Raw genomic sequence first — 57,100 nt, 5'->3', positions numbered from 1 at the left:
TGTCGGGACATTCGATGATGTCCCCCAGGACTCGGGGTACCATATCGTGAACAAGGCGGCGGAGCTCGCGCGGGAGAAGGGGGCCGACTGCCTGGTTAGCGTGGGCGGCGGCAGCGTCATCGACACCGCCAAGGGCATGGCCATCATCGTCTCCGAGGGCGGCAACCTCCAGGACTACCAGGGATTCCAGATGCTCACCCATCCCATCACCCCGCATATCGTCATCCCTACCACGGCGGGAACGGGCAGCGAGGTCACCTACGCCTTCGTCATCAAGGACTGGGAGAAGAACCAGAAACTGCTCTACGGCGACGACTACCTCATGCCCAACACCGGCATCCTCGATCCGGTGATGACCGCGAGCATGCCCCCCATGGTGACCGCCATGACCGGCATGGACGCCCTCACCCACGCCATCGAGGCCATCCACGCCCTGCAGTCGGAGCCCATCTCGGACACCCTGGCCTTTGGCGCCATCCGGCTGATCATGGAAAACCTGCCCATCTGCGTGGAAAGAGGCGACGACCTGGTGGCCAGAGGACAGCAGCAGATAGCCGCCACCATGGCCGGCATCGCTTTCTCCAACGCCCAGGTGGGGTTGGTGCACGCCATGGCCCATTGCGTCGGCGCTCTCTACAAGGTGCCCCACGGCATTGGCAACTCCATCCTCCTGCCCCACGTGATGATGTACAACATGGACGAGGCCGCGGACCGCTACGCGCTCGTGGCAGAGGCAATGGGCGTCAAAGAGAAGGGCATGAGCGACGAGGAGGCGGGTGGGGCGGCGGTGGACGCGATATTCGAGTTCACCAAAAAGCTGGGGCTGCCGCAATCCCTGCGCGAGGTGGGCGTGCTGGAGGAAGGCCTGGGCGAGGCCTCGGAGATGGCCTTGTGCGACGGCTCGGTGGTCTACAATCCCAAGATGGTGTTCGAAGCCGAAGAGGTCCTGGGGGTATACAAGAAGGCCTTCTAGGCCGTCACTCCAGGGTGGAACCGCGTAAAGCGTTAAGGAGGGTATGCGCATGGTGGATGTGAAACTGGCGCCTGGAGCGGAAGAGGTGGCCATGGCGGGCATGATCGCGGAGATGATCAAGGCCAACCTGGAGAAGCCGGAGAAGCTCAAGGACTTCAACAGGCTCAAGTCCAGGGTCCATATCCTGGCGGAGGATGCCGAGACCGAGATGACCATGGTCTTCGACAAGGGCAGCCTGACGGTCTACGGTGGCAAGGAAGGCAAACCCGACCTCTCCATCGTCACCGACGCCGCTTCCCTGCTCGATATGGCCAATCTCCAGATCAAGTTCGGGATGCCCTGGTATTTCGACGAGACCGGCATGGGCGTGGTGAAGAAACTGCTGAAACGGGAGCTCAAGATCAAGGGCATGTTCACCCACCTGATCGCGCTGACCCTGCTCAGCAAGATCATGTCCTTGAACTGACGATAGGAAGCGGCCGCGCCGGCGGCGAAAGCAATGTGGGAGGAAACATGGCGTAAGGCGGCGGAGAGCGCCCGCGGTCCCGCGAGCGCCCTCGCCCTCCAAGCGCCGCATGCTTAAGTGGGGTGATGAGAATGGCTCTCGGCAACATGGGCAAGGCACTGGAGGTCGACCTGACCTCCGGGACCACGCAGGAATTCGAACTGGACGAGGCGATGTGCCGCGATTTCATCGGCGGGACGGGCCTGGCGGCCAAGCTCCTCTTCGACCGCGGCGACCTCGATGCGGGACCCCTGGACCCAGACAACCTGCTCATCTTCGCCACCGGTCCCCTCACCGGTATCGGCTTCTCGGGCTCGAGCCGTCTCTCGGTAGGAGCGCGCTCTCCCCTGACCGGCGTCTGGGGACAGGCCTCCTGCGGTGGCAACTTCGGCCCCGAGCTGAAGAGGTGCGGCTACGACGCGGTGATCTTTAAGGGGAAGGCCGATGCGCCGGTATTCCTGCTCCTGGGTAACGACTCGGCCGACCTGCTTCCCGCCGACGACCTCTGGGGCATGGACACCTACGAGACCACCGATATCCTCAAGGAGCGTTACGGCAAGGGCGGCAAGGTGCTGGCCATCGGCCCGGCGTCGGAGAACCTGGTCCCCTACGGGGCCATCGTCAACGATTACGGCCACATCTTCGGCCGCGCCGGCATGGGCACGGTGATGGGCTCGAAGAACCTCAAAGCCATCGTGGCGGAGGGCAACAAGAAGCCGGAATACGCGGACCCCGAGAAGGTCAAAGCCATGCAGGAGGCCCACCGCGACGAGGTGAAGGACAACATCTTCTGCGGCGCCCTCTCGGCCTTCGGCACCGGGGCCAATATGGAGGCAAAGATGTTCGAGGGCGATGTCCCCACCCGCAACTGGGGGCAGGGTCTGTGGGAGGAGGGCGCGGAGAAGCTCTCCGGCATCGCCCTGGCCGACAGCTTCATCGTCGACCATGCCAGCTGCCGTGGCTGCGCGGTGCGCTGCAAACCGGTGGTGGAGGTGAAAGAAGGGCCCTACGCCATTCCCAAGGGACCTGGACCGGAGTACGAGACCCAGGCTTCCTTCGGGACCATGCTCTTAAACGACAATCTGGCATCGGTGTGCAAGGCCAATGACTTCTGCAACCGCGCCGGCATGGACACTATCACCTGCGGCGCGACCATCGCCTGGGCCATGGACTGCTTCGAGCACGGCATCCTCAAGCCCGAGGACTACGATGGCATCAAGCTGGAGTGGGGAGACATCGATACGGTCATAGAACTGCTGCCCAGCATCGTCGCCAAGGAGGGCAAGCTGGCACAGCTGCTGGCCAAGGGCTCGCGCGCCGCCGCCGAGGAGGTCGGGAACGGGGCCGACGCCTATCTTACCGACTCCAAGGGGCTTGAGGCAGCCATGCACGACCCCCGCTGCAACTGGGGAGACGGCCTGGCCTATGCCGTGTCCATCCGCGGCGCCTGCCATGTATCCAATATGACCTTCCTGTTGGAGTGGGGCGCCATAGAGTACCCGGAGCTAGGGCTGGACAAGAACTACCAGAACCAGTCCGCCGAGTTCAAAGCGGAGGCGGCGGCCCTAACCGCGGACCTCGGCTGCATCTTCAACAGCGCCTGCTGGTGCAAGTTCCCCGGGACCACCTTCACGGTGACACAGTGGGCGGAGCTGTTCAGCGCCGTGGCGGGTTATGACTGGGACTATGAGAAGATGATGGAGGCGGGGGCGCGGGTATGGTTCCTGCAGCGCTGCCTGGGCCATATCTGGGGCGCTACGGGGGCGGACGACCGCATCGGCCAGCGGATCATGACCCCGGTGGACGACGGCGGCATCGCCGGCTCGGTGCCGGACATGGACACCATGCTGCGCGAGTTCTACGAATACCGCGGCATGACCTCGGACGGCATACCTACCCGGGAGACGCTGGAAAGGTACGGCCTGGGCGACGTGGCCGACCGCATGAACCTCTAACCGACATACCGATGCCAACGACGCGCAGCACTGGGGCCGGCACTTATACTGGCCCCAGCCGGCATTACGTAAGCAGGCACCACGCTCTGTAATCCGCTGGTCCACCCGCCCTGCTCCGTCTTTTCCCCGTAGGGTGCGGGCCAGCATTATACTGGCCCCAGTCGCCATTACGTAAGGCTTACGCCAGGTCTGTGAATCTCCAAACGGCAAGGCAAATACGAGCTTCCAGGGTCGACGCAGGAAGAACATGCATTCGATGGTGACTAGCCTCGCCAAAAGTTATAGAATATTAACGCTTGCTTAATACAAGCGGTGTCGGTGTTCCAAGAGTATTCGAAGATTGTCCAGTTAAGATCCCAGCGCGCGTTGTCGCGCGGTGAATTAAAGTCCCATAGGGCTTCTCGACCCTCGCGAGGAGGTGGTGGATGAGAACGGCTTTCACGTACTTCAATGGCAGCACGGTTTAATAAGGGAGGTGAGGTAGTTGCCAAGCTGGAAGGACAATGTAGATGTTATCGTCCACGAGGGCAAGATAAGCGTTCCCTATTCCTGGACGGTGGGGAGCACTTTGAGCCGGTTCTACTGCGAACTGCGGGACAACGGCAAGATCTGGGGCAACCGCTGCCCCAGCTGCGGTAAGGTCTTCGTCCCCCCCAAGATCAAGTGCATCGACTGCTACGAGGATCTCCACGACTGGATCGCCCTGCCGGGTACCGGCACGGTGGAGACCTACACGGTGGTACGCTACGAGGAGCCCGTGCTCCATCCCCGCAAGGCGCCCTTCGTCTACGCCGTGATAAAGATGGACGGAGCGGACACCGGCCTGGTCCACATAATCGGCGGCGTGGACCCCGAGCAAGTAAGAGTAGGCATGCGAGTGGAAGCGGTATTCGAGGCTAAGCGCGAGGGCAATATCCTCGATATCAAGCACTTCCGCCCCATGAAGTAGGGAAGCGGGGTGAGGTACATGGAAAAAGTAGCGATAATCGGCGTTGGATTCACCAAGTACGACCGTAACAGCCCCCTCACCTTCGCGGAGATGGTCTTCGAGGCCACCAGCAAGGCCATCGCGGACGCGGGGATATCCAAGGATGACGTGGACAACGTCGTCTCCGCTTCCAGCGACTTCTGGGACGGCCGCACCATCTCCAGCATGGCCATCTCGGACGCTTCCAACGCGTTCGGGAAGGACATCACCACCGTCGAGGGGGACGGCACATTCGCCGCCCTCTACGGCATGATGCGCATCCTCTCCGGCAGCTTCGGCGTCACCGTTGTCTGCGCCCACCACAAGGGCACGGAGAGCAGCATGAACGGCATCACCAATTGCGCCTTCGACCCGCTGGTGGAGAGGAGGCTAGGGATTGACGCCGTCTCGTCCGCGGCCCTGCAGGCGCGCAGGTACATGAACAAGTACGGCCTTTCGGAGGAGCAGTTCGCGCTGGTTTCGGTGAAGAACCACGGCAACGCCATGCGCAATCCCCTGTCCCTCCTGCCCATGGAGATCACCGTGGACGACGTGATGAACTCGCGCAAGATCGCCGATCCCCTGAAACTGCTCGACTGCTCCCCCGTCACCGACGGTGCCTGCACCCTGGTACTGGCGGCGGAGCGGTTCGCCAAGAAGATGACCACCAACAAGAAGCGGGTATGGTTGAAGGGCGTGGGCCACTGCGCCGACGCCTTCCGCCTCGGAGACCGTGACCTTGCGGACACCCGCGCTCTCAAGCGGGCCGCCAAGCGGGCCTACGCCATGGCCGGCATCGACGACCCCCGCAAGGAGATCGACTTCGCCGAGGTCTACGACGCCTTCTCCTACATGGAGCCGCTGTGGCTGGAGGGGCTGGGCATCTGCGACGACGGCAAGGGCTGCGAGTACCTGGAGCGCGGTTACTTCGACTACGGAGGCAAGCTCCCGGTGAACGCCTCGGGAGGCCGCCTCTCGGCCAATCCCGTGCAGTCAGCGGGCCTTTACGCCATGGCCGAAGCGACCCTGCAGCTGCGGGGAAAGGCTGGAAAACACCAGGTGAGAAACGCCGAGACAGCCCTGGTCCACGGCATCAACGGCATGTGCGGACAGTCCCACTGTGTCTGGATCCTGGGGAAATAAGGAGGTGACGTGAAATGGGTAAACGAGTAGGTATTATCGGAGTCGGCCAGACCCACCACGCCGCCAAGCGTTTGGACGTCTCGGGCGTTGAGCTCATCGCCGAGGCCGTTACCCGGGCCCTGGACGACGCGCAGTTGACCATGGGCGACATCGACGCCATCGTCATCGGCAACATGGACCACTTCGAGAACATCAACTACGTGGACATGTGGGCTACCGACGGCCTGGGGTCGTGCATGAAGCCGGTCTTCAAGGTGACCACCGGCGGCACCACCGGCACCACCGTGGGCGCCTGCGGATACTACCACGTAGCCAGCGGCCTCTTCGACGTGGTCCTGGCCGTAGGCTGGGAGAAGAACTCGGAATCGGATACGCAGGCGGCCATCGCCACCTGTGCCAACCCCACCCTGGAGAGAGACCCCTTCGCCGGGGCCATCGGGCCACTGGCCACCGAGTATTCCATGTATATGAAGGCCTACGGGGCCACCGAGAGCGATTCGGCCATGGTGGCCGCCCGTGACCGCAACAACGCCCTCAACAACCCCTACGCCCACTCGCGGCAGGCGGTGACCGTTGAGGACGTGCTCAACTCCCCCATGCTCTCCTACCCGGTGAAGTTCCTCGACATGTGCCCGCGTTCCGACGGGTCATGCGCGGTCATCTTCGCCACCGAGGAGAAGGCAAAGAAGCTCTGCCCCAAACCGGCATGGGTGCACTGCTCGGTAGTGCGCCACGACTACACCCACTTCGGGGACCTGGAGTGGAAGTTCATGCCCACCCTGGAGCGGGCCTCCGCGGCGGCCTACAAGCTGGCGGGCATCACTAACCCCCTGAAGGAGTTCGACGTGGCCGAGCTGTATATCCCCTGCTCCACATGCGGGGTGAAGTGGATGGACTCCCTGTGGTTCTGCGAGCACGGCGGTGCGCCGAAGCTCATCCGCAAGGGCACCTTCGACATGGACGGCCAGCTGCCCATCAACCCTTCCGGCGGAGTGATCTCCACCAACCCCATCGGCGCCACCGCCCTCATCCGCGTGGGCGAAGCGGCCTGGCAGATCATGGGAAAGGCGGGCGCCCGCCAGGTACCCAATGTGAAGAAGGCCCTGTGCACCGGGTTCGGAGGCTGCAGCTGGACGGACCTGATGATCCTAGGCGCGGACCTGCCCTGAGGCTGGAGGAGGTGACATTCATGGGAATATACGAGGACAAGAGGAAGAGGACGCACACCCCCGAGGGCTACGAGCTCCTGACCCAGGAATCCGGCCACCTGGAATACAACTTCCACTGGCACCTGGGGTATTACTGGAGTAAGTACCTGGCCGAGCTGCGGGACAATAAGCGCTTCATGGGCATCAAGTGCCCGCAGTGCGGAACCGTCTACAACCCCCCACGCGTCAATTGCGGCAAGTGCTACGTGGAGATGAACGAGTGGGTAGAACTCGCCGATGAGGGCACGCTCGAGGGCTTCACCATCGTCCGCTTCCCCTACATCGACCCCAACAACGGCGGTTGGAAGCAGGTGCCCTTCACCTCCATCTGGGTGACCCTGGACGGGGCCGACACCCGCATGATGCATTTCTGCAACGAGTTCGACGAAAAGGACCTCGATGTGGGGATGCGCATGCGCGCGGTATGGAACGAGGAGCGCACCGGAAGCATCCACGACGTGAAGTACTTCGAAGTGGTCAGGGAGGCTAAGCCGGCGAAGAAGGCAGCGGCCAAGAAACCCGCAAAGAAGGCGGCTGCTGAGAAACCGGCCAAGAAGCCTGTGAAAAAGGCCGCGGCGAAAAAGCCGGCCAAGAAGGCAGCGAAGAAGGCCGCCAAAAAGTAAGCCCGGACTGACGAGCGAGCTGAGGGGGCTGAGGTGACTCGGCCCCCTTCCTTAATGGGGTCAGGTCTAGTTTTTTGGATTCCATAATATGGTAAGCTACACATTCTTGCTGCATATAGGCGAGCATATGTATGATAATCGCTAAGATACCGCGGTATCCAAAAAACAAGACTTGACCCCATAGACGATAAAGGAGGGGGTATGGAGATAAGGAACGTCTTCGTGCTGGGGGCGGGGTACATGGGAAACGGCATCGCCCAGGTCTCCGCCCAGGCGGGCTACAGGGTGACCATGTGCGACGTCAGCGAGGGATGCCTGCGGTCAGGGATGGATGCCATCGAAAGCTCCCTGGGAAAGTTCCTTGCCAAAGAGAAGATAGGCCGAGATGAGCACGACTCGGCACTTGCCAGCATCACCACCACCTGCGACCTGGAGGAGGCGCGCGATGCCGATATCGTGGTGGAGGCGGTGCCCGAGAAGCCGGAGCTGAAGAAAGACGTCTTCGCCAGGCTTGACAGCATCTGCCCGCCCCGTGTCATCCTCGCCACCAACACCTCGGCTATCCCCATCTCCTCTATCGCTGCCGCCACCGCCCGTCCGGACAAGGTGGTGGGCATCCATTTCTTCGGCCCGGTTCCACTGCTGAAGCTGGTCGAGGTGATCAAGGGGCTGCTCACCTCGGACGAGACCATGTCCACGGCGGACGCCTGGGCGCGCAGCCTGGGCAAGGAGACGGTGCTGGTGCTCAAGGACCACGCCGGCTTCGTGGCCAACCGCGCCAGCATACCCTCGAGCATCGAGGCCGTGCGCATGATCGACGAGGGGTTGGCCACCCCCGAGGAGATCGACCGCGCTACCGGCGGATACGACTTCGGGGTAGGGCCACTGCAGATCCTGGACAACGCGGGCCTGGACGTGGGGATGAACGCCGCCATGGCCATCTACTCAGACACCGGGGACCCCAAGTTCTTTCCCCCCCCGCTCATGCGCCGCATGGTGGCGGCGGGCCTCATCGGCCGCAAGGCCGGCAGGGGGTTCTACGACTACTCCAGCGGAAAGCGCGAGAGTTACCTTTCCATCAACGATGCGAGCGAGGAGGAACGCGAGAGGCGCCTCGCGGGCCTGTTGCAGCGCTTCATCATGCCCAACATGCTGGAGGCGATACGGCTGCTGGAAGCGGGGGTGTCCACGGTGGACGATACAGACAAGGCCAACCGCCTGGGCTTCAACCTCCCCCAGGGGTTCCTGGAGATAGCCGACGGGCTCGGCCTGGACGAGGTCTTCAAGGCGGCCATGGGCTTCTACGAACAGACCGGGGACGCGAAGTTCTTCCCCCCTCCCCTGCTGCGCCGCATGGTGGCGGCGGGCATGCTGGGGCGCAAGAGCGGCCGCGGGTTCTACGATTACACCGCGACTTGAAAACCCGCAGCCCATAACCGCCGGCCTTGCATCCATTTGAGCCCGGTTTAGTTGCAGTTATAATAGACTAGTCGGTCCAGGGTGAGGCACCAGTACCATGGATATGTGTAAGGCGTATGTGCTTCGCTGCGGTTACGGCCCGCCATGGGACCGCCGCCAATCGCAAGGCATCAAGATGTCCGTTAGTAGCTAGGAGGGGATCATGGAGAAGATCTGGCTGCAGAATTACGATTTTTTCGTGCCCGAGTCCATCCGCTATCCGAGGATACCCCTGTATCAACTGCTGGAGCTGACGTGCGTCAAGTACGACGAGAACGTCGCCACCATCTTCTTCGACCGTAAGCTGACCTACGGCGAGCTGCGCGACAACGTGCGCCGCATGGCCACCGCCCTCAAGGGCATGGGGGTGAGGAAAGGCGACCGCGTGGCCCTCATGCTGCCCAACTGCCCCCAGTTCATCGTCTCCTACTACGGCGTGCTTGAGGCGGGCGCCACCGTGGTCAACGTCAGCCCCCTGCACGTGGAGCGGGAGCTGGATTACGAGTTCAACGACTCCGGCGCGGAGACCCTAATCTACCTGGACCTCTTCGATGAGCGCATCCAGAACGTCAAGGGTTCCACTCCCCTCAAGCGCCTCATCGTCACCAGCATCACCGACTACATGGAGACGCCGGTGGACCCCTCGGCGGCCAAGGCCGAGGACACCTTCTGGTTCCGCGAGGTCATAGCCGGCTCGACCCCGGAGGTGCCGGACGTGGAGATAGACCCCGAGGTGGACCTGGCCGCCCTTCAGTACACCGGCGGCACCACCGGCCTGCCCAAGGGGGTCATGCTCACCCACCGCAACCTGCTGGCCAACGCCATGCAGTGCGCCCTGTGGGCCAAGGAGTTCTCGGAGCCGGGAAAGGACGTCTATCTCGACGTCATCCCCTTCTTCCACTCCTACGGCCAGACGGTGGGCATGAACAACGCCATCTTCAACGCCGCCACCATGGTCCTCATACCACAGTTCGAGATAAACATGCTCTTGCAGGCCATCCAGAAGTATAAGCCAAACTTCTTCCCCGGTGTCCCCACCCTCTACGTGGCCATCCTCAGCCATCCCGAGGCGCTTGATTACGGGGTGGACAAACTGAGGCTGTGCAACTCCGGCTCGGCCCCCATACCCATAGAGGTGATCAAGCAGTTCAGCAGCATATCCGGCGGCATCTTCTGCGAGGGCTACGGGCTCTCGGAAGCCTCGCCGGTGACCCACTCCAACCCCATCATGGGCATGCGCAAGGTGGGCTCCATCGGGGTGCCCTTCCCGGACACCGAGGCCAAGATCGTGGACGCGGAGACGGGAGAGAAGGAGATGGGCGTGAACGAGCCCGGCGAACTCATTATCCGGGGGCCCCAGGTCATGAAGGGCTACTGGGAGAAGCCGGAGGAGACGGCAGCCACGCTCAAGGGCGGCTGGCTCTACACCGGTGACATCGGCACCATGGACGAGGACGGTTACTTCTACATCGTGGACCGCAAGAAGGACATGATCATCGCCGGCGGCTTCAACATCTACCCGCGCGAGGTGGACGAGGTCCTCTACGAGCACCCCAAGGTGCAGGAAGCGGTGACCGTGGGCATCCCCGACGAGTACCGCGGCGAGACGGTCAAGGTCTACATCGTGCTCAAGGAGGGCGTGGAGTGCACCGAGGACGAGATCATCGCCTACTGCCGGGAGCGCCTGGCCGCCTACAAGGCGCCGCGCATGGTGGAGTTCCGCGCCGAGCTGCCCAAGACCATGGTGGGCAAGATCCTGCGCCGCACCCTGCGCGAGGAGGAGATCGCCAAGCAGAAGGGCGAAAAGGGCGAGTAGCAGGCACCACGCCTAACGGCCTAACCGGGGGCGCGCCGACGGCGCGCCCCCTACGTGTTTTGGACCTGGTCGCACTTGCCGATATTCTGCGGTAAGGAGGTGGTTATGGTGGAAAACTCCCAATGGGCGGTCTTCGGTATCGGCGCCGCGGCGGTGATCGTGGGCCTTGTCCTGGCCTTCCTGGGTTACCGGGGACGCAAGAAACTCGGCGTCATGGCGTCGACTCAGACCGTCAGCGCATCCGAGGCCGTCAATATAGCCCGCAACGCGCCGGGCAGACAGTTGGAACTGGTGGGGGCGGTAGCGGCCGACGAGCCCCTGCTCTCCCCCACCGGCAAGGTGCCCTGCGTCTATTACTCCTACAAGCTGGAGCACCGCGTGCAGAAGCGGGAGCGCGATGACCAGGGCAACTGGCACGCGGAGGAATCCTGGAAGACGGTGGAGTCCCGCGAGGAGCAGGTCCCCTTCAGGGTGTGTGACTCCAGCGGCGAATGCATGGTCTTCCCCGACGGGGCCGACATCGTCGCCGAGACGAGGACCGTGGACGGCCCCGGTACCGGACGCGAATATATGGAAGAGAGCGGCGTCGTGGGTGGGATCCTGGACAGCGTACTCGACGCCATGGACGACGATTACGAGAGCGTCCAGGGCTATCGCATAACCGAGGCGATGATCCGCGTCGGCCAGCCGGTGTTCGTCCATGGCACCGTCAAGCTCTCGGGCGAGTTCGCATCCCTCGGCAGGGGTGACGGCCCCTTCATCGTAAGCTACAGGATGGAGGAGGAGCTATCCAGGAAATACCGGCGCAACTCGGCCCTGCAGTACACTTTCGCGGCCATCCTGGCCATCGCCGGTATCGTCGGCATGGTCTACGCCGTCGCCTTCATGGCGAAATAGGTCAGAAGGGCAAGGAAGAGAAAGCGCTGTTCGCGCCCTCCACGGTGAGGTCGGAGACGCGGATGATCTCGTCGGAGAACATGTTCACGTAGCGGGTGGTGGAGTGCCCCACGTCGGTGATGACGGTGTAGTGGTTGAACCCCAGGCGCTTCTTCTCGCGCTTGAGGCCTTCCACCCAGGAACGCTCCAGGGGCGAGTCGCCGTCGGTGATCATGACCACGTCGGCCTCGCGGTAGTCCCTGGTCCGGAGGACCCCCAGCGCCGCCTCCATGGGTTTGACGAAGTCGGTGCCTCCGCCCAGGAAGAACTCGGCCATGCGCACCACGTCTTCCACCCGCTCCACGCCGGGGGGGAAGCGCAGGACCAGCAGGGGGTCGTCGTGCGCCCCGAACTCGATGACCGCGCAGTGGCGTTTCTTGCGCCAGGCCAGCTCCCGCAGGGCCAGGGCCACGGCCTTGGCCCATAGTTCCTTCTCACCGTGCATGGAGTAGCTCACGTCCACCAGCACCACCATGGGGCCGCGCTCGCCGGGGTCGTTGTGGCGGAGATGGTAGCAGAGGAGGCGCTGTTCGTGGTAGCGGCGGAAGAAGTCCCTCTTGAGTAGGGGGTTAGCTAGCATGGACAGCTCGGCCGGGATGAGGTGGGAGAGGTCGTCGCCGCACTCGATCTCGTAGATCTCGTCCACCCCGTGGCGCATGCGTTCATTATGGGCGCTTATGGCGGCCATGCGGAAGCGCCCAACCATCTTGAGCAGGCGGCGCAGGCGTTCGGAGCCCTTTATCTTCAGGGCCAGGTCCAGGCGCTGGGCGGCATCCAGCCGGGCCGGCGCGCCGGGCTCTTCTCCCCAGCGCACCATCTCGGAACTGCTGCGTGCGAACTTGCGGGCAGCCTCCTCGAAGGCCCGGTTCATGGCCTCGTCAGCCCTGGTGGCGGGGCCTTCCCGCTCGTGCTCGCCCCGGGCGTCTCCGCCATCTCCACTGCCCGCTTCGCGAGGGCTTTGCATGCCCGGGAGGTCCCACAGTTCCTGATGGAGCCGGTCGGCTTCGTCCTCCATGCTCCGCTTGAGGCTCTCCAGGCGCTCCCTCTCCCCGGGGTCCCCGGCCTGCAGCACGAGGTCCTCGATGAGCTCGATGTTCAGTTCCGTCTCCCGCAGCATCTCCTCCGCCCGGGCCATGCCCTCTTTCTCCCTGATCTCGGGCTCGCTCATGTGGCTCAGGATCTCCTCGGCAGTGATCACGGCCGCGAGCATGGAGAGGTGCTCGTTCAGGATGGTGGCCCCGTGCATTCCCAGGTAGGGCCGGCTGCTTACGAAGTCGCCGATGAGGGCCGAGTTGAAGCGGAAGGGACCTTCGATATCGTGGTATTCCCGCAGGGTGATGCTGTCGCGGAAGAAGAGGGTGAAGAGGTCCTGCAGCAACTGCGGGAAGGGGCGGAACGTCTCGCTGCCCGCGCGTATCCCTTCCTCTATGTAGGGTGATCCGGACAGGATGCTGGCATAGGCGGTGCGGTCGAAGAAGTCGCTGACCACGGCATGGCGTCCGGGGTCCTCGGCCATCTCGCTGCGGTGTGACCTGAGGAGGAAGGGGCTGGGAGCGTAAGCCATGCGCTGTACCTCGGTCCTCGCCTCGCCTTAGGGCGGACCCTCGCCGCGCTGCGTGCCCTGCCTGCCCAGTTCCGGGTCGAGGCCGCGCTCCAACCCCAGGCAGTGGTCGAGGACGCGGTTGTGCACCCTCTCGATGCTGGTGCGGATCTCGGTGAGCCGGGCGGTGGGGCGGGACTCCTCCTGGGAACGGACGATGAGGCGGTAGAGCGACTCGTTGACCTTCTTAAGCTTGGAGTGGGCCTCCAGGCCGGCGCGGGAGCTCTCCTCCTCGTCGGCAAAGTCGCCCATGGCCAGGCGGGCGATGTCCTCGGCCTGCTCCAGCAGCATCTCCGCCTGCCGCTCAAGGGGGTTGATGGAATCGAAGACCATCTCGGCCACGGCGCCGATCTGCTCGGGGTCCTGCCAGAGGACATGGCGGAGGACGAAGAGGTCCTCGTCCTCGACCTCGCGGCGGCCGGCCAGCAGAGCGGCGGCACGCACGATATCCAGCGACTCGCGGTAGCGGCGGTCGGAGGCGAAGATGCCCTCCCGGCGCAGGGCGGCCCGCAGGCGGTAGAGGAGGTCGAGGACGTAGTCCGGCACCTCCACCCGGGCGGCCCCCTCGCGCAGGTCGTTCAGTTCGTCCAGGGTCACGCGCTGGGCGGGCACGGTTTCTCCAAGCCGGAGCATCCGCTTGAAGTCCTCCTCGCCTTCTATGTAGTCCACGATGTAGCGGAGCAGGAATCGGTCGTAGAGGGCGGCCAGCTCCTCCTCCTCCGGCAGGTCGTTGGAGGCGCCGATGAGCGAGACCAGGGGCACTTCCACCGCCTCGTCGCCGTTGAAGAAGACCCGCTCGTTGATGATGGAGAGCAGGGCGTTGAGGATGGCCGAGTTGGCCTTGAAGATCTCGTCAAGGAAGGCGATGTGCGCGTCAGGCAGGCGGCCGCTGTAGACGCGTTCGTAGCGGTCGTTTTCCAGGCCGCGCAGGCTGATGGGGCCGAAGATCTCCTCCGGTGTCGTGAACCGGGTGAGCAGCCACTGGAAATAGCCGGCCCCCTCGATGTGGCGGCAGACGCGGTCGGCCAGCATGGACTTGGCGGTGCCGGGCGGGCCCAGCAGCAGCACGTGCTTGCCTGAGATGATGGCATAGAGGACCCCGTCGATCACCTCGGGGCGCTCCAGGAAAACCCCCCTCAGTTCCTCGCGCAGGGCTGATAGCTTGTCCAGGGCGCTGCTTAGCATGAAGCTCTCCGTTCTCCTCGCACCGGTTTCCAGGCCAGGATCACCGGGTCCCCTCCCAGTTACCAGATTATAACCCAGCACCGCCTGGTTGCCGCACCGCTGTCCCACGCGAGGACGGGTTGAGCCCCCTATCCTGCCTTCCACCCCTTTACCAGGAACTCGTCCGCATCGCTGAAGACCCTGTCCTTGCCCCTGGTGGCGTACATGCTGCCGAACTCCTCCTCGAACTTCAAGTTCGCGCCCTCATTATCCAGGACGAGCTTTGAATCGACTACGGGAAGGGTGATGCGCGAGGGATACCGCGGCGAACTGTGGATCCTCACCCTCCCCACGTACGGCGAGGGAAAATGCGAGTAGGGAAAATCATGATACTGCGAATCCGCGCTCGATATCTCGACGCGTATGCGGTGGCCGGGGTAGAAGACGTTGGATACCGGCCATATCTCTATGAGGAAATCGTAGACCCTTCCGGGTTCCAGCGGCTCCTCCTTCAGGTGTGGGTGGAAGGGGCGGTAAGGTAGAGAGCGCTCCTCGTCTATCTCGCGATGGGACGCCTTGAGCCACCCCCGCGACAGCACCCTGAAAGTGCCGTCCTCGTCCTCGTCGCAGAACCTCACGAAGAACGAGGTATCCCTGGTGGAGCAGGAGGCGAAGAGACGGAGGGTTATATGGCCGGTAAGCTCCACTTCCTGCCTGAGCACGCGGGTGCGGTAGACCAGCTGCGGGATCCCCATGTGCGCGAAGTTTATGGGCGAGGATATGTAGGAAAGGGCACGGTCCTCCGATCCGGGTGCCTGTTGCGACAGGAGGCCTGTCTTCCTCTTCTTCCCCTTCGGCCTCAGGTAGAGGTCGGTGTATTCGGTCCTCTCCAGGGGCCACTCCTGCTCGGAGCGCCACTCGTTCCTGCCCATGATCCATATGTTCACCGGCGGGTCCTCCTCCACTCCGGTGTCCAAGCCCTTGAGCCAGTGGTCGTACCACCTGAGCGACTCTATCCTCCACGAGGAGTAGGGGCGGAAGGGGACCTGGGGCAGGCTCACCAGCATGCGCCTGGGGCCTTTCGCCTGCTGGAAAGCATCGAAGATGCCCCGCAGGTGCAGGCCCACGGCGTACTCCCAACCCGAGCCGACGTACATCGGCACCCCTATATCGCTGTCGGACCAGTATCCCGAGCGCTCGTGCATCCACTCGTCGTCGAACTTGTGGCGCTGGACGACGGTATCGTAGAGCAACCTCGCAAGGTCATTCCAGATCACGGTCTTTCCCTTGCCACGCTCTCCCCGCATGAAAATGAACTGCCCGGAGACGAGCAGGAAGGCATAGAGAAAGGGGAAAGTGCTGAATTTCCCCCCGTGGTAGATGGTGTCACGGTACAGGTCATAAATGGGGTCATAGGCGAATACGCACTTGAGCTGCGGGGGGTTCCTCTTGGCGATGAGCAGCTGGATCATGGCGTAGTAGGACATGCCGATCATGCCCACGTTGCCGTTGCACCATGGCTGCCCGGATATCCATTCTATGAGCTCCACGCCGTCCTGGACCTCCCTTTTATCGAGCAACCGCATCCTGCCGCCCGAGTGGCCTGTCCCCCTGGCATCGGCCACGACATGCACGTATCCCCGCTTGACGAAAAACTCCGTGTCCCCGGCCTCGTTCCCCCCGCTGGGGGAGTCCGTCCCCTGCATCTCCTTGGTATAGGAGGATATAGCTAGCAGCGCGGGGAACCTGCCCTCGGCGTCTGGACGGTAGATGTCCATGGCCATCTTCTCTCCGTCGGATACCGGTACGTAGATGTCCCTCTCCACCTTGATGCCGTATTCGGGCTGCGACAACCGTGACAGATCTGGCTCCTCGTTATAGGGATACTGGGGCGCCGACCTCGGCCTGTAGTCGGTCGGCCGGGGCGGGAACCTGCGCACTCTCAAGAAGCCCATCTTCTACCTCCATTCCTCGCGGTACGAAACGGTCCCGGGTGTGATCGTTGCCGAGAAGCCGGCCGAGCGGAAAGCCTTTCAATCGGGGGCGATGCCCCTGATAACGATCCCCATGTAGTCCTCCAGGAACTCGCGCAGGTCGAACCGGAAATGCCCTCTCCTGTGGAAGAAGAGCAGCCCCAGGAAACCCGCCGCGAGTTCGGTTGCGATCTGGGTGGAATCCCCGGCCCTGATCAGGCCGTGCTGCATGCCCTCGGCGACGGCCCCTTCCACGAGCTGATAGATCTCGTGGTCGACGGCGGCAAGCCTCGCGGAGACCTTCTCCGATAGTCCCAGGCTGGCAAAGGGCATGCCCCTGAGGGCGAACAATTCGAACTGCTCGGGGTGATCACGGTAGAAGTCAACGTAGGACCATGCCATGCGGCGGAGTCTTTCGACGGCATCCACGCCATCCCCCTGGACATTTCTCAAGCGATCGACTATTGCTTGCCCGGCCTCCTCGCAGACCATGCCGTAGATCTCGTCCTTGTCGGTGAAATAGAAGTAGAAGGCGCCGGTGGAGAGCTGTGATTCGCGGGCGATATCCCGGATCGATGTGCCTAGGTATCCCCTGGCGAGGAAGAGCTTCCTAGCCGCATCGAGGATGGTATCGATACGGCGCTGGCGTTCGGTTTCTTTGCGCCTGGCGATGATGTCCTGCATTAGGGCCTCCCCACTCGGAAGATAAAATAACACTGTTATTTTTTATAACAGTATTACATTATGTGAGGGTTGTAAAGGCAAGCCGCGGCCGGGATCGATCGTTGCGCGCGTGACCGGCTTCGCGGGCATGGCACGTGAGACATGTAAATTGAGGTAAGATAGGCGTAGAGATCGCGACTTGTACATCCCCGAGGAGGAGGTTGGACATGGACCGGGCAGCCGAACTCAAGCGGGCCATCAGCGAGGGGGACGAGATCAAGGCGGACGATATAGCCGCCCGTGCCCTGGAGGAGGGCGCCGCGCCCAAGGACCTGCTGGAGAAGGGGGCGGTGGCCGGCATATACGAGGCCGGCAGGTTATGGCAGGAAGGAACCTACTTCCTGCCCGATATCATCCTCGCCACCGAGGCCTACAAAGAGGTGATGAAGCGCATCGAGCCCCTGCTTAAGAGCGGCGATGTCTCCTACAAGGGCAAGGTGGTCATGGGTTCGGTGGAGGGAGACGCCCACGATATCGGCAAGAACATCGTCGTTGCCCTGCTGCGCAGCTCCTCCTACGAGGTGGTTGACCTGGGAGTGGACGTGCCCCTGCGGGAATTCGTGGACAAGGCTCGCGAGCTGGAGGCGGACGTGCTGGGCATGGGCGCCTACATGACCACCACCATGCGCGGCATGGAGGAGGTCATCCGCCTGGTGGACGAGGCGGGCCTGCGCGGCAAGGTGAAGGTGATCGTGGGAGGTGCCGCCGTGAGCCGGGACTACGCCGAGAGCATCGGCGCAGACGGCTACGGCGATAACGCCGCCGAGACGGTGGAGCTGGTAGACCGGCTGCTGGGGGTGGTCTAGATGGTGGCCCCGGACATGCTGAAGATGCAGATGAAGGTGATGCTGAAGCTGAACAAGGCCATGGCCTACGCCTACGGCCTGCGCCTGGGCAGGCTCGACGGCTTCGAGCGCCTCATCGCCGGTATCTACGGTACCCCCGACCGCGTGCCGGTGCTTGCCCAGCCCTACACCTATGCCATGGGCATGCACGGACTCTCGGCCCGGACCTTCTTCTCGGAGCCCCGCTCCTTCATCAACGCCTCCAGCAATTTCGCCCGCTACTTCGGCATCGACTTCTGGTCGCCGGTCTTCGACTTCTACAACATCGAGTTGGAGGCCCTGGGACAGAAGCTCATCTGGCGCGACCGCAGCGAGCCGGACGTGGACACATCTGACCCCCTCATCAAGAGCGAGGAAGACCTGAGGCGGTTGCGGCCACCGCGGGCGGGCCGGGACGGGCGCATGCCCTACGTGCTGGAGTCATACCGGCGCTACATGGAGATCATGGGAGTGCCGCCCATGGCCTACGCCTGCTCCCCTTTCACCATGGCCGTGCTCACCCGCGGCTACGTCAACCTCATCCGGGACATGCGCCGCAACCCCGCCTTCGTCCACCGCCTCATGGAGTTCCTGAGCATGGAGGTGGTGGTCCCCTGGATAGACAAGCTTGTCGAGACGACCAGTGCCTCCATCGTCGCCATATCCGACGCCTGGGCTTCCCAGCCCAACGTCACCGTCGAGATGGTGCGTGAGTTCTGCCTCCCCTACACCGAGAAGATAGCGCGCGCCACCAATTCGCCCCTGCGCACGGTGATGGATACCGCGAGCTGGGGAGAGCGGGCGGTGGAGGACCCCCGCGAGGTGCTGGACCTCAAGGTGGACATGATGGCGCGAGGCAACTACTTCAAACCCCTGCGCCCCTTCTTCCTCCTGGTATGGAACGAGGATTACGAGGTGGTGGGCATTCCTTACGTAAAGCGCTACGCCGAGGAGAAGAAGGTTAGCCTGCTCCTCAACGTGCGCCCCGACCTCATCGAGTCGGGGCCACCCGAGGCCATCGTGGAGAACGTGCGCAAGCTGATATGGGAAGGGGCCGGTAAGGGCAGGTTCGTCCTGCTCATCAACCTGGTGCCCGTCGGCACCCCTGTGGAGCACGTGCACACGGCGGTGGCGGCGGCCAAACAGTTCGGCGTCTACCCCATCATCCCCGACCTGGACACCCAGACCTTCCTCAAGCCGGAATTCCCGCCCTTCGAGGAATGGATGAGGAAAGAGGGCCTGCCGGTCTGACGGATGAAGGCACGCCCCCGTGGCAGCGTTGCGGTCCGGCACCGTCGGGATGGCGTTGCTGCGGTTAGCCTTCTAAGCCTCCCGGTCCGGTCCCTCGGCGGGCCTGACGTATAGCCTGTAAAGGGGCTCGCCCTCGGACTTGAAGCAACCGGTGCAGCCCTCGGCGGCCTCCACGTCCAGCTCCTCCAGCAGGCATTCGAAGCCCAGCTCCCCGTACTCGCTGAGAACGCGGGCAAGGTGGTCTCCGGCGGAGACCAGTGCTTCCCTCCAGCCGCCTTCTTCCACCTCTGCCTGCTCTCGCAATGTCCGGCAGTGCGGCGGGAAGTACACTTTATCTGTCGGAGTCTCTTCGGTCATTACTCCTGTCCTCTGGGATGGGGCCGTACCTTCGTTCTTCAGTCCTCCCGCGGGGGATCCATAAATCGCGTATCGGGCCTGGGGTTGAGGAACGAAGGTACGACCCCTAACGCGTGACCATGGCGTTGGCCTGGTTGGGGCATACCCTCACGCACTGGCCACAGCCCTGGCAGTCGAGTATCCGTACCTTGCCGTCGAAGACCTTCCTCTCCTCGAAGGCACATACCTCCACGCAGGCCCCGCATCCCTCGCACTTGTCCGGGTCCACGACGGAGCGGTATACGGAGGGGATGAAGCGGAAGCCGGTCCCCTTGTAATATATGTAGCCGTTTATGGGGAGGCAGGCACACCCGCAGCAGTTGCAGATGACGAAGTAGTTGGCGCTGCCTCGGTAATACATGTGGCGGTCCAGCATGGGCACGAATCCCATCTCGTAGCCCTCCCTCACTATGCGCTTCGCCTCCTCTTTGTCGATGACGCGGTAGTCCTGGGGGAAAAGGTCCAGCCATATGGCGGTGCCGGTCAGGATCACGATGTCGGTCTCAAGGGGGTGGTCGCAGGCGTGGGTGGCCAGGCGGCAGCGGCAGGGCCCGACGGCGATACGGCTTTCCGCGGGCAGGTCGTCGATGAAGTGCAGCATCTCCCCCAGGGTCATGACCTGGCCCGCGATCATGTGCTCGCCCACGAACTTGCCCGCAAGGACGTAGTTGAGTTTCCTCACCCACAACTTGCCTAGGAGGGGGAACTTCTCGGGAAGGTTGATTATCCAGTACAGGAGCGCGAGGAAACGCACCTCGATCCAGGCGTAACGCTTGAGCATGAACAGGCGCAGGCCGCTCTTCTCGGCGATGAGCGGGTCGCTCAGGTGGTATGGCGTTACGCGCAGCAGCAGCCCCATCAGCGTCAGCGGAAAGAACAGCAACCTGCCGCTTCCGTTTCCGTGTTCCCTGTCCGAAGAGTCCATCATAACCCCCAGAAGGATCGTTGCCCCCATCAATCCGGTGCAAACATTCTAACATCACCGGGTCGCCAGGGGAGGGGAAAGTATCAACGGACATCCTACGGGGGTGCGTAACCGTCGAGCCGGGTACGCACATCCGCTTATTGTCCCGGGCTGAGCGGTGGTGCCGAGCCGATGATATAATACGGGTGGGGAAAGTCTCGGCATTACCGTCAGACCGTGTCGCCGGCAACATGTTCGCACCACGCCCCACAGCGTGAGAGTCCCGTCATTCTTCATGGATTCAGGGGGGTTACAGGATGCCTCAAGAACAGCTCAGCGACACCGGCAAGCAGTTGCTGCACGATTTTCCCGCCCTGGCCGTGCTGCGCAAGCTCGACCGCAAGAACATCGATGACGTCATAGCCCTGGTCGACAACTGCGCCGCCTTCAACCGGGAACATGCGGAGCCGGTGGCGCTGGAGCTTGACGAGCGCATAGGCAAAGATACGGATTACTTCGCCTGGGACCTCGTCCGGGAGGCTGGCGATCACCGGCTCTTCTCCCTGGTCATACCGGAGGTGGTCGGCGGGCTGGCAGGCAAGTACATGCTCACCGCCGGGTACCTGGCCTTCGAGGAGCTCTGTTCCACCTGTGCGGGCATCGGCAACATGATCGCCGCCACCGCCCTGGGGATCTCGCCCATGGTCACGCCGGGCGGACTGGCGTTCTGGGACACCATCCTGCACGAGATCATCGAGGGGGAGAAGAAGGGCAAACCGGTGCTCATGGCCTATGCCATCACCGAGCCCTCGGCCGGAACCGACGTCGAGGAACCCGACTTCCTGGCCAGGGCCAGGATCAACATGGAAGCCAAGAAGGTCAAGGGCGGTTACGTACTCAACGGCCGCAAGGTGTTCATCTCCGGCGGCAGGGAGGCCAAGTACCTCACCGTCTGCGCCGCGACCGAGAGGGACAGGCCCCTCGATACCTGGAGCCTGTTCCTGGTGGAGAAGGACCGGGACGGCGTCTCCGTGCCCCGGGTTGAGGTGAAGATGGGACAGCGCGCCTGCCACGCGGCCGAGCTGCTCTTCGAGGACGTCTTCGTGCCCGAGGACAACCTGCTGGGCCAGGAGGGGGACGGCATGGCCACCGGCATCCTCTCGATCATGTCGGCCTCGCGAGGCGCGGTAGGTGGGGTGGGGACCGGTATCGCCCGGGGGGCCTTCAAGCACTTCCTGGCATGGGCCAGGGAGGGCCGGAACGGAAGGAAGCCAATAGACGAGCAGCACATCCAGATGACCCTGGCGGACATGAAAGCGGCCATCCAGGAGTCGCGGATGATGTGCCTCAGCCACGGCCTGGCGGGAGACGAAGTGTTCGGGGCGCTGATGATAAACCCCCTGATGAAGGGGCTCTTCGCCCTGCCCAGGGCCGTGCGCCTGTCCCGGCCCTACCAGTCCTTCCTGCACTCACAAGCCGGGAGGGTGGCGACCGGACAGATGCTGCGCATCCTGGTGGACGAGGCCGAACTCACCCACATCCTCTACCTGGCCTCCCTCGCCAAGTTCTCCGCCACCGACAACGCCAACTGGGTGACCGCCAGGGCGCTGGAACTCATGGGCACCGACGATTCGATCCACCGGCGCTGGGTGGAGAAATGCTTCCGCGACGCCAAGCTGACCCAGATCTACGAGGGCACCAACCAGTTGAACCGCCTGACCGCTTACCTCATAGAGCTCGCCGGGACGCTCAAGATAGAGCTGCCGCGTCCCCTCGAGCGCGCGGGCCGCTGAGGCGAGGAGGGACGGCACCATGGAAGCAGCGGGTGGCCTGGCGCGGAAGTTCCTCTACTATCCCGACCGCATCCCCGCGGACATGCCGCCGCCGCGCTGGGCTGGCGGCGCCGAGGAGGTGTGGCTGGACTGCGAGGACGGGGTCAGGATACACGGCCTGTGGTGGCCCGAGCCCGCGGGAGCACCGGTCATCCTCTTTCTGCACGGCAATGCCCAGGAGGTTTACAGCTGGTCACTGGTGCACATGGAGCTTGAGGCTGTGGGGTGCCGCCTGCTGCTCATCGACTTCCACGGATACGGCAAGAGCGGGGGCGAGCCCCACGAGGCCGGCCTCTACCTTGACGGGAAGGCGGCCCTGGCGTGGTTGGCGGAGGGCGGCGTAAGGGACCCCGACATCGTGCTCTTCGGGAAATCCCTCGGCGGTGGGGTGGCCTGCGAGATAGCGCAGGGACGCGAGTTCAGGGCCCTGGTGCTCGAATCCACCTTCACCTCCCTGGCCGGCGTAGCCCGTAAGCTCTTCCCGTTCCTCCCCGAGGGCACACCATTGGGCGAGGTCTACGATTCCATCTCCAAGCTGCCGCGTGCCCGCTGCCCGGTGCTGGTCATCCACGGCGACCGGGATGAGCTCATCCCCGTGGAAGAAGGCCTGGAGCTATACGCCGCGGCCCCGGAGCCCAAGGAGCTTTACCTGGTGGCGGGGGCGGGACACAACGACGTCTCCATGGTGGCGGGACCGGGCTACGCCCGCTTCATCGCCGACTTCCTGGGGGTCAGCCCCTGACATGTGACATTTTGTGAGGTGGGGGGTCAGCCCATGACATGTGACATTTTGAGATCTAGTAAGATCGAAGAAGATACCTCTAGAAAAATGTCACATGTCATGGGCTGACCCCCTATGATAACCTTGCTGCATGTGGTGGAACGCGCTCCTGGCGTCCTTCGGCCTTACCTTCGTGGCGGAGCTGGGCGACAAGACCCAGCTGGTCATCCTCACCCTCTCCGCCAAGTACGGTTTTCGTCAGGTCTTCCTGGGAGCCGCGGCCGCCTTCGCTCTCCTAAACGCCCTGGCGGTGTCGGTGGGGGTGGTCCTCTACGAGTTCGTGCCGGAGAGCGTCATCAAGTACACGGTGTCGGCGGTCTTCATCATCTTCGGGATCTTCATGCTGCTGCCGGAGAGAGAGAAGGAAGATGAGACGGGAGGAGGAGGGACTGGTGAGGATGGGCTGGCTGAGGTGGAGCCGGGGAAGAGACAGCGCGGCCCGCTGCTCACCTCCTTCCTGCTCATCTGTCTCATGGAGCTGGGGGACAAGACACAGCTCTCGCTCCTCGCTCTCACCGCCAAGTACTCCCAGCCGGTATTCGTATTCATCGGGGGGACGCTTGCCCTATGGGCTACCTCCCTCATCGCCGCCATGTTGGGTACGGGAGCGGGAAGGTTCATACCCCAGGTGTGGATGCGCCGCATCTCCGGTGCCATCTTCATCGCCTTCGGGATCATAAACCTCTTCTGGTAATGGCACGGGCCGGGGTTGACCTCGGAAGTGCCACCTCAGGATAGCAGCTCCCGCGCTTTTCTAGCCGCCTCGAAGGCGTTGGGGGCGTAGCCGTCGGCACCGGAACGGCCTGCGAAGTCCTGGGTTACCGGCGCTCCTCCCACCATGATCACCGCCCCCGCGTCCTCGGCGCGCACCGCCTCCACCACCTCGGGGATTCGCTGCATGGTCGAGCTGAGGAGGGCCGACAGCCCCAGGATATCCGGCCGGTGCTCGCGGTAGGCCTCCACGAACCGCTCCGCCTTCACGTCCTCGCCGATGTCTATCACCTCGAAGCCCGCCCCCTCCAGGCACATGCGCACCAGGTTTTTACCGATGGAATGGATGTCGCCGTGCACGGTCCCCAACAGCACCAGGCCGCTGCCCCGCTCGGGTCCTCCCAGATGGGGCTTGAGGGATTCCATGCCCCTCTGCATGGCCTCGGCGGCTACGATGAGCTCGGGGATGAAGGCCTCGCCGGCGCTGAAGCGCTCCCCGATGTCCTCCATGGCGGGCATCATGGCCTCCTCCATGATGCGCCTCGGTTCCAGCCCCTTCTCCAGCCCCTCGGAAACCAGCCTCTGCGCGTCCTCCTCCTCGCCTGCAAGCACCGCTGCCTTGATACCTTCCAATATCTCCTGCATGTCCGCCTCCTCAAGCCTCGATGCTGATGGGGTAAGTGCCGTAACGTCGGGCTGCCCTGACCATGGCGATGTAGTTCTCGGGCTTGACCCCGGGGTGGATGGAGTTGGACGAACTGATGATGTAGCCGCCGCCCGGCGCCGCCACGCGGATGGTCTCCTTCACGTTCTCCGCCACCTCCTCCTCGCTGCCGAAGGGCAGGAGATAGGTGCAATCGATGTTGCCCAGGATGCAGAGACGGTCGCCGTATTTCACCTTTACCTCCCCGATGTCCATGCACTGGGGTTGCACGGGGTGAAAACCGTCGAAACCGGCATCGGCCACGCCGTCCATGATCGGCCACATGTTGCCGTCGGAGTGTTTAAAGACGAGCACTCCCTTGCGGTGGGCGTGAGCGGTTATCTGCTGGTGGTAGGGGAAGACGAACTCCTCGTACTGGGCTGGAGATATGAGGGTGGTCTGGTTGAAGGCCAGGTCGCCGTCCAGCCCGATGATGTCCGCCCCGTTGTCCGCGGCCATGTCGATGACCTCGAGGATGTAGTCCGTGACCACCTGGGCCAGGTCCTTCACGAAGGAGGGGTTCTTGATGTAGTGGTAGAGGAGCTTCTCCATGCTCCCCATAAGGCTCCAGCTCTCACGGAAGGGCCCTGGCTGTACCAGCACCTGGGCGACATCGGTGCCCAGGTTTCCCACCGAGGCCATGAGCATGAGGAAGTCGGTGGGCTGGGGGTGGTAGACAACGAGGCCCTTGAGGTCCGAGGGTCCGGATACCGGCCCTCCCACGGCGGTGGCCTCCCCCTCCTCGCTCACACGCAGGATGCGGCCCCAGCCGTCCCGGACGTGATCGTCGTCCACCGGCTCGGTGCCCAGCAGGCCTATGGAGGTCAGGCCGTCCAGTTCCAGCTCCCGGGCCACGGTGAAGAGCGTGGTGAGCAGTTTGACCTTCTCCTCCATGGTCATCTGCTGCGCGAACTTCATGGGCGGGAGGTCGTCAGTGTAGAAGGCGCCCAGCTTGATGATGGACTCCTCGTTGAAGGCCATCTCCCAAACCGGCACGCGGTCCGGTTCCCGGCGGGCGAAGGCGGCCAGCATGCGTTCCTTGCCGGTCATGGTCATGCCTCCCCTATGGCTCTATGAGCTTGAACTTCCCCGACAGCCAGTCCTCCACTCCAGAGGCGTACAGGGGCGAGGTTGGCTTCTCCGAGGGACCCCCTGCCAGGACGGAGTAGTACTTGTTCGTGGACATGGGGCAGATGAACCTTATGGCGGGCGAGAAGGTACCTACCCTTCCCCCCGGCGCGTTGAATATCGCTCCCTGGGAGACGGTGCCCCGGCAGCCGATGATCTCGATGGGGCCGTAGTTGAAGTCGGGTATCATGTCCCCGTAAACCAGGTTCTTCATCATCACCTGGTGGGTGCTCCCGAAGGGCGCCGCCTCCATTTCCAGCCCCCTGGCCACGGCCTCCATGAGGACATCGTCACGCGTCCTGCCGCCGAACCACAGCGATTCCTCCCGCTGCAGCACGTTATCGAACTGCCCGTAGTACATGTAATAGAGCTCGGAGTTGTCCAGGATGTACTCGACGACTTCCCTTCCCACGCCGTAGTCGCCGAACACCGTCCTCGCTATCTCGAAGTAGACGTTCTCGAAGACGCACGCGGCTACGCAATCGGACGAGTAGACGAGGTCCCATTCCCGCAGCAGATCGCCGTTACCGCCCTCCGGCAGCAAGTGGCGGATGAGGGGCATGATCCGCTCCGCGTGCTTGCTGTACACGTCGTACTGCATCTTCATCAGGCTCTCGACGGAGTGATCCTCCCTTGCCGCCAGCAGTTCCGCGATGCGCACGGCGCGGTCGTCGCTCATGGGCATGGTCTGGATGTGCACGTCGCTGAGGTGGTTGAGGTCCTGGTTGGAGGTGCCGAAATAACCGCTCTCCGGGTTTAGCAGGCGCGGGTTCTTCTCCGGCGGGTAGAAGCCCTTCCAGTCGTAGGCTTCGTCCCAGCCCGGCAGCGGCAGTACGCCGATCCAGTTGTCGGCCCTTACGGGGCAGCGGCCGCTCATCTGATAACCGATGCTGCCTGAGGAATCGGCGAGGCCCCAGTTGAAGCTGAGCGAGTCGCAGCGCGAGAGGTGGTCCATGGACTCCTGCACGGTGCGGGCGCGGTAATGGTCGCGGAACTCCTTGATGGCCTGGCTGCCGGTGTCCCTGAGGGAGATGGCCAGGCAGAGGTAGTAGCCGTCCTCCGTGGGCTCTCCCTCCAGCACCCCGTGCACGTTTTCGTAGTAACGCACGGTCACCGGTTCGGAATCCTTGACCTTGATGACCTCTTCCCGCACCTCGAAGGGTATCCACTCGTCCCCCCGGCGGTACTTACCGTCCTTAACCTCCTCGAGGAAGTAGTTCATGACGTCCATGCAGCTGTAGGTGGCGCTCCACGAGAGGTAGTTCGTCCTCCCCAGGGCCGGCAAGGGGATGCCGGGAACGTAGACGCCCATGCAGTAGAAGTCGCCCACGTAGAGCAGGATCTCCTGCCACAGGCAGGGCAGGCGGGCTGAGTCCAGCTCGGGACTGCCGCAGAGTATGGCCTCTCCGGCGGCCGTGCGAGAGCCCGCGAGCATCCAGTGGCTGCTGGTCTGCTCGCGCGGTATGGCGGCCCACTTAACCGTCTCCGGCACGTAGGGCTCGGCCAGCTTCACCTGGCGCAGCTTCCCCAGGTAGTCCTCGCCCGGCTCCTCCGTCATGTAGACGAAGATCTCCCTGAGCATGGCCGGGGTCACGCCGGCCATGACCATGTGCACGATGAACTTCCTGATCCAACCCTGGGTCTCGTCCATGTCCACCATGGACATGACCTTGGAGATGGCGATGCAGTCCGCGGTCGTCCAGGGCTCGGGGGCGTAAGAGATGAGGCCGAACTCCGCCGGCGGGTTCTCCGCGAACTGGTCGTTGACGCCGCGGCAGAAGGCCTCCGCCTCCTCGCGTGCGTCCTCCTCTATCAGTCCGGCATGCTTGCACGAGAATCCCCAGATATCGTACTTTCGCATGGTCCTGTCCATGGCGATGAAGTTCTCGTCTGGCGGCAGGTGCTCGGAGAGCTGGCCCCTTGCGAGGAGCCGCGTCAGCTCCATCTGCATGCCGCGGTCAAGGGCCTGCACCAGCCCCAGCCCATAGAGGGCGTCCTCGAAGTCACCCGCCCTGATGACCGGGACCCCGTGGTCGTCGCGCCTGACGGATATCTCGCCGTTGACGGCCTTGACCGTCTGTTCCTGGTTCTCGATCTCGAGCACGGCCACACACCTCCCATCCCTCCAGCAGCCCCCGGGCGGAGGCTGTGCCGAACCGTCTGAATGACGACAGCAGAAGCGGGGGGTGATCCCCGCGTGCGGCGGACTGTTGCCTGGAGTGATCCAATCAACGCCACGACCTATAAGGTGATTATAGGGGCCAAGTCTTGTTTTACATACCCAGCACTTTCCTTGTCTGGTGGAACGCAACATACAAGAAGCCTGACCCGGCTCCTCATGCCGGCGCCGGATCCATGGAGAAACGGGCTTTCCGTTTGGGGGTCAGTCACCCATGTCGCGCGGCCGCGACACCACCGAGGACGAAAATGCTGGTCGCTGTTTTCAGGGCAGGTCTTGTTTCCCGCATTCGTGTGGCCAAGGCTAAAGCAGCAGCCTCTGGTGGAACGCAACAAACAAGGAACCTGGCCCTAGAAGGCGGCCTCCAGGTCCTCCAGGGTGTTGATGTTTAGAAAAGAGCGGAAACCGGGGTCGCAGGCCGCCACCTCGTCTTCCTCCATGTAACGCACGTCCAGATCCTGGATGAGCTCGTGTATTTTCAGGCGCCCGCCCTCGATGCGGTCACGTATCCTCGCGGCCACATCCCTTCTGTAGACCGCGAAGAGGGGCTCGATATACTCCCCGCGCCGCGGCACCACCGCCTCCAGGCCGGGCGCCGTGGAGAGCATGCGGGCTATGAGTTCCCGGCTCGGGTATGGCATATCGCAGGCCATGACAAAGACGTAGGGTGCGGGGGAATTCTGCAGCGCGGTGTAGATGCCCACCAGGGGCCCCTTACCCGGGATCACGTCGGTCACCACTTTCACGCCGGCGTCCTCCAGGCCAGCCAGGGACGAGCCGCCGTTCTGGACCACAAGCATGATGTGGGGGAAGAGGTCCCTCAGCACCAGGATGATGCGGTCCAGCAGGGAGCAGTTACCGATCTGCAGTGTGGCCTTGTCCATACCCAGGCGTTTGCCCTCCCCCCCGGCGAGCACCGCGGCGGCGAACTGCGGCTGCAGGCCTTCCCTCTCTTCGCCTCTCACGGGACGATCCTCCGGGGATGGGTATAGACGTTGAACCTCTCGGCGCCCGCGAAGCCCACCACGGTCAGGCCCGCGCCCTCGGCCACCTGCAACCCCAGGGAGGTTGGCGCGGCCATGGAGACCAGCACCGGTATGCCCACCCGCACCGTCTTCAGGGCCATCTCGTAGCTGATCCTTCCCGACAGCACCAGCACCTTGTCCGCGAGGGCGGTACCGCGCATCGCGCACCACCCCACCACCTTGTCCAGAGCGTTGTGGCGCCCGACGTCCTCGGCCATGGCCACCATCTCGCCCGAGGCCGTGAAGATACCCGCGCCGTGGGTGCCTCCGGTCCCCCGGAAGATGTCCTGGCGCCGCGTAAGCTCATCCCCGATGCCGTATATGACCTCCTCCTTGACCCGGAGTTCGGAGGCCACTTCGCCCTCGTGGTAGTCCGCGATGGCGGAGATGTCGGCGCCTCCACATCCGGTGCGCACCAGGTAGGTGGAGCCGAAACGCTCCCGCTCGCCCGGGGATTCCAGCTCCAGCTCGACCACGTTGCCACGGTCAAGCGCGGTGTCCCGCACCTCCCGACCCTCCCCTATCTCCCGCTCCATGCTGCCACAGTGCTTCAGCAGTCTCACCTGGGAGACGCCGGAGATGACCTTCTCGGTGAGACAGAACCCCACCGCCAGCTCCTTGTCCATCCCCGGCATGCGCATGAGGGCGACCAGGGGCAGCCCGTTGACGACGATCTCGAGGGGCAGTTCGACCACGACGCGGTCACTGGCCTGCCGTGGCTCTTTCCCGCGGCGGTATCTCGCGATGTTTTTGTCTGTTGTGGACATCTCCCGGCCTTTCTGCGTCGATAATCCTTATGATAGGTGCCGGCCTTGTGACGGCGCAATGCAGCGGGTCAAAGGAGGTGCCCGCGTATCGTTCAGCCTCCGTGTTCCAGGTCACGGAAGAAGCTCCCCTTATCGGTCCATTGGATGAAGTCGACCTCGTTGCCGTCGGGGTCCCTCAGGTAGAACTGGCGCGAGTATTCCTTGGCGATGACCTCTGTCTCCCGCGGAGCGATGCCGTTCTCCTTCAGGCGCCGCAGCAGCTCGTCCGCATCCCTTACCGCGTACCCGATGTGCCTCAGCTCCGCGGCTGCCGCTCCTCCCGGGGGCCTCTCGGAGATGAAGAGCTCGTGGCCGTGTCCCTTGAGGATGGCGTACCCGCTCCCGTCGTCCTTGGTGCCCCTGCCGATGACCGCATAGCCCAGGGCTTGCGTGTAGAAGACGACGTGCATCTCCAGGTCCGTTACGTACCTGTTCACATGGTCGATGGCCGCGTATGCGCCACCGGCAGATATGGGTATATCGCGGGCGTCCAGCATGTCCCCCACCAGGGTGCCCGTCTCAGCCGCCCTTCCGGCGGGAAGCTCCAGGGCCGCCCTGGCCTTTATGGACGGCGCGCCGAGGCGGCCGGGCTTCATGCCGCGCACCACCTTCAACACGTTCCAGGCCTCGTCCACGAAGACGACATCGATGGCATAGCGCATGCCGAAGGTGTGCACCTGCCGGCAGGGCACGATGAGGAGGCCGCTCCCGGGGAGCAGGGCTTCTGTGCCCAGGAGCCCCCGGCGGCGGGAGGCGGGCGTCTCGGCCACGGCGGCCCTCTCCGCCAGTACCGTTCCCCGCGTGAGGTTGACCAGTCTTACTTCCCGCATGTATGCAGGATAACACATGGCGTTGACTGGGAAAGCGCAAACGTTAAGAATAGATGCCGAGACGCAAAGGAGCTTCATGGACGATATCTTTACTCGCCTGCTCACGGGCGACCGGCGCGCGGTGGCCAGGCTTATCACCATGGTGGAGAATGGCGACCCCGCGGCGTCGGCCCCCCTGCGGCGCCTGCACCAGCGCACAGGACGCGCCCATATCGTGGGCATCACCGGCGCACCGGGATCGGGCAAGAGCACCCTGGTGTCGTCGCTGACCAAGTGCCTGCGCGGCATGGACCTCAGCGTGGGTATCATCGCCGTCGATCCCACCAGCCCCTTCAGCGGCGGTGCTATCCTGGGCGACCGCATCCGCATGCAGGACCTGGCCACCGACCCGGGGGTCTTTATCCGTTCCATGGGCACGCGAGGGGCCCTGGGCGGGATAGCCGTCGCCACCAACGACGCCGTGAACATCCTGGACGCTTTCGGCAAGGACGTGATCATCGTGGAAACGGTGGGGGCGGGACAGGTGGAGGTGGAGATCGTCAAACTAGCCCACACCTCGGTGGTGGTGACCATGCCGGGGGGAGGCGACGAGATCCAGGCGATCAAGGCCGGCATCATGGAGATAGGTGACATCTTCGTGGTCAACAAGGCGGACCGCGCGGACGCGGGACGGACCTTCACCGAGATAACCATGATGCTGGAGATGTCGGACCGCAAGGACGGTTTCAAGCCCGCGGTCATCCGCACCGTGGCTACCACGGGCGAGGGGGTGGAGGAACTGGCCGGAGCCATCAAGGAGCACTACCGCTACCTCGAAGCGGAAGGCCTGCTGGCGAAGAAGGCGCGGGAGCGTATAATCGCCGAGGTCATGGAGATAATCGGGCGCCAGGTAGAAGAGGCGGTAGGCAGGGCGCTGCAACAGGACCCCGAGATGATCGCGCTCATGCACAAACTGGTGGACACCCGCGAGGTCGATCCCCACACCGGGGCTCGCATGGTCATCCGTCACCTGCTCGGGAAAGAATAGCCGGACCGGCACCGGTTGCAGGTCCGTCCATAAAGTCAGGGCCCCGCTAACAGCGGGGCCTGGGTGCTTCCGGATACGAGCGCCGCCATCAGGCGCAGTACAGGTACTCGTCCACCGGCCTCTGGATCTCCGCATCGTTGCCGTAGAGGCGCTCACTTCATGCGGTCCCGGTTGAGGTCGTTGCCTCAGGTGGAATGAACAAACAAGAAGTCTGACCCTATGAGAAGCGGAAGAGGCATACGTCCCCGTCATGGACGACGTAGTCGCGGCCCTCCACCCTCACCGCTCCCTTGTCCCTGGCGGCATGGAACGATCCGTGAGCGATGAACTCCTCCCAGCCGATGACCTCCGCGCGGATGAACCCCTGCTCCATATCGGTATGGATCTTCCCCGCTGCCTGCACGGCGGTGCTGCCCTCGCGGAGCGGCCATGCCCGGCACTCCCCGGACTCGGTGGTGAAGAAGGTTATGAGCCCCAGGAGCGCGTAGCAGCGCTTCGCGAACTCGTCCAGCCCCAGGCTCTCTACGCCGTAGGCCTCCAGGAACTCCCTCGCCTCCTCCGGCTCCAGGTCCTCTATCTCCGCCTCCAGTTTGGCGTCGAAGGCCACCAGCCCGGCCCCCTCGGAATTCGCTGCCTCCCGTACCGCTCTCCACAGGGGATCGTCGCCGCCCAACTGCTCCTCCCCCAGGTTGGCCACGTAGATCACCGGCTTGGCGGTGAGCAGGAAAAGACCGGAGAGCATCTCATCATCGCCCCGGGAGAGTTCCATGCGCCGCACCGGGACCTCCCGGTCCAGCTCCGCTTCCACCCTCTCCAGCAGCTCCAGCTCGCGCGCCTTGTCGCGGTCCCCGGTCCTGGCCGCCTTGGATATCCTCTCCTTGCGCCTCTCCACCACGGCCAGGTCAGCCAGGATCAGCTCGGTGTTCACCACGGCTATATCCCGCTCAGGCACGATCTCCGCCCTCACGTGGGCAACGTCCGGAGAGGTGAAGCAGCGTACGGCATGGGCCAGGGCGTCCACTTCCCGCACATGGGCCAGGAACTGGTTCCCCAGTCCCTCGCCGTGGTGTGCTCCCTCTACCAGCCCCGCGATGTCCACTAAGCGAAGGTCGGCGGGGACCGTCTTGCTGCAAGCGGCCGCGGCGGACACCTGGTGAAGGCGGACATCCGGCACGGGCGCCATTCCGTAATTGGGGTCAACGGTGGAGAACGGGTACCCGGCCACCTGCGCACCTGCGCGGGTCAGGGCGTTGAATATGGTCGACTTACCGGAATTAGGCAGACCTATTATCCCGACCTGCAGGGCCATGATACCGCCTCCTTGCGCTATATGATATCTTACCCTCTTTTTTTATGGCATTCCGGTCCGATCGTTTGCATCGCGCAAGCGACAGCGACGCCCGGAGGGCGGCGGCGGTGCCCGGCATGGTCAAGTTTGAGCGGCATGGTTTCGATATAAAACTGGACGTTGAAAAGGGGAAAAGCACATGAGATCGGCCAAGCTTTTGCCACTGTCCCACTGGATAGCCTTTATCGTGGTGGGCTTCTACCCCCTGTACTCAGGGGACGATATCGAATACTGGCCCTGGATAGTCGCCGTAGCGGTCATGGCTGTCCTGGGTGCCGCCTATCACGTGGCGCGCCGCATGAAGCCACCCCTGAACCTGGGGACGTGGGGCATCATCCTGCTCGGTCTGGACGCCATCCTCGTCTGCTTCCTCGTCTACTACAGCGGTGGCATCGCCAGCCCTTTCTATCCCCTCCTTTTCCTGCTCTGCGCCACCTCCTCCCTCTACGACCACTGGACCAATGCCCTGACCATGGCGGGCGTGGTGAGCGCGGGCTACGCAGTGGCCTGCATCGGGGGCGACATGGTACTCGCGGAAGACGGGGCTCGCCTGCTCATCAACGTGGTCGTCCTCCTCGGTGCATCGGTGATCCTCTCGTACCTCGCGGAGCTGGACCGCAGGGAGCACAGCAAGGCGGAGAGGATAGAGGCGCTGTACCAGCTCAGCTCCACGCTCATGGAGAAGGTCGACCTCAAAGAGACCCTGCACAACCTGCTCTCCTCCACTGCCTCCTTCTTCCAGACCGATGTAAGCTCCGTGCGGCTCCTGGACCGCAAATCCGGGGTGCTGGTGCTGGAGGCCTCGGGAGCTCCCGCGGACGAGCTTGAAGAGCAGATAGACATCGCCGTGGGCGAAGGGTTCATCGGGTGGGTGGCCCGGGAGAAACGTCCCATCCTGGTGAACGACATCGAAAACGATCCCCGTTTCGCCGATTTCCCCCAGGCGCGCAAGAAGGTCCACTCGGCCCTGGCGGCGCCCATCATGGTTGGAGGGGAACTCATGGGGGTACTCAGCTTCGCCAGCACCCAGCCGCGCGCTTTCTCCTCCGAGGACCTCCAGATGCTGGTGACCATATCCTCCCTGGCCGCCTCCCTCATCGCGCGCGCGGAGCTCTACCAGATGGTGCTCTCCCGCAGCGAGGTTATCGTGGGCAGCATGAGCAGCGGCCTTCTGGTCACCGACGCCAGCGGCAAAGTGGTCATGGCCAACCAGGCGTCCCGGGACCTGCTGGGGCTGGAGAGCGTTCCCCGCGACATCTCGCTGCGCGAACTCCTGGAGCCTACCCTGCTGGACACCGAGGCGCTGTGGAGATTCCTGGAGGGAGAGATGGCCCCCGTGACCGAACCCTCCCATGCGCACCTGGAAGTGCACCTGCGGGGAACGCCCGAGCGCATCCTCTCGGTCAGCGCGTCCCCCATCCGCGCCGGATACGAACCCCACAGCGGCTACGTGGTCATCCTCGAGGACATCACCGAGCGGGTCAAGGTGGACGAGATCCGCGACGACCTCATGCTGCTCATCGCCCGCCGCGTCGAGGAGCAGACGGCCCTCTACGAGGTGGGCAAGTCCCTCGTGGACGAGGTGGAGACCCACGACCTGCTGGAGTTCCTGCTGGACAAGGCGGTGGACCTGGTCGACGCGGAACTGGGCGTGCTCTCGCTGCGCGAGGAGGGGGACACCTACCGGGTCAAGGCGGTACACGGCGTGGACGCGGCAAGCGTAGGGATATCCTACGGGCACGGCCAGTACCTGCCGGGAGAGGCGGTGGCCCAGCAAACACCGCTGCGGCGGGTGGAGATCGATCCAGCCGACACGACCCCGTGGGGCCGGGGACTCGGGTACCGCATCTCCTACCTGGTCGCGCCGATCACCTGGCAGGGAGTGACCAAGGGAGTGATCGAGGTCGCCTCACCGGCGTCCGCCAGGGCTTTCGGCGAGGACGACCTGAGGTTGCTGGGCCTCTTCGTGAACCAGGCGGCCATCGCCCTGGAGAACTCCAACCTCTACCGTCTCATCACCGAGGACCAGCGGCGGACCGAGGCCATGCTGCACTCCATCAATGACGGCGTCATCGCCGTGAACAACGACGCCCAGGTCATACTGGTCAACGCGGCGGCGGAAAGGATCCTTAACCTGCCGCCGTTCAGCGAGACGGAGAAACGCCACGTCAAGGAGGTCATCCGCATCCAGAACCTGGCCAATATCTTCCTGCGGAGCCTCCACACCAATCGCGAGTTGGGCGAGGAGATCCAGTTCGAGCCGCCGGACCGGCGTCTCCTGGAGGTGGAGACCTCGCTTATCGAGACCAGCCCGGGCGAGCGCATCGGCATCATCGCGGTCATCCGCGACATCACCGCCCTGCGCGAACTCGAGCAGGCCAAGTCCGATTTCGTGTCCACCGTGTCCCACGAGCTGCGCACCCCGCTGACCTCCATCAAGGCATATACCGCCACCCTGCGCCGCCCCGACGTGGATTTCGACGACAAGACCCGCCAGGACTTCCTTCAGGTCATCGAGGAGGAGACGGACCGGCTCACGCGCCTCGTCTCCGACATCCTCGACGTGTCCCGCATCGAGTCGGGGAAACTGACGCTCAAGAGGCGGGACTTCGACCTCTCCAAGCTGGTGCGCATCACCATCGGGAAGCTGCAGTCGCAGTTCCCCAACCACGAGATAAAGCTGGTCTCCCCCGAGAGCATGGGTCCGGTGCGCGCTGACCCCGACAAGATCGAACAGGTCTTCGTGAACCTTGTGGATAACGCGGTCAAGTACTCGCCCTCCGGGGGAGAGATCGTGCTCACCCTGGAGGCGCAGCCGCATAAGGTCGAGTGCGGCGTGCGCGATTCGGGGGTGGGCATACCCGAGGAGCACCTGCCCTATATCTTCGAGAAATTCCACCGCGTGGACAACCGGGCCACGCGTGAGATATACGGGACGGGGCTGGGTCTCTACGTCAGCAGGAGCATCGTGGAGGCGCACGGCGGTACCATCTGGGCCGAGAGCGTACTCGGGGAAGGCAGCACCTTCCATTTCACCCTTCCCCTTTCCTCTCGAGTGGATGGCATAGGCGGTGTGGAGCGTTCGCCATTGCTCGAGGGTACGGGTGGCGAGGCAGGAGACTGAAAGGAGGCCCCATGGAGAAGATCAGGGAAGCCCCCATCAAGGTCCTGGTCGTGGACGATGAGAGAAACATCCTTGATATCATCAAGTTCAACCTGGAGGTGGAGGGTTACGAGGTCACCACCTCGCGGGACGGCGAGGAAGCGCTGCGACTGGTGCGTGAACTGCGGCCGGACCTGATACTCTGCGATATCATGATGCCGGAGCTAGACGGGCTCGAGGTCTGCCGCCGGCTTAAATCCGACGGGCGCACCAACCAGATACCGGTGGTGATGCTCTCGGCCAGGACGCAGGCGCAGGACAAGGTGGCCAGCATCGAGGCGGGCGCCGACGACTTCATCACCAAGCCCTTCGACTTCTCCGACCTGGTCGCCCGCATCACCATCAACCTCATACGGGCGCGGCAGAAGAGGGACGTCAGTCCCCTTACCGGCCTTCCCGGCAGCATATCCATCGACGCCGAGACCAAGCGCCGCATTTCCAAGAACCTGCTCTTCGCGACGCTCTACATAGATATGGACAACTTCAAGCCCTTCAACGATATCTACGGCTTCCCCGCCGGGGACAGGGCGATCAGGATGCTCGCCGCCATCGTCGACGATGCTGTGAAGAAAGCCGGCAACCTGGACGATTTCATCGGTCACGGAGGCGGCGACGATTTCGTGGTCATCACCTCGCCGGAGAAGGCCAGCGCCATCGCCGAGTCGATCATCGCGGACTTCGACGAGCAGGTAAGCAGCCTCTACCGGGACGAGGACCTCAAGCGCGGCTACTCGATATTCATCGACCGCCTGGGCAGAGACAATTATATCCCCGTCATGACCCTGAGCATCGGCATCGCCAGCAACTACCGCAGGCGCATCACCACCCACTGGGAGGTCGGAGAGATCGCCAAGGAGACCCTGAACTATGCCAAGTCCATCCCCGGCAGCACCTATTTCCTGGACCGGCGCACCAAGTGACCCGCGTCCCGCCGTTCCATTGCGTATCAAGGTGGCGGGGCGCGATGACGAAACCTCTATTGATGTCGATGGAAAGCGGGGAGAGCGCAAAGGGGTAAGTGGCGGACCATGAACGAGGAGAGGGAAGGCAAGTACCGCATCCTGCTGATCGAGGACGATCCGGCCATCTCCAACGTAGTCGAGCTCAACCTCAAGCTGGACAACTACGACGTCTTCCTGGCCGCCGATGGCGAGGAGGGCTTGAAGATGGTCGCGGAGACGGACCCCGACCTTGTCATCCTCGACGTCATGATGCCCAAGATGGACGGCTGGCAGGTGCTCATGCAGCTCAAGTCAGAGGACAAGACCAGGGATATCCCGGTGATCATGCTCACAGCCATAGACGACGAACAGTCAAAGGTCATCGGCCTGCGCGGCGGTGCTGACGATTACGTGCCCAAGCCCTTCAGCCCCCTGGAGCTGGCGGCCAGGGTAAAGGTGATCCTCGACCGCGTGGGCCGGGCGCGCCGTATGACCGCGGAGGCGTCCAGGGAGACGGTGCGCCTGGAGCAGATCCCGGTGCAGAAGGGGGACACCATCAAGCTCATCCCCATGGAGGACATCTTCTTCATCGACACCAAGCACGAGTATGCCAACCTGCACACCGCCTCGGAATCCTACCTCACCACCTACAGCCTGTCCGAGCTGGAAAAAGTGCTGGACCGCAAGGTCTTCTTCCGCACTCACCGCAGTTTCATCGTCAACCTGAAGAAGGTAAACCAGATCATCAAGCTCTCCCGCAACAGCCTCATCGTGACCCTCAGGGACGACAAGGAGAGCCGCGTCCCGGTCTCGCGCCGCCAGGCCTCCGCCCTGCGCGACATGTTGGGGCTCTAGGGCAAAAAAAGTTAAAGGCCGGGGGACATTCGACCGAGAATACTATTGAGGTAGCTAGGTATCCCCCATGAGTTTACCGGCAATTTCCCTCAATGGGTGCAAGCAAGCAGACTAGCTGCCAACCAAAGACCCCGTTCCCCCCAACGGGGTCTTCCCCTTCGGGGCCATCGTTTATGCTGGCCCCAATCGCGATTACATTAGGCCGACGTCGGATCCATGGATTATCAGGCGATACGGTGGACCGATGCTTCCAGGGTCAACGTTGAAGCTTGCGCCACAGAACACCTGCCAGCACAGGGATCGAGGATCGGATGTGGCGGTATCTTCGGTCTTCAATCCGTGAAGGTGCCCTATAAGGCACACCTTGAACACGGACTGGATGCTTAAAGTACGTCCCCTACAACGGGATGACCTCTTCGGTAACCTCGCTGCCCTTGACGGTGACGCGCAGGAAATGGTGGAAGCCGCCCGCCTGCTCCGATAGGTGCGGGTCGGCGCCGCCGCCGCCGCTGACCACCACGCGGGGCGGGCCGGATCCGTAGAGCATATAGGCGTGGATATGGCCGCAGTAGAGGGCGGCCGCGCCGGCTTGCCGCAGGATGTCCAGCATCTCCCCGGCGCTCTCCGTCTCCTCCTCCTGGAACCCGTCCTTCCCCATGTCCACCGGGGCGCCGGGGGGTACGTGGGCGAAGCCGACCAGCAGCCTCTCCCCCTCCAGCCCGGAGAGGTCGTCTCTCAGCCACGCCAGCTGTTCGTCCGGACACCCGACGCCCCGCACGGCGTCGTTGAGGAAGACGAGGTGGGCGTCCTGGAAGTCGATGGCATAGTGGTCAGGCCCGAAGACCGCCTCGAAAACGGCTTTGTCTCCCCCCGGCATGTCGTTGTCCCCGGGGATGACATGGTAGCTCAAGCCGGTGCCGTCGAGGTAATCCTTCATCGCCTGCATCTCCGCGAGGCCCCTGCCGGTGGAGATATCGCCCACGATGACCAGGAACTCCCCCTCCCGGGCCTGGCTGACGATCTCCTCCAGCAGGTCGGTGCGGGCGTGGGTGTCGCCGCATACAAGGAAAGAGAAGTCGTTGTCCGGGCTGGTTCCATTCTGGTCCGCGCTCCCGTTTTCCCCGCCTTCGATACCGTTTCCCTCTGGCACCGCATTGCTACAGGAGGATATGATCAGGGCGGCCGCGAGCAGCAACATCGGCAGAAACGTCGTGATTAAACCAGTGTGCCTTCTCATATCAATCCCTTCGTAGGCCGCTACGGCCATCCCGCTCAATCTCCCGGGACCGCCTTGCTTTAGGATACGTCTCCGGCAGACCGCCAGCAATGATAGGACGCAGCGGTATGGACGCGTGTTTCCCGAGGATGCATTGGCCTGAGGCGTGGGTGGGTGGCCGCTCCGTGACTATGCTCCGCCAATGGAAGCGCGCGCGCCGCTTCTGGTAGAATAGCACTGCACGTCTGGGGCCGTAGCTCAGTGGGAGAGCGCTGCCTTCGCACGGCAGAGGTCGTGGGTTCAAATCCCATCGGCTCCACCAGCATGCGCCCAGCCCTCTTGCGAGGGCTTTTGACTTTACAGCTTGCCGCGTTCCTTGAGTACGGCCATGCCCAGTTCGACGAGGTTGCCGGCAGGTTCTTTCCAGTCCTCCCGCACCAGCACCGCCACGGCCAGGGAGGGGCAGTTGGAGACGCACTGGCCGCAGCCGATGCACCGGTTCACGTCCACCACAGCCAGGTCATCCTCCACCTTTATCGCCTTCATCTGGCAGACGTCGAGGCAGGTCCCGCACCCGTTGCAGAGGTCCGAGTCCACCGCGGCCAGGTAGCGCGAGGAGGCGATGGCGCCGGATATGTTCAGCCTGGTCATGGTGCCCAGAAAACCGCAACAGCAGCCGCAGCAATTGCAGATGAAGGTTATCTTGTCCCGGATGTTGTCGGTGATGTGCACCAGCCCCGCCTTTTCCGCCCGGTCCAGGGCGTCGAACATCTCCTCTTTGCTGGCCTTGCGGGCAAATCCCCGCTCCACCAGGAACTCGGCGCCGGGGCCGATGGCCATGCACACATCCTTGGGCGCTCCGCAGGACCTGCCCAGGAGCTCCGCCTCGTGGCGGCAGAAACAGGTGGTCAGGGCCATGTAGACGCCGTCCCTGATATACTCGCTGACCTTCTCGTAGGGCAGGACCTCCTCGCCGCGTGGGATCTCCTCCTCCACCATCATCACCCGCGCCAGGGCGGTCTGAGAGGAGAAGCTCTGCTCCCCCCAGCCATCGTAGTAATACCTGTCGAAGAGCTCGGCTATCTTGCGTTTGCGTGGATTGACCTCACCCTTCATGAACTGCATCTCGAAGATGCCCGGCACCAGGGGCAGGAGGTTGTAATAGCGTTTGCCTCCCTTGTCCCTGACGAATACCAGCCCCTTGTCGGCCATGCCCTCGAGCAGGGGCCGGAGCTCCGCCTCATTTCGGCCCGTCCCCTCGGCGATGGAACCTATCTCTTCCAGGTACATGGGCAGTTCCAGGGCCAGCTCCGCCTCCTCTTCGTCGAAGATCATGCGCAGGATCTCGAGCAGGTACTCGGACTGCAGCGCCCCGATGGGAAAATCGTCCAGCCGCTTCATCAATCGCACGTAAAGATCGTCCACGACTACCTCCCCGCTAAAGCTGGCGTGCCTACCATCCGATTTCAATTACTGGCTGAATGATATCACAGCCGCTATGCAGCCGTTTGATTTTATGCGGGAAGCCGATATCATATACACAAAGACGGGGGTGGCAAGATCAGGGAGTAGGGACATAAAGTGGACTTTCTCGAGGAGCTCAACAGCTACTACGTCAGGAACCGGGGCAAACGGATCAAGCAGGAGTTCCGTGACGTCCTGGAAAAGGAACCGGAGGAGTTGACCGGCTCCCAGAGGCAGATATACGAGATCTACATCGAGCCGAACCTGAGCCAGCTCCAGGACACGCTGTACGAGGCCTTCAAGGAGGCGGACAGGCCCCTGGACACCTGGCGTACGGCCATACTGGAGAACCCCCCCAGCATCATCAACCATGTCGCCAAGAAGATGGTCATCCGCGCCATCCGCGACATGGACACCGGCGAAGCCTGAACCCCGCACGCACTCATCCTGACAGGATACAGTGATACCGGAGCGGCCTTGATCCTGCCCAAGTGTTCGCTGGTGCTTGCTATGTCTCCACCTCCTCGGATGGCCTGAATTTCAGCAGACGATAGAGCCCCCTTGATGGTTTGTAGATCTCGTCAGGAAATCTCGTGACGAGTTTCCAGACGCACCCGTTGACCGTCTTGGGATGAAAACCGGGGTCCGATGCCTCAATCCGCGAGCGCAGTTCGGTAAAACGCAGACCCTCCGGGTGTTGTTCGAGCAGCTCAAACGCCTTTGCGTATATACGTTCCGTGACTTTCGAGGATCGCATTCGACCGTCCTTCCGATGGATATCTCTTCCCCACTACTCTTCCCGGATGAACAACGGCTAAACCCTGAATCCGATGGACGTCGCCGCCAGACCGTTTCAAGGCCCGCGCCCTTGAGGACGATAAATTTACTGGCTGTTAGGGACCGGCGTTAGATCGGAGGGTACAGAGATGAAGCGTTGGCCGATACTGGTGGTATCGCTGACGGCCGTGGCCGTCCTCGCCTTGCTCGCCGCCGGCTGCGGGGGCAGCGACAACGCCGCTACCGGCGGGGATTCCGGGACAGGGCAGGGGGGGCCGGTGGGTCAGGCGGAGTCTGCCGCCTGTGCCGCCAACCGCAAGATGATCTCGTCGGCGCTGCAGCAGTACGAGAACCTCGAGGGATCTCCCGCCAGGTCCATCCAGGCCCTGGTCCCCGGCTACCTGCAGAGCGTCCCCTCCTGCCCCTCCGGCGGCACGTATACGCTGCAGGGTAACAAGGTCAGCTGCAGTGTGCACGGCTCGTAAGGTCGGCCCTGGAAGCGCCGGTTTGCCATACCGTTTGGTGATCCATAGATCCGGCGCTGGTCTAACGTAATGGCGACCGGGGCCAGAACAAGCGCTGGCCAACGCCCTGCTGGAAAAGCCGGAGCGGGGCGGGAGGGCCAGCGGTTTACGGGTCGGGACGCAATCCTTGCGAAACGGCGACAGGCCAGTATGAATGCTGTTCCCGGTGCTGCCAAAGCGGCGCCCTGGGTCACAGCGCTCTCGCTATGCGTTTACCGTAATCCTCAGCCTCCTTGAGATCCTCCGCCGAGGGGACCAGGTTGACCCGGAGGGGTTCCTCGTCGACCTTGAACTTGAGCCCTTTGAGCCGCTCGGCGATGAGCTTGGGGGCCTCCCCGCTCCATCCGAATGAGCCGAAGGACGCTCCCACCTTGCCCTTGAGGTTCAGCGTCGCCAGGTGCGAGAGGAGGAACCACACCGGCTCCACGGCGTCCGCGTTGATGGTCGCCGAACCAACCGCGATGCCGTCCGCTGCCTCGATGCGGTCGATCATCATCCCCAGTTCCGTGGCTGCGGCATCCATGACCGTGGCCTTGACGCCCTCGGAGCGGGCTCCCTCGGCGATGCTCTCGGCCAGCATGGCGGTGTTGCCATAGGCGCTGGCGTAGAAGACGAGGAGCGATTTCTCGTCCGTCGGCGCCGGAACCGAACTCCACTCGCGGTATCTCTCCACGCAGCTCCAGGGATCGGCACGCAGCACCGGCCCGTGGCTGGGGCAGATCATCTTGATGTCCAGGTCCTTGATCTTGTCGATGGCTTCCAGGACGTACTTCTTGAAGGGGCGGAAGATCACCTGGTAGTAGTACTCGAAGGCGTAATGGTAATCGTCCATGAGGTCGTCGAAGAGGCGGTCATCGCTGTAGTGCGCTCCCAGGAAGTCGCACGGAAAGAGCAGGCCGTCCATTCCGAGATAGGTGAACATGGTGTCCGGCCAGTGCAGGAAGGGCGCATGGATGAAATCGAGTACCACCCCGCCACCCAGGTCGAGGGAGTCGCCGTCCTGCACAAGCATGGGGCCCACGTCCCGGTTGAGGATGTTCTTGACGAAGTTCTTGCACTGGCGGTCGCATACCACCCTGGCGTTGGGGGCATCCTCCAGCAGCCGCGCCAGGGACCCGGAATGATCGGGCTCGGTATGGTTGATGATCACATAGGAGATTTCCCCGGGGTCGACCAGGGAGCGTATATTCGCTATGAAGTCCTCGTAGAACTGCGCCTTCACCGCTTCGATCACCGCTACCTTCTCCCCCCCGGTCAGGAGATAGGAGTTATAGGTGGTGCCGTGATCGGCCTTCATGATGATGTCGAAGATACGCAGTTGAGGATCCAGGGCGCCGACCCAGTGCACTCCGTCTGAGATCTTCGCTGCAGGCATGCGCTCCCCCTAGATCTTCTCGAACATATCTTTGTCCGCGCCGCACTGGGGACATACCCAGTCGTCCGGCAGGTCCGCGAAGGGGGTGCCCGGTTCTATCCCGCCGTCGGGGTCTCCCTTGTCGGGGTCGTAGACGTAGCCGCAGATCGTGCACTCGTACTTATCCATTACCTGTTCCTCCTTCTGCTTACATGTCCTGTAACCGATCCGGTCGGGCGGTTTTACTATAATATACCCGAAACGCTTGGATTCTATCGAAAGGCCCGGCCGGGAACATGATCCCGGTCAGTCACAACAAGCCGCGACAGGGAAGGAGTCATCATCGCCGCCCTGGACAGCGAGAGCGCCGTAGCCTGGTTCTGCACCTACACGCCGCTGGAGATACTCGATGCCGCGGGGTTGGTGCCGGTGCGGCGTTATGGAGACGCGGGCTCCCTGGAGTCCGCGGATACCCTCCTCCACACCGCCATCTGCCCCTATGTGCGTGCCTGCCTGGCGGAAGGGATCCAGGGGGAGGGCCCCCACCAGGCCGTATTCGTCAACTCCTGCGACGGCATGCGCAGGCTATACGACGCCTGGAGGGACCGTTTCCCGGACGATCTCGTCTACCTCGTGGACCTCCCGCGCAATACCGGTGACGGGGCCGAACGCCTGCTGGCGGAGGAGTTCCGCCACCTCGCGCGCGCGCTGGGAGAGATGACAGGCCATGAGGTCACCGCTGTTGACCTGCGCGAGGCGGCGCTGGCGCGGGAGGAGCGGCGCCTCTCCTATCTGCGCGCCTGCGAGGGCCTGTGCGGGGAAAAACGGCTGCGCCTGGCCATGGCCTTCCACTCCCGGCTTTATACGGACATGCCTCCCTGCGGCGAGCCGGCGGGAACCGCCGGCGGCGTCCCCGTCCTGCTCTCCGGGAACCTGCTCAACCCCGCGGGGCTGGTGGCCAGCCTGGACCGCGCGGGGGCCCGGGTGGTGTGGATAGACCTCTGCAACGGCGACCGCTCCTTCGCGACGCCCACCTTGCCCCGGGGCGAGAGCCTTGATGAGTTGCTCGGCTCCCTGGCGCGCGCCTACCTGGACCGCCACCCCTGTGCCCGCATGGCGGACGCGGAGCGCCGTTATCGCACGCTGGAGGAGACGGTCGCGGCGGTGGGCGCGAAAGGAGTCGTCTACGCTTCCCTCAAGTTCTGCGATGCCTACCTCTACGATTTCCCACGCGTGCAGGAGCGGCTCGAGCGGGCGGGCATCCCGGTCCTGCGCCTGGAGAGCGATTACGCCGACGGCCACGTGGGCCAGATGCTCACCCGCGTGGAAGCCTTCCTGGAGATGCTCGAGTAACGGAGACGGAAGTCCGCACAAGGAGGACGGATGGACCTGGTCAAGACCATCAAGGAGCACTTCTCCGAGCGCCTGGAACCTTCCACCTTCCATTCCAGGTTCTTCTGGAGGACGGCCGAGAGCCTGGCCCGCTCGCCCCTGAACCGCCCGCAGTGGAAGGCCGACCGCGTCTCCCTCTCATACTTCCTGGCCATCACCAGGGACGCATACCTGGGGCGGGGGCCGGTTGTATGGTGCAACCTCTTCGTACCCAGCGAGCTGGTGCTGGGGCTGGGGTGCATCCCTTTTTACCCGGAGATGGCGACCGCGGTGGTGGCCGCGGCGGGAATGGGGCCCCGCTTCATCGACCGCGCGGCGGAAGCCGGCTTCTCCCCTGACGCCTGTTCCTTCCACCGCTGTGCCATCGGCCTGGCCCTGGAGGGCTTCATGCCCGAGCCCTCCGCGCTCCTTGCCGTCAACTACCCCTGCGACTCCGCCCCCCTCTCCTTCGCCTTCTGCGGCGAGCTGTACGGCCGGCCCCAGGTGACCGTGGACATCCCGCTGCCGGGACGCCCCGGCGGGCAGGCGCTGCTGGCGCAGCAGCTGGAAGAGACGGCCGGCCTTCTCGCGGAATGCTCCGGCTTTGGGGGCGCCGAGGTGGAGAAGGGCCTGGCGAAGGCCCTCGAGCGTTCCAACCAGGCCCTGCGTTACCTGCGCGAGGTGGAGGAGATGCGCAAGCGCGATGACTGCACCCTGTACGGCGTGGACGCCATGGGGGGCATCAGCGTCCTCTTCGCCAGCATGGGCTCACAGGCCGGCGCGGATTTCTATCGCCTACTGGCGAAGGAGTTGCGGACGCGGGGCTGTGCCGGGGGTGACTCCATCCGCCTGATGTGGATGCACATCAAGCCCTGGTTCGCCCAGGGTATCTTCAGCACCCTTGCGAAGGGAGGCGCACGCCTGGTATGCGAGGAGTACACCCACGCCACCTGGGAGGCCATGGACCCGCACGATCCCTACAACTCACTCGCCGCAAAGCTGGGCAACCACTTCCTGGTGGGACCGGTGGAAAGGAGGGCCACCCACCTCGCCTCCCTGGCGGAGGAGTACCGCGTGGACGGCGCCATCCACTACAACCACTGGGGTTGCCGCCAGAGCTGCGGCGGCGCCGCCCTGGTGAAGCAGGCGCTGCAGGAAAAGGGCGTCCCCACCCTCATCCTCGACGGCGACTGCGTGGACGAGCGGGAATACCAGGAGGGGCAGATATCCACGCGCCTGGAGGCTTTCCTGGAATCCCTGCGTTGAAGCCCTCCGCCCCAGAAGCTCCTGCTATGATATAGACGTCCGGATTCCCGTTTAGGGCATCAAGAGAGGAGGCGTCAATGGAGGCCTGGGGATGAAGACACTGGTCACGGGAGCTACGGGTTTCATCGGCGGCGCGGTGGTCAGGGAGCTTCTGAAAGACGGCGTGGACGTGCGGGTAACGGTCAGGAAAGACAGCGACACCAGGAACATCGACGGCCTGGAGGTGGAGCGGGTCTTCGGCGACACCAGGGACAGGGACTCCATGCGGGCCGCCCTCGCCGGTTGCGATACCCTCTACCACGTGGCGGCCTATTTCGCCCACTGGTCTCTGCACAAGGAACAGTTCTACCAGGTGAACGTCGAGGGCACGAAGACCGTCCTCGAAGAGGCGCTCGCCCGGGGGCTGAAGAAAGTCGTCTACACCAGCACCGCCAATACCATGGGCGCCCATGGGGCAGGCAACTACGCGAACGAGGGAGCGGAGTTCAACCAGTGGAAGACCGGCGACCACTATGCGATCTCGAAGTACCTGGCGGAGATCGAGGCCAGGAAGATCTGTGCACGAGGCCTGCCGGTGGTCACGGTCAACCCCACCCTGGTCATCGGCGTGAGAGACATCAAACCGACACCCTCCGGTGCGCTCATCGTCGATATCGCCAACCGGGACATGCCCGGATACATCGACGGGGCGACCAATATCATTGACGTCGAGGACGTGGCACGCGGGCACCTGCTCGCCGCCGCAAAGGGGAGGGTGGGCGAGAGATACATCCTGGGAAACGAGAACGTGACCGTGGGCGATCTCTTCAGGCTGGTCGCCGAGATCGCCGGGGTAAGGCCGCCGAGGCTGAAGCTCCCCTACCGGGCCGCGCTGCTCCTGGGGCACGTCTTCGAGGCCCGGTCCCGCGTTACCAGGAAGCCCCCCGTCGTCTCGGTCTCCCAGGTAAAGATCGGCAGGATGGGCGAGCATTTCGACAATTCCAAGGCCGTGAGGGAACTGGGCCTGCCGTTGACGCCACTAGAGGTTACGGTGGAGAAGACCATCAAGTGGTTCACCGACAACGGCTATATTAGGAAAAAGGGATAGATGTTACTGTTAGCATATGAAGAGAACGGGATGCCGCACGGGCGGCCTCCGACCTTCGGCGGAGGATACCGGGAGGTGCGAAAGGTGAGGAAAGCTCTTGTGCCGTTACTGCTGGGTATGGTGGCCGTATCGCTGGTGGTCTTCATCTCCGGCTGCGGCCTCAGCGCCGAGGACCAGGCTGTGCAGTACATCAACCGGGGGGACAGCTACGCCTACCGCATGGCGAGCGAGGCGGAGACGCTCAGCCTGGCACTGGAGGATTTCTTCGCCATCCTGCAAGGCCCCAACCCCGAGACCATCGTGAACCCGGGAGGGCCCCTGGACCAGTACGAGGCGGCCCTGGACGAGGTGCTTTCCAACTCCACCAGCGCACAGGCCGAATACCACGAAGTCACGAGGCTGGAAGGTGTCGAGGGAGAGGCGACATACGCCGCCATGATGACCGAGGTCGCCAGGAAGACATCGGAACTGATGGATTTCATCGACGCCTGGTTCGATAAGGCCCTGGACGTCATCAAGACCCTGGACGAGGCCAAGATCAGGTCCTATCTCACCGGTGATGAGTTCGAGGGCGGCCTCGCCGACATAGACGAGATGAGGGCGGAGATCGACGGGCTGGCCGGCGAGGCGAAGGACTACAGGCTCGAGGAGACGGATTTCTGACCGGCCTGCCTCCCCACACCCGTAAAGAAGGGAGTAGACGTTGCCGAGAAGACCACACGGTGTTCCCACGGTATGGACGCTGGCGTTGCTGCTGGCGCTCCTGGCGTTAGCGCCGCTCGGCCCGTTGTCGTGCGGCGGCGCGGGCGAGGATGCGGCGGGGGCGGCGGACGAGGCCCTGGAGGAGGGGTCCAGGCTGCCGCCGGGGATCAGCGCCGAGGACCTGGAGGGGCTGAACCTCGAGGACACGAACACGGCCGGGGAGGGCGGTAGCGAAGACGGGACAGGGTCCGGCGCCCCGGACCCCAGGTATACGGCGACCCTGTCCGGAGCACAGTTCACCGTGCTCGACGTGACCAGGAACGACTCCAACCAGAAGGTCATCGCATCTAACCAGCGCGAGGTCACGGGAGATTACCTGGAGATCGAGCTGGCGGTGGAGAACGTCGGGGAGGAAGTCGTCGACCTCTCCCAGTTCTCGTTCCGGTTGGAGAGCCCCAGTATCGTGGCGGAAGATTACCGTTCATACTACGGGGACATCGGCTACCTCGGCGAATACGTGTCCGAGCACGTCATCTCGGCCGTCCTGCTCGACTACGCCGATCTCTCGCAGGCGCTCTACAAGCTCAAGCGGAAGGAGGTCCTTGACGGGGTCTTCCTCTTCTATGACCTCAACCCCCAGAGCACCGAGGAGAACACGGGTTTCAGCGCGGATATCGCCGGTGGCAACGCCTACCTCGTCATCCATAAGGCGCGCGGCGACGACTACGGCGAAGAAGTGAAGATAGGCCTGGCCGGTCTTTCGGATTGAGCCCCGGCGAAGGAGCCGCGTCCCATGCGTTCGATCAAGAGAGGTTTCAAAAGCTTCCGGCGCCATCCCCTGGGCAACCTCATCGTGGTGCTGCTGCTCTTCGTCTGCCTGGCCTTCTCCCTCTCCATGCTGGTGGTGAAGCTGGCCGCCGACGCCCAGGTAGAGGACATCAAGGAGAACGTCGGCAACTACGGCGAGGTCCGGGTGGGTTCGGAATATATCCTGGATGTTTTCGAGCAGGAACTGGACAAGGGGGAGAGGCAACGGCAACGCGAGGCCCGCAGCATGAGCGAGGAGGAGCAGATCGCGGACAGGGCCAAGTTCCTCCTGCCGGAGGAGGTGGCTGATGCCTTCTCCCGCCAGGACCATATCATCACCTACGACAAGGTCCAGAACGCGGGGATAATCATCCTCAACGCGACCAATTCGGAGCTTGCCCCCCTGGCACCGTACGCCACCGACGAGGAACTGGCCCGCAACGGTATAGAGGGCCTGACCACGCAGACGCTGGGTAACCTGTTCGTGTTCGAGGGCAACACCAACGGCGCCTCCGCCTCCGATTTCCTCAACGGGAGCAAGAAACTCGTGGAGGGCTCCTTCTTCACCTACCGCGACTACCTTGAGGGAAACCGGGTGGCGCTGGTGGAGAAGAACATGGCCGAGGACAACGAGCTAGAGATAGGTGACAGCGTTGAGGCGGTGATCGTCGGCGGCGACCGCGGCAACCGTACCATGGACATCGAGGTCATCGGCATATACGAGACCGTCGAGGCGGAACGCGAGAGCGAGAGCATCCTCGATTACAACCCGGCCGGCAACAAGCTCTTCGCCCCCCTCCCCGTAGTGCAGGAACTCAACGGCACACCGGGATACGTCGAGCTCGGCTCGTACTACTTCGACAACGTGGACAGCACGGCATCATTGCGGGATGTTTTCTTGCAGGAGATCGCGGACGGCAACAAGTACGAGTTCCTGAGCGACTACGAGGATTACGAGAAGATATCCGAACCCCTGGAGAGGGTGGGTAAGACCTCTACAATCGGGCTTTTCGGGGCCCTGGGGGCCTGCGCTCTGATCATCCTCCTGGCCATGGCCATCATCATCAGCGGCAGGACCAGGGAGCTGGGGGTGCTCAAGGCCATCGGGGCAACGGACCGCCAGGTCGTCCTGCAGTATGCCGCCGAGGTCATATGTATCTGCCTGGTATCGGTGGTCCTGGCCACCGGTGCCACCGTCCTCATCAGCCAGAGCATCGGCGACTGGCTGATGTCCGGGAGCGAACAGAACGAGGCACCAGAGGAGGAGGCAAAGGCCTATACGGGCAATTACCTCTCCGACCGTAAGCTGTATAAGGAAGGCGGACTGTACTCGCCCACGGTCGCGGAGGACGAGCCGGTCAACCTCAACGTCATCTACCAGGGGGACCTGCTCGTCTACGGCATCCTCATCCTCTTCGGCATAAGCCTGCTGGGGATGGCGGTCCCGGTGATCTGGATAACCAGGCTCAGACCGGCACGGGTCCTGAGCATGGAATAGGAGGTGTGACCCCTTGCAGGACGTACTGCAGGTCAAGGACTTGAGCAAGACCTTCCGGGCCAGGGCGGGCGACGTCCTCGCCGTCGACGCGGTGAATTTCGAGGCCCGCAAGGGCGAGGTGACGGTGATCGTGGGACCGTCTGGCTCCGGCAAGACCACGCTGCTATACCTCATCGGCTCACTGGAGAGCCCCGATGCGGGAGAGATCCGGGTCTTCGGAGAAGACGTCGCGTCCGCCGGTGCCGATCTCATCGCCTACCGCAGGAAACGGGTGGGATTCGTCTTCCAGTTCTTCAACCTCATCTCCGCCCTGACTGCCCTGGAGAACGTAATGCTGCCCATGGACCTGCAGACCGTTCCCGCCCGGGAGCAGCGCGATACCGCCGTAAGGCTTCTGGAAAGGATGGGAATAGACGCGAGGCTGCAGAAGGCGAAGGCCAACAAGATGAGCGGCGGAGAGAAGCAGCGGGTCGCCATCGCCAGGGCCATGGCCAACGACCCGGATATCATCCTGGCCGATGAACCCACGGGCAACCTGGACAGCGCTACCGGGCGCATGGTCGTCGACATCCTGGTCAAGCTGGCGCGAGACGACGGTAAATGCGTAATGATCGTCACCCACGACGAGGACATCCTCGAGGTGGCCGACCGCGCGTTCCGAATGATGGACGGGAAGCTCGATCCCTTCAACCGCGGCGCGTCCATACCATCATGACCGGAGCGATACCTCCCCGTCTATCTCGCCGCGGGTACTCGCACGTATAATCCGGAAAGAAGGATAGTTAACCGTTTCTTAACGGTTCCTTTACACTCGTATCCGATGATGGAAGCAGGAGGTAGAGAATGAGACCGCTGGAGCCGCCGCCGGAGATCAAGGCAATGGCCGGAACGGGCGAGGCCGGGGTGAAGACGGAACCCGCCCGGGAGGTGGCCTACCTGGTTCACAAAGGGCCGTACTCCGGAGTGCAGGATTCCCAGGTGCAGCTGATGCGCTGGATCGGGGACAACGGCTACGAACTCATGGGCCCGGGGATCGCCGTCTTCCACAATGACCCCATCCTGGTCCGCTCGGAGGACGACCTCGTCACCGAGCTGCAGTTCCCGGTGCGCAAGAAGTAGGCGCGCCAGGTCCCGCGCGGCATATGTCTTCAGCGAAGGGGCAGCAAGGAGGAGCCGACATGATCGCAAGGACCGCTTTCATCTTCCTGGCGACCGTCCTCACGCTCATCGTCGCCATGGGATGCGGAAAGACCTGGCAGGAGATGCCGGACGCTACAGAGGACGAGGCCGGCTCCGGGACGGAGGTCCCGGAGGAGTACGCAAGCCTCTACGGGGAGCTGGAGACGAAGCTCGGTGAACTCGACACCTACCTCGAAGGGAGATCCGGCGGAGAGAACGGCAGTACGGTCTTCAGCGTGGAACTTGTCGCCGCCAACTCCAACCGCGGCGAGGAACTCTTCCGCGAGGGGACCATCTATGCCATCCAAGCCACCCTGGACAGCCTGAAGGAACTGGGGGTCGGAGGCATCACCCTGAGCGTGCAGTATCCCGTCCTCAACCCCGACTTTCCCCGCTCCTCCGAGTACCTGGGTTTCTACCGCCAGGTGGCCGCCGAGGTGCGCTCCCGCGGCCTCGCCCTCATCGTGGAGACCACCACGGTCTTCCCCCAGCCGGAGGTGTCACCCCTGGGGGTGGACTACAGCGGGCTGACCCTGGAGGAGTACATGCGCGAGAAGCGCGCCATGACCGAGACCGTACTGCGAGAGCTGCGCCCCGATTACCTCACGGTGGAGAACGAGCCCATGACCCAGCAGTCCAACACCGGTCTCGCTTTCACCGTCGCCAACCAGACGCAGATCGTCAACCATATCCTGGCCGGGCTGGACCGCGCGGGAACGAGGATCGGGGCCGGAGCGGGAAGCTGGGACGACCTCGCCTACTTCGAGAGCCTGGCGGCAAACACCACCGTCGACTACCTCGATATCCACTTTTATCCCATCCAGGGGGACGCGATCCTCGACCGCGCCGAACAGGTCTCCGCCATAGCGCGCACCCACGGCAAGGAGCTGGCCTCGGCTGAATCATGGCTCTACAAGATATCGGGCGAGGAGCTGTCGAGGTCGGAGACGGTGGCCACGGCCATCGATACCTTCGCGCGGGACGGATACAGCTTCTGGGCACCGTTGGACCAGGCTTACCTGGAGGTGATGGTGGAGCTCGCGCGATACCTCGATTTCGCTTTCCTGTCCCCCTTCTGGATGCAGTACCTCTACGGCTACGTGGAATACAGCGCTCTGACCGAGGACATGACCTACGGCGAGCTGCAGCGGGCCTCGGGGCAGAACGCCTGGATAAGTATCCGGTCGGGCGTGCTCTCCCCCACCGGCGAGACCTACAAGGAACTAATCTACCCGCGGTAGCATGGTCCGGACGCGGCGATGTCCGCGTTACAGGTTGCCAAGTATGAAGTCGATTAGCGGCCCCACGACCCCGTTCTCCCGGCGCTGCGAGGTGTTGGCGGAGGCGGTGAGCACATCCATGTGGTTATAACCCTCCAGGAGGAGCCGCTCGCAGTTCGGCGGCGGTTCGCCCAGGTCACCCATCATCCCCTGCGCCGCGATGAACTCGATCTTGGGCATGGCCTCGAGCTGGTCGCCGTGGATATAGTTGAGACCGTACTCCGGGCCGTAGCCGAAGACAGCGGCCATCTGGTCGGCGATGAGCCGGGTCGAGAAATACCATTCCGTGAGGTTGGTCGGCCCCCGGTAGAGCGCGCGAGCCACGTCCTGGATGTCCGCCACCTCGTTGTTGGCGGTGGTGTAGGTTAGCTGCCCCTTAGTGTCCTGGAAGAGGGGATCGGCCGCATCGCCCACCTCGTCGAAGTTTACCCAGTGATAGAGCGGCCCCTGGCCCAGCCCGAAAGCGGAAGGTCCGGCGTCGTTGGCGATGAAGTAGGGGCCGCTGCCGAAGAAGCCCCCGAGCAGGTCCCCCAGCACGGGGATGCCCGCCAAGGATTCCGACATCGGGAAGTCCTTCTTCACCACGGCTCCCCCGCCCAGGAAACCCATGCTGTTCTGGATCATGCCCACGGGAGCGAAGGAGTCGTCGAAGACCGCCCCCAGCATGGCCTCGTTGGTGAAACGGAAGTCGGTCACCTGGGGCGTGCCGTCCATAAAGGTCTGCAGGTCACGGGAGAACATGAAGCGCAATAGCATGCGCATGGATTCCGAGAAGGGCACATCGTCTATGACCGTGCACTCCGCGTCGGGAGCGAAATCGGCCAGGATGGCGATGGCCTCCAGCAGGGACATGGCCTCGGCGTCCAGCATGGGCATGGGCAGGATACGGTTGGCGTTGGGGTCGGAGCGCAGGCTCGCGAGCAGGGTGGCGTACATGCCCTCGGTCATATCGGGGGTGATCAGGCCTTCGGGAAGAGCGCCCAGGAAGAGGTCCATGAAACCGCTGACCGAGGAGACTAGGGTGTCGAAGCCGAAGAGCCCGGCGCAGTTGTTGTAGCCGGCGTCTTCCGTGGTGGCGGGGTCCCCGTCCAGGTCCCATCCCGCGAACATGGAGGTCATGAGGCCGCCCATGGAATGGCCCCCCACGAATACCTTGCTCTTGCGCGCGGCGGCGTCGGGCACCATGGTCTGGATCACCGTGAAGACGTCCTCGGTGTCCAGTTGCAGGCCGAACTCGGAGAGGAAGGGGAGGTCCGCGTCCTTGTACCAGCCCTCGAAGGTACGCCCGTTCAGCTCTTGGCCGAGATAGTAGTAGTCTATGGCCAGCTGCGCGGCCTCGGCGGCGGAGATGTCGCCCGCCTCCAGGCCTGCCTCGATATAGTTTGCGGCGGAGAGGTCCTCGAGGCGGTTGTTACGGCGCTCCACCGCCCACACCTCGAAGTCGGCGCCCCGCTGCGTCTTGGCCTGGTACACGAACTGCCTGGCGAGGTACTCGAAGCCGTTGGCCCCCTCCAGCACCCCCGGTAGCATGACCAGCATGGCTTCGGTGTTGGCGACGTCAACGCCCTGCGCGTCCGCGGGGTCCAGGGTGGAGCCGTCGGCCGGCCGGAAGCGGAGGAAGTGTATCTCATCGCAGACGTCCGGGGCGCCCCAGGCTTCGGGGAGGGGTGCGGAGATCACCCTCTCCTCCATGACCACCACCGCGTCGACTTCCTCTTGGCTATAGTCGCGCGGCACCGGCGCGTGCGCCGCCTCCGGGACAGGGCCTCCGGGCTGGTAGCAGCCCGCCAGGATGATCAGAAACATGAGACTGAACAGACTGATTGCGGTAACGTACTTGCGCACCTTGATCCCCCCTCTTACCGGCATTTTGCACCATACTTCCGAGCTGAAGGCGCTTGCGCCCTATCTTAACAGACTTCCCCAGGTGAAAGCCCTTTCAGGAAAAAGTTGATTGAAGCTTCATTCAATATGTTATCATTGGGTCATGGACAAGGCAAGCAGGAAACGCGCGGAGATCATCGAAGCGGCGTACAAGGTGATCTGCGAAAAGGGCTATCACGCCACTCGCATCGAGGATATCGCAGCGGAGACCGGCATGGCCCAGGGCCTCTTCTACCACTATTTCCGTAATAAACTGGACATCATCACACAGATACTCGACGAGGTCATCCGCGGAATCACCCAGGGGATCGCCGCCGACGCTCCGGCCGCCAGCAACACGCTCGAGGAGTACGAGGCGCAGCTGAGGCGAGCGGTGGACAAGCTTTTCGACCGTTTCGTTGAGGACCCTCTTCTATCCAGGCTGCTCTTCTACGAAGCGCTGGGCATCGACGAGGAGATAAACCATAAGCTACAGGCCGCCTTCGACCTCTTTGGCGACTATTCCGCATCTTACATGAGGAACGGCATCCAGAAGGGCTTCCTCCGCCCCGACATGCGCATCAAAGAGACGGCCTTCGCCTTCAATGCGGTCGTTTTCGAGGGCGCGCGCCGCATATCGCTTTCCGGGAACAAAGAGCAGACGAGGAGGCACTGGACGAATGCCATCGTCGACCTCATGATCCGGGGCACGGCGGGACCGGGGCTCCTGCCCCGGTAGACCTAGCCATAGCGTAGCATGTTATTATTTAGTGACTTGCTATTAACCGGGGTATTTCAGGAGGTATGGTCATGGCTCTGTGGATCGCCATCGGAATCGTCGTACTGCTGGCGCTCATCGTGCTGCCCTCGCTGCGGCGCATCGGCCCCACCCAGGTGGGACTGGTCACCAAGCGCTTCTCTTTCAAGAAGCTCTCGGAGGACAACCCCATCGCCTTCGACGGGGAGGCCGGGTACCAGGCGGAGCTGCTCATGCCCGGACTGCGCTTCAAGTTCTGGGTCATCTTCAAGGTGGATAAGTTCCCTTGGGTGCAGGTGCCGGCGGGCGAGATCGGGGTGGTGATATCCCAGGTGGGCGCCCCGCTCCCCATCGGGGCGAAGTCGGCGGTGTACAAGAAGGAGTTCGGAAACTACACCGACCTGGACCTCTTCATCGCCAACGGCGGCCAGAAGGGCGTGCAGCGCCCGGTGCTGCCGCCCGGCACCATGATCCCCATCCACCCCGTGGGCTTCCTGGTCATCACCAAGAACCAGGTCTACGGCCTGCCCGTTTCCCCGGAGCTGAAGGAGCTGGCGGACCAGGACGGCAGGCTGTACCCGTCCTCCTTCGGCCTCTTGGACAGCCACCTGGACCTGGTGCGCATCTCGCCCCAGCCCAGCGCCGACGGCCAGCACCTCATCGACATGGTGGGCATCGTCACCACCTACGAGGGCGACCCCCTGCCGTCGGGAGCCATCGCCAACCGCCTGGGCGAGTTCGACGACATCATGGAGCTGGAGAGCCAGGGCGTGGGCGACCTCGAGCTCATCGAGCTGCTCATGGGCAGCAAGAACGACCTGCACAACAACTACCAGGACTTCCAGGCCTTCCTGGACAACGGCGGCAAGATCGGCCTCCAGCACGACCCCCTGCTCTACGGGGCCTACGCCCTCAACCCCTTCCTGGTGGGGGTAGAGCTGGTGCCCATGCTGGTGGTGGAGCAGGGGCAGGTCGCGGCCATCAAGGCCTACGTGGGCCTCTCCACCGTCGATACCTCCGGGGTGGAGTTCAAGTTCGGCTCCCTGGTGCGCCCGGGACACCGCGGCATCTGGCAGGAGCCCCTGCGCACCGGCAAGTACCCCATCAACCCCCGCGTCTACCAGGCGGAGATCGTGCCCACCGCCATCCTCACCCTCAACTGGGCGGAGGCCACCTCCGAGGCCCATAACCTCGACCGCCAGCTCCGGCAGATCGTGGCCAAGTCCAGGGAGGGGTTCGTCTTCGCCATCGACCTGCAGGTGCAGATCCATGTCCCGGACACCAAGGGGCCCAAGGTCATCTCCATGGTGGGGACCATGCAGAACCTGGTGAACGAGGTGCTGCAGGCGGCGGTGGGAAACCACTTCCGCGACAAGCTGCAGTCCATGCAGGCGGTGCAGTTCATCGAGACCCGCCAGCAGGTGCAGGAGGAGGCCTTTACCCATATCCGAGATAAGCTGGACGACTACCAGGTGGAGACCAGGGGGGTCTACATCCAGGATGTCGTCTTCCCGCCCGACCTGGTACGCGTGCTCACCGAGCGGGAGATCGCCCGCCAGGAGATCGAGACCTTCCAGAAGCAGAAGGACGCCCAGACGCAGCGCATCGAGACCGAGCAGGCCAAGGGCACCGCGGACATGCAGGCCGAGCTGGCCAAGTCCAAGGTAGGGGTGGACATCAAGACCAACAACGCCAATGCGCGCAAGGCCGAGGCCGATGGCGAGGCCTTCTACATCAGCGAAACCGGGGCCGCCAAGGGAGCGGAGGTGGAGGCGGTCGGCATGGCCCGCGCCAAGGCCTATAAGGCGCAGGTCGCCGCCTTGGGCCAGGGGCCCACGGCCCTAGTCAACTCCGTCGACGCCCTCTCCAAGAGCGGCGTCTCCTTCGTGCCCCAGATCCTGGTGGCGGGGGGAGGGAACGGGGGCATTTTGGAGGCCCTGGCCGCTCAGGTCATGGGCAGCATCTCCCGGCAAGCGACCGTGCCGGTGCCGGCAGGCGGCGCGGTCACGGAGGAGTCGGGGCGGGAGCCCGGGGAGGAGCCTCCTTCCGGGACCGTGCCGGTCCCTCCTCCACCCGATTAGGGTCACCTTTAAAGACCCAAGTCAAGGGTAAGCCTCTCCATGCCCCTTTCGGAAGGGGTTGCTGAAAACTATTAGCTTGGGAGGACGCCTCCGAACGGGCACCTTGCCCCTTTCGCCTTAGCGGAT

At 63.4% G+C, this 57,100-nt stretch carries 51 protein-coding genes and 1 tRNA gene (1 of these 52 cut by a window edge); 33 read left to right on the top strand and 19 right to left on the bottom strand.

Annotated features, from left to right (window positions below; all coding sequences use genetic code 11):
- The 10 genes from AB1384_09540 to AB1384_09495 all read left to right on the top strand — a co-directional run.
- Positions 1-973, top strand: partial view of an iron-containing alcohol dehydrogenase gene (locus tag AB1384_09540; GenBank protein ID MEW6554515.1) — the 3' portion only. It extends 191 nt beyond the left edge of the window; 973 of the gene's 1,164 nt are visible here — the last part of the coding sequence; its start codon lies off the left edge, out of view; it ends in the stop codon at positions 971-973.
- A 49-nt stretch (positions 974-1,022) separates the two neighbouring features.
- A complete protein-coding gene (locus AB1384_09535) occupies positions 1,023-1,439 on the top strand; it encodes an SCP2 sterol-binding domain-containing protein (protein ID MEW6554514.1) in 417 nt (138 codons plus the stop codon).
- Between the two features lie 125 nt (positions 1,440-1,564).
- Positions 1,565-3,433: an aldehyde ferredoxin oxidoreductase family protein gene (locus tag AB1384_09530; GenBank protein MEW6554513.1), complete on the top strand. Its 1,869-nt coding sequence runs from the start codon at positions 1,565-1,567 to the stop codon at positions 3,431-3,433.
- Positions 3,434-3,917: 484 nt separating this feature from the next.
- Entirely contained in the window at positions 3,918-4,382 is a 465-nt protein-coding gene (locus tag AB1384_09525; GenBank protein MEW6554512.1) for a Zn-ribbon domain-containing OB-fold protein, read from the top strand.
- 18 nt (positions 4,383-4,400) lie between these two features.
- Positions 4,401-5,543, top strand: a complete 1,143-nt coding sequence (locus AB1384_09520) for a thiolase family protein (GenBank protein MEW6554511.1) — start codon at positions 4,401-4,403, stop codon at positions 5,541-5,543.
- Between the two features lie 14 nt (positions 5,544-5,557).
- Positions 5,558-6,712: a thiolase family protein gene (locus AB1384_09515; GenBank protein MEW6554510.1), complete on the top strand. Its 1,155-nt coding sequence runs from the start codon at positions 5,558-5,560 to the stop codon at positions 6,710-6,712.
- Positions 6,713-6,732: 20 nt separating this feature from the next.
- Positions 6,733-7,374: a Zn-ribbon domain-containing OB-fold protein gene (locus AB1384_09510; GenBank protein MEW6554509.1), complete on the top strand. Its 642-nt coding sequence runs from the start codon at positions 6,733-6,735 to the stop codon at positions 7,372-7,374.
- 201 nt (positions 7,375-7,575) lie between these two features.
- Positions 7,576-8,793, top strand: a complete 1,218-nt coding sequence (locus AB1384_09505) for a 3-hydroxyacyl-CoA dehydrogenase (GenBank protein ID MEW6554508.1) — start codon at positions 7,576-7,578, stop codon at positions 8,791-8,793.
- 202 nt (positions 8,794-8,995) lie between these two features.
- Positions 8,996-10,648, top strand: a complete 1,653-nt coding sequence (locus AB1384_09500) for a long-chain fatty acid--CoA ligase (GenBank protein ID MEW6554507.1) — start codon at positions 8,996-8,998, stop codon at positions 10,646-10,648.
- Between the two features lie 105 nt (positions 10,649-10,753).
- A complete protein-coding gene (locus AB1384_09495) occupies positions 10,754-11,545 on the top strand; it encodes a GIDE domain-containing protein (GenBank protein MEW6554506.1) in 792 nt (263 codons plus the stop codon).
- Between the two features lies 1 nt (position 11,546).
- On the opposite strand, the gene AB1384_09490 is transcribed toward AB1384_09495, so the two are convergent.
- The 4 genes from AB1384_09490 to AB1384_09475 form a co-directional block, all read right to left on the bottom strand.
- The gene (locus AB1384_09490) at positions 11,547-13,148 is read right to left on the bottom strand and encodes a VWA domain-containing protein (protein ID MEW6554505.1); all 1,602 of its coding nucleotides are present in this window, start codon (positions 13,146-13,148) and stop codon (positions 11,547-11,549) included.
- Positions 13,149-13,175: 27 nt separating this feature from the next.
- Complete coding sequence (locus AB1384_09485; GenBank protein ID MEW6554504.1) at positions 13,176-14,369, bottom strand: AAA family ATPase; 1,194 nt, start codon at positions 14,367-14,369, stop codon at positions 13,176-13,178.
- A 128-nt stretch (positions 14,370-14,497) separates the two neighbouring features.
- A complete protein-coding gene (locus AB1384_09480; protein MEW6554503.1) occupies positions 14,498-16,303 on the bottom strand; it encodes a CocE/NonD family hydrolase in 1,806 nt (601 codons plus the stop codon).
- 78 nt (positions 16,304-16,381) lie between these two features.
- Positions 16,382-17,005 (bottom strand): TetR/AcrR family transcriptional regulator, encoded by a 624-nt coding sequence (locus AB1384_09475; protein MEW6554502.1) that lies wholly within the window; start codon positions 17,003-17,005, stop codon positions 16,382-16,384.
- 206 nt (positions 17,006-17,211) lie between these two features.
- On the opposite strand from AB1384_09475, the gene AB1384_09470 reads away from it, so the two are divergent.
- Positions 17,212-17,850, top strand: coding sequence for a corrinoid protein (locus tag AB1384_09470; GenBank protein ID MEW6554501.1), 639 nt, complete (start codon positions 17,212-17,214; stop codon positions 17,848-17,850).
- Positions 17,851-19,119, top strand: coding sequence for a uroporphyrinogen decarboxylase family protein (locus AB1384_09465; GenBank protein ID MEW6554500.1), 1,269 nt, complete (start codon positions 17,851-17,853; stop codon positions 19,117-19,119).
- A 72-nt stretch (positions 19,120-19,191) separates the two neighbouring features.
- On the opposite strand, the gene AB1384_09460 is transcribed toward AB1384_09465, so the two are convergent.
- Entirely contained in the window at positions 19,192-19,476 is a 285-nt protein-coding gene (locus AB1384_09460; protein MEW6554499.1) for a hypothetical protein, read from the bottom strand.
- Between the two features lie 106 nt (positions 19,477-19,582).
- Positions 19,583-20,440 (bottom strand): 4Fe-4S binding protein, encoded by an 858-nt coding sequence (locus AB1384_09455; GenBank protein MEW6554498.1) that lies wholly within the window; start codon positions 20,438-20,440, stop codon positions 19,583-19,585.
- Between the two features lie 296 nt (positions 20,441-20,736).
- On the opposite strand from AB1384_09455, the gene AB1384_09450 reads away from it, so the two are divergent.
- The 3 genes from AB1384_09450 to AB1384_09440 all read left to right on the top strand — a co-directional run bounded on the left by AB1384_09450 (position 20,737) and on the right by AB1384_09440 (position 23,726).
- The gene (locus AB1384_09450; protein ID MEW6554497.1) at positions 20,737-22,212 is read left to right on the top strand and encodes an acyl-CoA dehydrogenase family protein; all 1,476 of its coding nucleotides are present in this window, start codon (positions 20,737-20,739) and stop codon (positions 22,210-22,212) included.
- A gap of 19 nt (positions 22,213-22,231) precedes the next feature.
- Positions 22,232-22,993, top strand: a complete 762-nt coding sequence (locus AB1384_09445) for an alpha/beta hydrolase (protein MEW6554496.1) — start codon at positions 22,232-22,234, stop codon at positions 22,991-22,993.
- A gap of 130 nt (positions 22,994-23,123) precedes the next feature.
- Complete coding sequence (locus AB1384_09440) at positions 23,124-23,726, top strand: TMEM165/GDT1 family protein (GenBank protein MEW6554495.1); 603 nt, start codon at positions 23,124-23,126, stop codon at positions 23,724-23,726.
- Positions 23,727-23,761: 35 nt separating this feature from the next.
- Here AB1384_09440 and AB1384_09435 read toward each other — a convergent pair whose 3' ends face one another.
- From AB1384_09435 to AB1384_09410, 6 genes are all read right to left on the bottom strand, one after another.
- A complete protein-coding gene (locus AB1384_09435; GenBank protein MEW6554494.1) occupies positions 23,762-24,388 on the bottom strand; it encodes a corrinoid protein in 627 nt (208 codons plus the stop codon).
- Between the two features lie 10 nt (positions 24,389-24,398).
- A complete protein-coding gene (locus AB1384_09430) occupies positions 24,399-25,496 on the bottom strand; it encodes a uroporphyrinogen decarboxylase family protein (protein ID MEW6554493.1) in 1,098 nt (365 codons plus the stop codon).
- A 13-nt stretch (positions 25,497-25,509) separates the two neighbouring features.
- Positions 25,510-27,678 (bottom strand): penicillin acylase family protein, encoded by a 2,169-nt coding sequence (locus AB1384_09425; GenBank protein ID MEW6554492.1) that lies wholly within the window; start codon positions 27,676-27,678, stop codon positions 25,510-25,512.
- 425 nt (positions 27,679-28,103) lie between these two features.
- On the bottom strand, positions 28,104-28,718 hold the full coding sequence (locus AB1384_09420; protein MEW6554491.1) for a molybdenum cofactor guanylyltransferase: 615 nt from the start codon (positions 28,716-28,718) through the stop codon (positions 28,104-28,106).
- Positions 28,715-29,545: a formate dehydrogenase accessory sulfurtransferase FdhD gene (fdhD, locus tag AB1384_09415; protein ID MEW6554490.1), complete on the bottom strand. Its 831-nt coding sequence runs from the start codon at positions 29,543-29,545 to the stop codon at positions 28,715-28,717. The genes AB1384_09420 and fdhD overlap by 4 nt, the downstream gene beginning before the upstream one ends.
- A gap of 92 nt (positions 29,546-29,637) precedes the next feature.
- On the bottom strand, positions 29,638-30,414 hold the full coding sequence (locus tag AB1384_09410) for a DUF192 domain-containing protein (protein MEW6554489.1): 777 nt from the start codon (positions 30,412-30,414) through the stop codon (positions 29,638-29,640).
- A 76-nt stretch (positions 30,415-30,490) separates the two neighbouring features.
- Between AB1384_09410 and meaB the strand changes: the two genes are divergently transcribed.
- Positions 30,491-31,441, top strand: a complete 951-nt coding sequence (gene meaB, locus AB1384_09405; protein MEW6554488.1) for a methylmalonyl Co-A mutase-associated GTPase MeaB — start codon at positions 30,491-30,493, stop codon at positions 31,439-31,441.
- A gap of 217 nt (positions 31,442-31,658) precedes the next feature.
- Here meaB and ychF read toward each other — a convergent pair whose 3' ends face one another.
- Entirely contained in the window at positions 31,659-32,750 is a 1,092-nt protein-coding gene (gene ychF, locus AB1384_09400; GenBank protein MEW6554487.1) for a redox-regulated ATPase YchF, read from the bottom strand.
- Between the two features lie 178 nt (positions 32,751-32,928).
- Between ychF and AB1384_09395 the strand changes: the two genes are divergently transcribed.
- The 3 genes from AB1384_09395 (at position 32,929) to AB1384_09385 (ending at position 37,748) form a co-directional block, all read left to right on the top strand.
- The gene (locus tag AB1384_09395) at positions 32,929-35,913 is read left to right on the top strand and encodes a GAF domain-containing protein (GenBank protein ID MEW6554486.1); all 2,985 of its coding nucleotides are present in this window, start codon (positions 32,929-32,931) and stop codon (positions 35,911-35,913) included.
- A gap of 11 nt (positions 35,914-35,924) precedes the next feature.
- Positions 35,925-36,872 (top strand): response regulator, encoded by a 948-nt coding sequence (locus tag AB1384_09390; protein MEW6554485.1) that lies wholly within the window; start codon positions 35,925-35,927, stop codon positions 36,870-36,872.
- Positions 36,873-36,980: 108 nt separating this feature from the next.
- Complete coding sequence (locus AB1384_09385) at positions 36,981-37,748, top strand: response regulator (protein ID MEW6554484.1); 768 nt, start codon at positions 36,981-36,983, stop codon at positions 37,746-37,748.
- A 397-nt stretch (positions 37,749-38,145) separates the two neighbouring features.
- Here AB1384_09385 and AB1384_09380 read toward each other — a convergent pair whose 3' ends face one another.
- Positions 38,146-38,985 carry a metallophosphoesterase gene (locus AB1384_09380; protein MEW6554483.1) on the bottom strand — a complete coding sequence of 280 codons (840 nt, stop codon included), beginning with the start codon at positions 38,983-38,985 and terminating at the stop codon, positions 38,146-38,148.
- 226 nt (positions 38,986-39,211) lie between these two features.
- Between AB1384_09380 and AB1384_09375 the strand changes: the two genes are divergently transcribed.
- Positions 39,212-39,286, top strand: a tRNA-Ala gene (locus AB1384_09375).
- A 35-nt stretch (positions 39,287-39,321) separates the two neighbouring features.
- Here AB1384_09375 and AB1384_09370 read toward each other — a convergent pair.
- Complete coding sequence (locus AB1384_09370) at positions 39,322-40,389, bottom strand: 4Fe-4S binding protein (protein MEW6554482.1); 1,068 nt, start codon at positions 40,387-40,389, stop codon at positions 39,322-39,324.
- A gap of 156 nt (positions 40,390-40,545) precedes the next feature.
- Here AB1384_09370 and AB1384_09365 point away from each other — a divergent pair, with 156 nt between their 5' ends.
- Positions 40,546-40,857 carry a hypothetical protein gene (locus AB1384_09365; protein MEW6554481.1) on the top strand — a complete coding sequence of 104 codons (312 nt, stop codon included), beginning with the start codon at positions 40,546-40,548 and terminating at the stop codon, positions 40,855-40,857.
- A 79-nt stretch (positions 40,858-40,936) separates the two neighbouring features.
- Here AB1384_09365 and AB1384_09360 read toward each other — a convergent pair whose 3' ends face one another.
- Complete coding sequence (locus tag AB1384_09360; protein ID MEW6554480.1) at positions 40,937-41,185, bottom strand: hypothetical protein; 249 nt, start codon at positions 41,183-41,185, stop codon at positions 40,937-40,939.
- Between the two features lie 169 nt (positions 41,186-41,354).
- Here AB1384_09360 and AB1384_09355 point away from each other — a divergent pair, with 169 nt between their 5' ends.
- Positions 41,355-41,690: a hypothetical protein gene (locus tag AB1384_09355; GenBank protein MEW6554479.1), complete on the top strand. Its 336-nt coding sequence runs from the start codon at positions 41,355-41,357 to the stop codon at positions 41,688-41,690.
- A 229-nt stretch (positions 41,691-41,919) separates the two neighbouring features.
- Here the strand turns inward: AB1384_09355 and AB1384_09350 are convergent, their stop codons facing one another.
- Positions 41,920-43,104, bottom strand: coding sequence for an FprA family A-type flavoprotein (locus AB1384_09350; protein MEW6554478.1), 1,185 nt, complete (start codon positions 43,102-43,104; stop codon positions 41,920-41,922).
- A 9-nt stretch (positions 43,105-43,113) separates the two neighbouring features.
- Positions 43,114-43,272: a rubredoxin gene (gene rd / locus AB1384_09345; protein MEW6554477.1), complete on the bottom strand. Its 159-nt coding sequence runs from the start codon at positions 43,270-43,272 to the stop codon at positions 43,114-43,116.
- A 150-nt stretch (positions 43,273-43,422) separates the two neighbouring features.
- Between rd and AB1384_09340 the strand changes: the two genes are divergently transcribed.
- The 9 genes from AB1384_09340 to AB1384_09300 all read left to right on the top strand — a co-directional run bounded on the left by AB1384_09340 (position 43,423) and on the right by AB1384_09300 (position 52,234).
- Positions 43,423-44,436: a 2-hydroxyacyl-CoA dehydratase family protein gene (locus AB1384_09340; protein MEW6554476.1), complete on the top strand. Its 1,014-nt coding sequence runs from the start codon at positions 43,423-43,425 to the stop codon at positions 44,434-44,436.
- A gap of 30 nt (positions 44,437-44,466) precedes the next feature.
- Positions 44,467-45,720: a 2-hydroxyacyl-CoA dehydratase family protein gene (locus tag AB1384_09335; GenBank protein ID MEW6554475.1), complete on the top strand. Its 1,254-nt coding sequence runs from the start codon at positions 44,467-44,469 to the stop codon at positions 45,718-45,720.
- 91 nt (positions 45,721-45,811) lie between these two features.
- A complete protein-coding gene (gene hpnA / locus AB1384_09330) occupies positions 45,812-46,807 on the top strand; it encodes a hopanoid-associated sugar epimerase (protein ID MEW6554474.1) in 996 nt (331 codons plus the stop codon).
- Between the two features lie 84 nt (positions 46,808-46,891).
- Positions 46,892-47,470: a hypothetical protein gene (locus AB1384_09325; GenBank protein MEW6554473.1), complete on the top strand. Its 579-nt coding sequence runs from the start codon at positions 46,892-46,894 to the stop codon at positions 47,468-47,470.
- A gap of 40 nt (positions 47,471-47,510) precedes the next feature.
- Positions 47,511-48,278, top strand: coding sequence for a hypothetical protein (locus tag AB1384_09320; GenBank protein ID MEW6554472.1), 768 nt, complete (start codon positions 47,511-47,513; stop codon positions 48,276-48,278).
- A gap of 24 nt (positions 48,279-48,302) precedes the next feature.
- Positions 48,303-49,814 carry an ABC transporter permease gene (locus AB1384_09315; GenBank protein ID MEW6554471.1) on the top strand — a complete coding sequence of 504 codons (1,512 nt, stop codon included), beginning with the start codon at positions 48,303-48,305 and terminating at the stop codon, positions 49,812-49,814.
- Between the two features lie 13 nt (positions 49,815-49,827).
- Positions 49,828-50,529: an ABC transporter ATP-binding protein gene (locus tag AB1384_09310; GenBank protein MEW6554470.1), complete on the top strand. Its 702-nt coding sequence runs from the start codon at positions 49,828-49,830 to the stop codon at positions 50,527-50,529.
- A gap of 128 nt (positions 50,530-50,657) precedes the next feature.
- Positions 50,658-50,933 (top strand): GyrI-like domain-containing protein, encoded by a 276-nt coding sequence (locus AB1384_09305; protein ID MEW6554469.1) that lies wholly within the window; start codon positions 50,658-50,660, stop codon positions 50,931-50,933.
- A gap of 59 nt (positions 50,934-50,992) precedes the next feature.
- Positions 50,993-52,234 carry a hypothetical protein gene (locus AB1384_09300; protein MEW6554468.1) on the top strand — a complete coding sequence of 414 codons (1,242 nt, stop codon included), beginning with the start codon at positions 50,993-50,995 and terminating at the stop codon, positions 52,232-52,234.
- A gap of 27 nt (positions 52,235-52,261) precedes the next feature.
- Here AB1384_09300 and AB1384_09295 read toward each other — a convergent pair whose 3' ends face one another.
- The gene (locus AB1384_09295; GenBank protein MEW6554467.1) at positions 52,262-54,118 is read right to left on the bottom strand and encodes a hypothetical protein; all 1,857 of its coding nucleotides are present in this window, start codon (positions 54,116-54,118) and stop codon (positions 52,262-52,264) included.
- A 142-nt stretch (positions 54,119-54,260) separates the two neighbouring features.
- Here AB1384_09295 and AB1384_09290 point away from each other — a divergent pair, with 142 nt between their 5' ends.
- Entirely contained in the window at positions 54,261-54,875 is a 615-nt protein-coding gene (locus AB1384_09290) for a TetR/AcrR family transcriptional regulator (GenBank protein ID MEW6554466.1), read from the top strand.
- A 71-nt stretch (positions 54,876-54,946) separates the two neighbouring features.
- The gene (locus AB1384_09285) at positions 54,947-56,974 is read left to right on the top strand and encodes an SPFH domain-containing protein (protein ID MEW6554465.1); all 2,028 of its coding nucleotides are present in this window, start codon (positions 54,947-54,949) and stop codon (positions 56,972-56,974) included.
- The last annotated feature ends 126 nt before the right edge of the window (positions 56,975-57,100 follow it).

The sequence above is a fragment of the Actinomycetota bacterium genome, from assembly GCA_040757835.1.
GTDB lineage: Bacteria > Actinomycetota > Geothermincolia > Geothermincolales > RBG-13-55-18 > SURF-21.
Note: the sequence above shows the minus strand (reverse complement) of the source record. Positions and strands in the feature narration are given on the sequence as shown.

What these genes read in the sequence shown, in the direction of transcription:
- AB1384_09520 (MEW6554511.1), top strand. Translation starts at nt 4,401, where the DNA reads ATGGAAAAAGTAGCGATAATCGGCGTTGGATTCACCAAGTACGACCGT.
- AB1384_09530 (MEW6554513.1), top strand. Translation starts at nt 1,565, where the DNA reads ATGAGAATGGCTCTCGGCAACATGGGCAAGGCACTGGAGGTCGACCTG.
- AB1384_09305 (MEW6554469.1), top strand. Translation starts at nt 50,658, where the DNA reads ATGAGACCGCTGGAGCCGCCGCCGGAGATCAAGGCAATGGCCGGAACG.
- AB1384_09390 (MEW6554485.1), top strand. Translation starts at nt 35,925, where the DNA reads ATGGAGAAGATCAGGGAAGCCCCCATCAAGGTCCTGGTCGTGGACGAT.
- hpnA (MEW6554474.1), top strand. Translation starts at nt 45,812, where the DNA reads ATGAAGACACTGGTCACGGGAGCTACGGGTTTCATCGGCGGCGCGGTG.
- AB1384_09455 (MEW6554498.1), bottom strand. Translation starts at nt 20,440, where the DNA reads ATGGACTCTTCGGACAGGGAACACGGAAACGGAAGCGGCAGGTTGCTG.
- AB1384_09350 (MEW6554478.1), bottom strand. Translation starts at nt 43,104, where the DNA reads ATGCCTGCAGCGAAGATCTCAGACGGAGTGCACTGGGTCGGCGCCCTG.
- AB1384_09510 (MEW6554509.1), top strand. Translation starts at nt 6,733, where the DNA reads ATGGGAATATACGAGGACAAGAGGAAGAGGACGCACACCCCCGAGGGC.
- AB1384_09285 (MEW6554465.1), top strand. Translation starts at nt 54,947, where the DNA reads ATGGCTCTGTGGATCGCCATCGGAATCGTCGTACTGCTGGCGCTCATC.
- ychF (MEW6554487.1), bottom strand. Translation starts at nt 32,750, where the DNA reads ATGGCCCTGCAGGTCGGGATAATAGGTCTGCCTAATTCCGGTAAGTCG.
- AB1384_09460 (MEW6554499.1), bottom strand. Translation starts at nt 19,476, where the DNA reads ATGACCGAAGAGACTCCGACAGATAAAGTGTACTTCCCGCCGCACTGC.
- AB1384_09430 (MEW6554493.1), bottom strand. Translation starts at nt 25,496, where the DNA reads ATGACCGGCAAGGAACGCATGCTGGCCGCCTTCGCCCGCCGGGAACCG.
- AB1384_09515 (MEW6554510.1), top strand. Translation starts at nt 5,558, where the DNA reads ATGGGTAAACGAGTAGGTATTATCGGAGTCGGCCAGACCCACCACGCC.
- AB1384_09315 (MEW6554471.1), top strand. Translation starts at nt 48,303, where the DNA reads ATGCGTTCGATCAAGAGAGGTTTCAAAAGCTTCCGGCGCCATCCCCTG.
- AB1384_09490 (MEW6554505.1), bottom strand. Translation starts at nt 13,148, where the DNA reads ATGGCTTACGCTCCCAGCCCCTTCCTCCTCAGGTCACACCGCAGCGAG.
- AB1384_09485 (MEW6554504.1), bottom strand. Translation starts at nt 14,369, where the DNA reads ATGCTAAGCAGCGCCCTGGACAAGCTATCAGCCCTGCGCGAGGAACTG.
- AB1384_09355 (MEW6554479.1), top strand. Translation starts at nt 41,355, where the DNA reads ATGAAGCGTTGGCCGATACTGGTGGTATCGCTGACGGCCGTGGCCGTC.
- AB1384_09435 (MEW6554494.1), bottom strand. Translation starts at nt 24,388, where the DNA reads ATGCAGGAGATATTGGAAGGTATCAAGGCAGCGGTGCTTGCAGGCGAG.
- AB1384_09445 (MEW6554496.1), top strand. Translation starts at nt 22,232, where the DNA reads ATGGAAGCAGCGGGTGGCCTGGCGCGGAAGTTCCTCTACTATCCCGAC.
- AB1384_09395 (MEW6554486.1), top strand. Translation starts at nt 32,929, where the DNA reads ATGAGATCGGCCAAGCTTTTGCCACTGTCCCACTGGATAGCCTTTATC.
- AB1384_09380 (MEW6554483.1), bottom strand. Translation starts at nt 38,985, where the DNA reads ATGAGAAGGCACACTGGTTTAATCACGACGTTTCTGCCGATGTTGCTG.
- AB1384_09495 (MEW6554506.1), top strand. Translation starts at nt 10,754, where the DNA reads ATGGTGGAAAACTCCCAATGGGCGGTCTTCGGTATCGGCGCCGCGGCG.
- AB1384_09535 (MEW6554514.1), top strand. Translation starts at nt 1,023, where the DNA reads ATGGTGGATGTGAAACTGGCGCCTGGAGCGGAAGAGGTGGCCATGGCG.
- AB1384_09505 (MEW6554508.1), top strand. Translation starts at nt 7,576, where the DNA reads ATGGAGATAAGGAACGTCTTCGTGCTGGGGGCGGGGTACATGGGAAAC.
- AB1384_09440 (MEW6554495.1), top strand. Translation starts at nt 23,124, where the DNA reads ATGTGGTGGAACGCGCTCCTGGCGTCCTTCGGCCTTACCTTCGTGGCG.
- AB1384_09410 (MEW6554489.1), bottom strand. Translation starts at nt 30,414, where the DNA reads ATGCGGGAAGTAAGACTGGTCAACCTCACGCGGGGAACGGTACTGGCG.
- AB1384_09450 (MEW6554497.1), top strand. Translation starts at nt 20,737, where the DNA reads ATGCCTCAAGAACAGCTCAGCGACACCGGCAAGCAGTTGCTGCACGAT.
- AB1384_09335 (MEW6554475.1), top strand. Translation starts at nt 44,467, where the DNA reads ATGGACCTGGTCAAGACCATCAAGGAGCACTTCTCCGAGCGCCTGGAA.
- AB1384_09475 (MEW6554502.1), bottom strand. Translation starts at nt 17,005, where the DNA reads ATGCAGGACATCATCGCCAGGCGCAAAGAAACCGAACGCCAGCGCCGT.
- meaB (MEW6554488.1), top strand. Translation starts at nt 30,491, where the DNA reads ATGGACGATATCTTTACTCGCCTGCTCACGGGCGACCGGCGCGCGGTG.
- AB1384_09360 (MEW6554480.1), bottom strand. Translation starts at nt 41,185, where the DNA reads ATGCGATCCTCGAAAGTCACGGAACGTATATACGCAAAGGCGTTTGAG.
- fdhD (MEW6554490.1), bottom strand. Translation starts at nt 29,545, where the DNA reads ATGTCCACAACAGACAAAAACATCGCGAGATACCGCCGCGGGAAAGAG.
- AB1384_09470 (MEW6554501.1), top strand. Translation starts at nt 17,212, where the DNA reads ATGGACCGGGCAGCCGAACTCAAGCGGGCCATCAGCGAGGGGGACGAG.
- AB1384_09465 (MEW6554500.1), top strand. Translation starts at nt 17,851, where the DNA reads ATGGTGGCCCCGGACATGCTGAAGATGCAGATGAAGGTGATGCTGAAG.
- rd (MEW6554477.1), bottom strand. Translation starts at nt 43,272, where the DNA reads ATGGATAAGTACGAGTGCACGATCTGCGGCTACGTCTACGACCCCGAC.
- AB1384_09480 (MEW6554503.1), bottom strand. Translation starts at nt 16,303, where the DNA reads ATGGGCTTCTTGAGAGTGCGCAGGTTCCCGCCCCGGCCGACCGACTAC.
- AB1384_09385 (MEW6554484.1), top strand. Translation starts at nt 36,981, where the DNA reads ATGAACGAGGAGAGGGAAGGCAAGTACCGCATCCTGCTGATCGAGGAC.
- AB1384_09300 (MEW6554468.1), top strand. Translation starts at nt 50,993, where the DNA reads ATGATCGCAAGGACCGCTTTCATCTTCCTGGCGACCGTCCTCACGCTC.
- AB1384_09500 (MEW6554507.1), top strand. Translation starts at nt 8,996, where the DNA reads ATGGAGAAGATCTGGCTGCAGAATTACGATTTTTTCGTGCCCGAGTCC.
- AB1384_09290 (MEW6554466.1), top strand. Translation starts at nt 54,261, where the DNA reads ATGGACAAGGCAAGCAGGAAACGCGCGGAGATCATCGAAGCGGCGTAC.